Annotated in this window: 53 protein-coding genes and 1 tRNA gene (1 of these 54 cut by a window edge); 26 read left to right on the top strand and 28 right to left on the bottom strand. The window is 56.4% G+C overall.

Going from position 1 to position 56803, the window contains the following annotated elements:
• Together mobA and NTD86_RS16830 are read left to right on the top strand one after the other, a co-directional pair.
• Positions 1–277, top strand: the end of a protein-coding gene (gene mobA / locus NTD86_RS16835; protein ID WP_262203850.1) for a molybdenum cofactor guanylyltransferase MobA. Its footprint begins 293 nt before the window's first position; 277 of the gene's 570 nt are visible here — the last part of the coding sequence; its start codon lies beyond the left edge, outside the window; it ends in the stop codon at positions 275–277.
• Positions 278–378: 101 nt separating this feature from the next.
• On the top strand, positions 379–600 hold the full coding sequence (locus NTD86_RS16830) for a YgdI/YgdR family lipoprotein (RefSeq protein WP_048368724.1): 222 nt from the start codon (positions 379–381) through the stop codon (positions 598–600).
• 95 nt (positions 601–695) lie between these two features.
• On the opposite strand, the gene NTD86_RS16825 is transcribed toward NTD86_RS16830, so the two are convergent.
• The 3 genes from NTD86_RS16825 to NTD86_RS16815 form a co-directional block, all read right to left on the bottom strand.
• Complete coding sequence (locus NTD86_RS16825; RefSeq protein WP_262203849.1) at positions 696–1982, bottom strand: OmpP1/FadL family transporter; 1287 nt, start codon at positions 1980–1982, stop codon at positions 696–698.
• 237 nt (positions 1983–2219) lie between these two features.
• Positions 2220–3110, bottom strand: coding sequence for a pseudouridine synthase (locus NTD86_RS16820; RefSeq protein ID WP_262203848.1), 891 nt, complete (start codon positions 3108–3110; stop codon positions 2220–2222).
• 56 nt (positions 3111–3166) lie between these two features.
• The gene (locus NTD86_RS16815; protein ID WP_262203847.1) at positions 3167–3406 is read right to left on the bottom strand and encodes a glutaredoxin family protein; all 240 of its coding nucleotides are present in this window, start codon (positions 3404–3406) and stop codon (positions 3167–3169) included.
• 228 nt (positions 3407–3634) lie between these two features.
• On the opposite strand from NTD86_RS16815, the gene NTD86_RS16810 reads away from it, so the two are divergent.
• From NTD86_RS16810 to NTD86_RS16775, 8 genes are all read left to right on the top strand, one after another.
• A complete protein-coding gene (locus tag NTD86_RS16810; RefSeq protein ID WP_262203846.1) occupies positions 3635–5371 on the top strand; it encodes a cation:proton antiporter in 1737 nt (578 codons plus the stop codon).
• 144 nt (positions 5372–5515) lie between these two features.
• Positions 5516–5830: a YqjD family protein gene (locus tag NTD86_RS16805; protein WP_262203845.1), complete on the top strand. Its 315-nt coding sequence runs from the start codon at positions 5516–5518 to the stop codon at positions 5828–5830.
• A 1-nt stretch (position 5831) separates the two neighbouring features.
• Complete coding sequence (locus tag NTD86_RS16800; RefSeq protein ID WP_262203843.1) at positions 5832–6206, top strand: phage holin family protein; 375 nt, start codon at positions 5832–5834, stop codon at positions 6204–6206.
• The gene (locus tag NTD86_RS16795) at positions 6203–6544 is read left to right on the top strand and encodes a hypothetical protein (RefSeq protein WP_262203841.1); all 342 of its coding nucleotides are present in this window, start codon (positions 6203–6205) and stop codon (positions 6542–6544) included. The genes NTD86_RS16800 and NTD86_RS16795 overlap by 4 nt, the downstream gene beginning before the upstream one ends.
• Positions 6545–6717: 173 nt before the next feature.
• Entirely contained in the window at positions 6718–8049 is a 1332-nt protein-coding gene (locus NTD86_RS16790) for a deoxyguanosinetriphosphate triphosphohydrolase (RefSeq protein WP_262203840.1), read from the top strand.
• Between the two features lie 416 nt (positions 8050–8465).
• Positions 8466–9092 (top strand): response regulator transcription factor, encoded by a 627-nt coding sequence (locus NTD86_RS16785; protein ID WP_262203838.1) that lies wholly within the window; start codon positions 8466–8468, stop codon positions 9090–9092.
• A gap of 8 nt (positions 9093–9100) precedes the next feature.
• The gene (locus tag NTD86_RS16780; protein ID WP_262203836.1) at positions 9101–12724 is read left to right on the top strand and encodes a transporter substrate-binding domain-containing protein; all 3624 of its coding nucleotides are present in this window, start codon (positions 9101–9103) and stop codon (positions 12722–12724) included.
• 97 nt (positions 12725–12821) lie between these two features.
• Complete coding sequence (locus NTD86_RS16775; RefSeq protein ID WP_262203834.1) at positions 12822–15767, top strand: HD domain-containing phosphohydrolase; 2946 nt, start codon at positions 12822–12824, stop codon at positions 15765–15767.
• Positions 15768–15782: 15 nt separating this feature from the next.
• Here NTD86_RS16775 and NTD86_RS16770 read toward each other — a convergent pair whose 3' ends face one another.
• Together NTD86_RS16770 and NTD86_RS16765 are read right to left on the bottom strand one after the other, a co-directional pair.
• Entirely contained in the window at positions 15783–16265 is a 483-nt protein-coding gene (locus NTD86_RS16770; protein WP_262203833.1) for a GAF domain-containing protein, read from the bottom strand.
• Positions 16258–17151, bottom strand: a complete 894-nt coding sequence (locus NTD86_RS16765; protein ID WP_262203832.1) for an ATP-binding protein — start codon at positions 17149–17151, stop codon at positions 16258–16260. The genes NTD86_RS16770 and NTD86_RS16765 overlap by 8 nt, the downstream gene beginning before the upstream one ends.
• A gap of 176 nt (positions 17152–17327) precedes the next feature.
• On the opposite strand from NTD86_RS16765, the gene NTD86_RS16760 reads away from it, so the two are divergent.
• A complete protein-coding gene (locus NTD86_RS16760) occupies positions 17328–19646 on the top strand; it encodes an ATP-binding protein (protein ID WP_262203831.1) in 2319 nt (772 codons plus the stop codon).
• Between the two features lie 69 nt (positions 19647–19715).
• Here the strand turns inward: NTD86_RS16760 and NTD86_RS16755 are convergent, their stop codons facing one another.
• Together NTD86_RS16755 and msrB are read right to left on the bottom strand one after the other, a co-directional pair.
• A complete protein-coding gene (locus NTD86_RS16755; protein ID WP_262203829.1) occupies positions 19716–20198 on the bottom strand; it encodes a glutathione peroxidase in 483 nt (160 codons plus the stop codon).
• A gap of 33 nt (positions 20199–20231) precedes the next feature.
• Complete coding sequence (msrB, locus tag NTD86_RS16750; protein WP_262203827.1) at positions 20232–20627, bottom strand: peptide-methionine (R)-S-oxide reductase MsrB; 396 nt, start codon at positions 20625–20627, stop codon at positions 20232–20234.
• A gap of 212 nt (positions 20628–20839) precedes the next feature.
• Between msrB and NTD86_RS16745 the strand changes: the two genes are divergently transcribed.
• Positions 20840–22051, top strand: a complete 1212-nt coding sequence (locus NTD86_RS16745) for a pyridoxal phosphate-dependent aminotransferase (RefSeq protein WP_262203826.1) — start codon at positions 20840–20842, stop codon at positions 22049–22051.
• 313 nt (positions 22052–22364) lie between these two features.
• Positions 22365–23252 (top strand): protease HtpX, encoded by an 888-nt coding sequence (gene htpX, locus NTD86_RS16740; RefSeq protein ID WP_262203824.1) that lies wholly within the window; start codon positions 22365–22367, stop codon positions 23250–23252.
• Positions 23253–23309: 57 nt separating this feature from the next.
• Here the strand turns inward: htpX and NTD86_RS16735 are convergent, their stop codons facing one another.
• Positions 23310–23975 (bottom strand): thiopurine S-methyltransferase, encoded by a 666-nt coding sequence (locus NTD86_RS16735; RefSeq protein ID WP_262203822.1) that lies wholly within the window; start codon positions 23973–23975, stop codon positions 23310–23312.
• Between the two features lie 100 nt (positions 23976–24075).
• Between NTD86_RS16735 and NTD86_RS16730 the strand changes: the two genes are divergently transcribed.
• Positions 24076–24843: a DODA-type extradiol aromatic ring-opening family dioxygenase gene (locus NTD86_RS16730; RefSeq protein ID WP_262203820.1), complete on the top strand. Its 768-nt coding sequence runs from the start codon at positions 24076–24078 to the stop codon at positions 24841–24843.
• A 160-nt stretch (positions 24844–25003) separates the two neighbouring features.
• Here the strand turns inward: NTD86_RS16730 and NTD86_RS16725 are convergent, their stop codons facing one another.
• Positions 25004–26665, bottom strand: a complete 1662-nt coding sequence (locus tag NTD86_RS16725; RefSeq protein ID WP_262203819.1) for a DEAD/DEAH box helicase — start codon at positions 26663–26665, stop codon at positions 25004–25006.
• A gap of 370 nt (positions 26666–27035) precedes the next feature.
• Positions 27036–27791, bottom strand: a complete 756-nt coding sequence (locus tag NTD86_RS16720) for a spermidine synthase (RefSeq protein ID WP_262203817.1) — start codon at positions 27789–27791, stop codon at positions 27036–27038.
• A 157-nt stretch (positions 27792–27948) separates the two neighbouring features.
• Here NTD86_RS16720 and NTD86_RS16715 point away from each other — a divergent pair, with 157 nt between their 5' ends.
• Positions 27949–29295, top strand: coding sequence for a class II 3-deoxy-7-phosphoheptulonate synthase (locus tag NTD86_RS16715; protein ID WP_262203816.1), 1347 nt, complete (start codon positions 27949–27951; stop codon positions 29293–29295).
• Positions 29296–29402: 107 nt separating this feature from the next.
• Here the strand turns inward: NTD86_RS16715 and NTD86_RS16710 are convergent, their stop codons facing one another.
• Positions 29403–29582, bottom strand: coding sequence for a DUF1127 domain-containing protein (locus NTD86_RS16710; RefSeq protein ID WP_262203815.1), 180 nt, complete (start codon positions 29580–29582; stop codon positions 29403–29405).
• A gap of 96 nt (positions 29583–29678) precedes the next feature.
• Here NTD86_RS16710 and NTD86_RS16705 point away from each other — a divergent pair, with 96 nt between their 5' ends.
• Positions 29679–30536: a LysR family transcriptional regulator gene (locus NTD86_RS16705; protein WP_262203813.1), complete on the top strand. Its 858-nt coding sequence runs from the start codon at positions 29679–29681 to the stop codon at positions 30534–30536.
• On the opposite strand, the gene NTD86_RS16700 is transcribed toward NTD86_RS16705, so the two are convergent.
• The 3 genes from NTD86_RS16700 to earP all read right to left on the bottom strand — a co-directional run bounded on the left by NTD86_RS16700 (position 30526) and on the right by earP (position 33171).
• Complete coding sequence (locus NTD86_RS16700; protein ID WP_262203812.1) at positions 30526–31278, bottom strand: sulfite exporter TauE/SafE family protein; 753 nt, start codon at positions 31276–31278, stop codon at positions 30526–30528. The two genes, NTD86_RS16705 and NTD86_RS16700, sit on opposite strands and share 11 nt — an antisense overlap.
• 140 nt (positions 31279–31418) lie before the next feature.
• Positions 31419–31988 carry an elongation factor P gene (locus tag NTD86_RS16695; protein ID WP_048368748.1) on the bottom strand — a complete coding sequence of 190 codons (570 nt, stop codon included), beginning with the start codon at positions 31986–31988 and terminating at the stop codon, positions 31419–31421.
• A 49-nt stretch (positions 31989–32037) separates the two neighbouring features.
• Entirely contained in the window at positions 32038–33171 is a 1134-nt protein-coding gene (earP, locus tag NTD86_RS16690; protein WP_262203811.1) for an elongation factor P maturation arginine rhamnosyltransferase EarP, read from the bottom strand.
• A 110-nt stretch (positions 33172–33281) separates the two neighbouring features.
• On the opposite strand from earP, the gene NTD86_RS16685 reads away from it, so the two are divergent.
• Positions 33282–33764: a transcription elongation factor GreAB gene (locus tag NTD86_RS16685; protein WP_262203810.1), complete on the top strand. Its 483-nt coding sequence runs from the start codon at positions 33282–33284 to the stop codon at positions 33762–33764.
• A 57-nt stretch (positions 33765–33821) separates the two neighbouring features.
• Here the strand turns inward: NTD86_RS16685 and NTD86_RS16680 are convergent, their stop codons facing one another.
• The gene (locus tag NTD86_RS16680; protein ID WP_262203808.1) at positions 33822–34073 is read right to left on the bottom strand and encodes a hypothetical protein; all 252 of its coding nucleotides are present in this window, start codon (positions 34071–34073) and stop codon (positions 33822–33824) included.
• Positions 34074–34251: 178 nt separating this feature from the next.
• On the opposite strand from NTD86_RS16680, the gene NTD86_RS16675 reads away from it, so the two are divergent.
• From NTD86_RS16675 to NTD86_RS16665, 3 genes are all read left to right on the top strand, one after another.
• Positions 34252–34572, top strand: a complete 321-nt coding sequence (locus tag NTD86_RS16675) for a YqjD family protein (RefSeq protein WP_262203807.1) — start codon at positions 34252–34254, stop codon at positions 34570–34572.
• A 149-nt stretch (positions 34573–34721) separates the two neighbouring features.
• Complete coding sequence (locus NTD86_RS16670; RefSeq protein WP_262203806.1) at positions 34722–35924, top strand: MFS transporter; 1203 nt, start codon at positions 34722–34724, stop codon at positions 35922–35924.
• Positions 35925–36021: 97 nt separating this feature from the next.
• Positions 36022–36318, top strand: a complete 297-nt coding sequence (locus NTD86_RS16665; protein ID WP_262203805.1) for a DUF6388 family protein — start codon at positions 36022–36024, stop codon at positions 36316–36318.
• Between the two features lie 54 nt (positions 36319–36372).
• Here the strand turns inward: NTD86_RS16665 and NTD86_RS16660 are convergent, their stop codons facing one another.
• Positions 36373–36912, bottom strand: coding sequence for a DUF4142 domain-containing protein (locus tag NTD86_RS16660; RefSeq protein ID WP_262203804.1), 540 nt, complete (start codon positions 36910–36912; stop codon positions 36373–36375).
• 221 nt (positions 36913–37133) lie between these two features.
• Here NTD86_RS16660 and NTD86_RS16655 point away from each other — a divergent pair, with 221 nt between their 5' ends.
• Complete coding sequence (locus tag NTD86_RS16655; RefSeq protein WP_262203802.1) at positions 37134–38009, top strand: LysR substrate-binding domain-containing protein; 876 nt, start codon at positions 37134–37136, stop codon at positions 38007–38009.
• A 146-nt stretch (positions 38010–38155) separates the two neighbouring features.
• Here the strand turns inward: NTD86_RS16655 and NTD86_RS16650 are convergent, their stop codons facing one another.
• The 5 genes from NTD86_RS16650 to NTD86_RS16630 form a co-directional block, all read right to left on the bottom strand.
• Positions 38156–39520, bottom strand: coding sequence for an MFS transporter (locus tag NTD86_RS16650; protein ID WP_262203800.1), 1365 nt, complete (start codon positions 39518–39520; stop codon positions 38156–38158).
• A 100-nt stretch (positions 39521–39620) separates the two neighbouring features.
• Positions 39621–41054 (bottom strand): NAD-dependent succinate-semialdehyde dehydrogenase, encoded by a 1434-nt coding sequence (locus NTD86_RS16645; protein ID WP_262203799.1) that lies wholly within the window; start codon positions 41052–41054, stop codon positions 39621–39623.
• On the bottom strand, positions 41051–42085 hold the full coding sequence (locus tag NTD86_RS16640) for an aldo/keto reductase (protein WP_262203798.1): 1035 nt from the start codon (positions 42083–42085) through the stop codon (positions 41051–41053). Before NTD86_RS16640 ends, NTD86_RS16645 begins: the two co-directional genes overlap by 4 nt.
• A 10-nt stretch (positions 42086–42095) precedes the next feature.
• Entirely contained in the window at positions 42096–42608 is a 513-nt protein-coding gene (fae, locus tag NTD86_RS16635; RefSeq protein WP_262203796.1) for a formaldehyde-activating enzyme, read from the bottom strand.
• Positions 42609–42960: 352 nt separating this feature from the next.
• A complete protein-coding gene (locus tag NTD86_RS16630; protein ID WP_262203795.1) occupies positions 42961–45171 on the bottom strand; it encodes an OsmC domain/YcaO domain-containing protein in 2211 nt (736 codons plus the stop codon).
• A gap of 536 nt (positions 45172–45707) precedes the next feature.
• On the opposite strand from NTD86_RS16630, the gene NTD86_RS16625 reads away from it, so the two are divergent.
• Together NTD86_RS16625 and NTD86_RS16620 are read left to right on the top strand one after the other, a co-directional pair.
• Complete coding sequence (locus NTD86_RS16625) at positions 45708–46913, top strand: ribonucleotide-diphosphate reductase subunit beta (protein WP_315974754.1); 1206 nt, start codon at positions 45708–45710, stop codon at positions 46911–46913.
• Positions 46914–46940: 27 nt separating this feature from the next.
• Positions 46941–47438 carry a DUF1289 domain-containing protein gene (locus tag NTD86_RS16620; protein WP_262203794.1) on the top strand — a complete coding sequence of 166 codons (498 nt, stop codon included), beginning with the start codon at positions 46941–46943 and terminating at the stop codon, positions 47436–47438.
• 353 nt (positions 47439–47791) lie between these two features.
• Here the strand turns inward: NTD86_RS16620 and NTD86_RS16615 are convergent.
• Positions 47792–47881: transfer RNA gene (locus NTD86_RS16615), tRNA-Ser, on the bottom strand.
• A gap of 308 nt (positions 47882–48189) precedes the next feature.
• Here NTD86_RS16615 and NTD86_RS16610 point away from each other — a divergent pair.
• From NTD86_RS16610 to NTD86_RS16600, 3 genes are all read left to right on the top strand, one after another.
• Entirely contained in the window at positions 48190–48879 is a 690-nt protein-coding gene (locus NTD86_RS16610) for a crotonase/enoyl-CoA hydratase family protein (protein ID WP_262203793.1), read from the top strand.
• A 220-nt stretch (positions 48880–49099) separates the two neighbouring features.
• Complete coding sequence (locus NTD86_RS16605; protein ID WP_262203791.1) at positions 49100–49882, top strand: lysophospholipid acyltransferase family protein; 783 nt, start codon at positions 49100–49102, stop codon at positions 49880–49882.
• An 83-nt stretch (positions 49883–49965) separates the two neighbouring features.
• Positions 49966–50937, top strand: coding sequence for a magnesium and cobalt transport protein CorA (locus tag NTD86_RS16600; protein ID WP_262203790.1), 972 nt, complete (start codon positions 49966–49968; stop codon positions 50935–50937).
• A 631-nt stretch (positions 50938–51568) separates the two neighbouring features.
• Here NTD86_RS16600 and NTD86_RS16595 read toward each other — a convergent pair.
• From NTD86_RS16595 to NTD86_RS16570, 6 genes are all read right to left on the bottom strand, one after another.
• The gene (locus tag NTD86_RS16595) at positions 51569–52297 is read right to left on the bottom strand and encodes an amidotransferase (RefSeq protein WP_262203788.1); all 729 of its coding nucleotides are present in this window, start codon (positions 52295–52297) and stop codon (positions 51569–51571) included.
• 591 nt (positions 52298–52888) lie between these two features.
• Positions 52889–53230 (bottom strand): ribonuclease E inhibitor RraB, encoded by a 342-nt coding sequence (locus NTD86_RS16590; protein WP_262203787.1) that lies wholly within the window; start codon positions 53228–53230, stop codon positions 52889–52891.
• 276 nt (positions 53231–53506) lie between these two features.
• Complete coding sequence (locus NTD86_RS16585; RefSeq protein WP_262203786.1) at positions 53507–54112, bottom strand: START domain-containing protein; 606 nt, start codon at positions 54110–54112, stop codon at positions 53507–53509.
• A 47-nt stretch (positions 54113–54159) separates the two neighbouring features.
• Positions 54160–54414 (bottom strand): YkgJ family cysteine cluster protein, encoded by a 255-nt coding sequence (locus NTD86_RS16580; protein ID WP_262203785.1) that lies wholly within the window; start codon positions 54412–54414, stop codon positions 54160–54162.
• Between the two features lie 140 nt (positions 54415–54554).
• Positions 54555–55028, bottom strand: coding sequence for a translation initiation factor 2 (locus NTD86_RS16575; RefSeq protein WP_262203783.1), 474 nt, complete (start codon positions 55026–55028; stop codon positions 54555–54557).
• A 103-nt stretch (positions 55029–55131) separates the two neighbouring features.
• Complete coding sequence (locus NTD86_RS16570; protein ID WP_262203782.1) at positions 55132–56571, bottom strand: PLP-dependent aminotransferase family protein; 1440 nt, start codon at positions 56569–56571, stop codon at positions 55132–55134.
• Positions 56572–56803 lie beyond the last annotated feature (232 nt).

The following is a 56803-nucleotide window of genomic DNA, read 5'->3' as shown; positions in this document are numbered from 1 at the left end:
ATGCGATGTGCCCAGGGTCGATGGCGAGTTGCTCAAGGCCCTGCTTCGGGCTGCCGCGCTCACACCGGATCAACCGGTCATGTTACGTCAGGGCGAGCACTGGGAGCCCTTGTTCTGCGTGATTCCAACCGCCCTTGCTGCGATGTTCGAAGCGGCCTGGCACACAGGCGAACGTAGCCCGAAAAAAATCATGCTGCAGCTCAATGCACAGCCCGTACAATGCCCGCAGAATGATTCACGGTTAAGCAACTTCAACACCGCTGACCTGCTCATCTAATCTAACGTGCTGTTCTTGTGGCTCGCCAAGGAACTTGGGGGCGATGTATACGTCTCAAGGACAGTGATTAATAACAGCACCTCTATTTGTTGGAGATAAACATGACTCATCGGACTCTGGCCGCTCTTATGCTCACTGCTGGCCTGGCCGCCCTCGCTGGTTGCTCCTCGCCAAGCGTGATCACGCTCAACGACGGCCGTGAAATTCAGACTGTTGACGCCCCTAAGTACGACTCTTCGTCGGGTTTTTACCAGTTCAAACAACTGGACGGTAAAGAAACTCGCATCAACAAAGACCAGGTGCGCACCGTTAAAGAGCTGTAAGCCTTGGCTTTCGGACTTTAAAAAACAAAACCCGCCATGTGCGGGTTTTGTTGTTTAACGCGGATGTAAAAACACAGGTTAGGTGTACTGCACGATCAGAAGCGGTAGGTCACCGAGCCACCAAAACCGTTGGCACTGTTCTCATACTTCGCGTCATAGGTCAGCCCTAACGCTGGCAAGCTATCACGGACCTTGATCGGCTGCTCCTTGAGGTAGGAGTAAGCGACATCAAAGGTCAGGTTATCCACTGGCGTCCACCCCGCACCCACGCTGAAGACCGTACGGTCACCCGTAGGAATACGTACCGAGCGGTCAGTGTTGTTGGTTGGGGTCTGGTCCACCGTGAAACCGGTGCGCAGAACCAGTTGTTTATTGACCCGGTACGCAGCGCCGATGGCGTGCGACCACGTGTCGTGCCAGTTCTGAACTTCGGTGATGGAGTTCAGCCCGGCCAACTCGGCAGCAGCGTCGGATACACCCGAGTTATTGACGGTGATTTTCTTCAACTGGCTCCAGCGCGTGTAGGTACTGCCCGCATACAGGGTCCAGTCATCGTTGAGCTGGTGAGTGACGGAGAAGTCCACCGAGGACGGCGTGGTGATGTTCAGCTTCGCGCCATAACGCTGCGGTCCACCGTCCACCAGGTCCGTAAGAACACCCGAGGCGTTGGTGTTACCGGTCAGGTGGTAAACCACTTGCGAGTGGTAGGTCACACCAATGCGGGTACTGTCCAGCGCCTGCACCAACAGGCCGGCGTTGAAGCCTGTGGCGTTGTCGTCACCTTTGATCTTGACGTTTTCTGAGCCCAGACCAAACGCTGGCACCTGGGAGTCCAGCTCGCCCGTGAGGCGGTTGAAGGTCGGGCCAAAGCCCACCGACACTTTGTCGTTGAAGGCATAGCTGACTGTCGGCTGGATCGTGGTGACTTGAACCTTGCTTTTGTTGCCAAAGCCATTGCCCTGGAAACTGTGCTCATAATCGGTGATAAGGCCAAACGGGGCATAAATGCCCAGACCAAACGCCCAGTGCTCGTCGATCGGGGTCACCAGGTAACCGAACGGCACGCCGATACCGGGCACCATATCACCCTTGTTGGTACCCGGGTTTTCAGCGCCAAACTGCGTGGAACTGGCGTCCTTGATATCGCTTTTGGCATCAAGGTAGGTGGCACCGAAGCTGACTTCGTTGTGCTTGAGGCGGGCCATACCGGCGGGGTTGCCATATACGGTACTGGCGTCATCGGCAGAAGAGGAACGGCCGGCAAAACCGGTCCCCATGCTGCTGACACTTTGTTCGTTGAGGGAGAAACCACCGGCGAACAGTTGAGTTGAGGCAAAAGCAACGGAAAGCGCCAAAGCGCTTTTGAGCATTTTGTTATTCATTATTAGAACTCGAATGATTGGGCAGCGACGTGGAAACTATCAATCTTCGAGCGGGGTGTTTATGAAGAGTTTTTCATCTTTGTTTTTGTCAGACAATCTTGCTATTTCAACGACTTAAGCAGGCATTTCGTTCCTTGATCAGACCTTTTAGCCTGAATCTGACTGATCAGTTTCATACTGGCAACAGTCCTCTTGATCCGGTCTTTTAGACTCAATCGGCGTGCATCAACCAGACCCTTACCAGTCCAGGGAAATGCAGCTCTCAAAAACGCGCTCTTCGCCCGTCAGCGGGTCAGCAAAACGCAAACCCTGGGCCAAAAGCTTCAGCGGCCTGGCGTAGTCATCCACCGCGTCCTTGATCACCTCGGGATAGAACGGGTCGTTGCAAATCCCAGCTCCCAGCGCCGCCATGTGCACCCGCAACTGATGTTTTTTGCCGGTCACCGGGTAGAGCCCGTAACGCCACAAATCGCCATTTTTCTCACACACTTCAACGCGGGTTTCGGTGTTGCTGGCACCCGGCCCTTCTTGCATGCGGAAAAAAGGCTCGCCATCCACCAAACGGCTTTTGTGCACCAACGGCAACTCAAGCTCAGGCAAGGCGCGTGCAATCGCTTCGTAGCGTTTTTCAATTTTGCGCGTGGGAAACAACGACTGATACGCCGAACGACTGGCCGGGTTGGCCGAGAACAACACCAGTCCCGCCGTGTGCCGGTCGATCCGGTGCAAGGGCACCAGATTCGGGTTGTCCAGCGTGCGGATCAAACGACGCAGCAAGGTTTGCTCGACGTACTCGCCAGCCGGGGTCACCGGCAGAAAATGCGGTTTGTCTGCTACTACCAGATGCTCATCGGCGTAGAGAATGGTTTCTTGGACCGGGATAGGGGTTTCGTTGGGCACTTCGCGAAAATAGTGAATACGCAGGCCTTCCTTGTACGCCAGCAGCGGGCTGATCGGCGCTCCGTATGCGTCCAGCACGCGGCCGCGGGCGAATCGGTCCAGCCATTGCTCACGGCTGATGGCCCGAAAATGCTCGCATAAACACTCAAGCACTGTTGGCCAATCACCCGGCGGCAGAAACAAAGTGCTGGCTTGATGCTCGGCGGCGTTGAAAAGCTGAGTCGACATAAAAAACTCTGGGCAAGAAAAGCAGCCCGCGATTATCACGCACAGTGCGCCGCAAGCTATAGCAGAAAGTGAGTCACCTGCTCTGTATCAAACGGCCAGTCCAGTTCAGCGCCGGTATCGACGCGGCGCAACACGGGGATGCGCAAGCCGTAGGCTTCAACGGCGTCTTCACTGTCGGCGATATCAATCAGCTCAACCAGCAAGCCGTACTCCAGCACCAACGGCATTACGACGTCTTCGGCCAGTTCGCACAGATGGCAACCCAAGGTGCCGAGCAACTGACATTCGGGAAGCATGGTCATCAACCTGTGTAGGGTGAGCGCTTAGTTTAAGAGCCTTGCCCGGACACGTCGACACTGCCTCGGTAGCCAGACTCATCAGAGCAATCGCGTTACAGCAGTGCTTGCGACTACGCTATGTACTGGCGTGCTCTTGCAGCCCTTCCACGACCGCTGCGCAGTTCCGTGCCTCGACAGCGACTACAGAGTGCTCACCGCTTGAGAAATGAGTAAAGGAAACGCCTAGTGTTTGCCAATCTATTAATCATTCTTGCCTCGTCACTGGTGGTCATTGCTCTGTTTCGACGCTTGCAACTGCCACCGGTGCTGGGGTATCTGTGCGTCGGCCTGTTTATCGGCCCGACAGCGCTTAACTGGGTCAATAACAGCCCGGACCTGCCGGACCTCGGCGAGTTGGGGGTGGTGTTTTTGCTGTTCTCCCTGGGATTGGAGTTTTCACTGCCCAAGATGCTCAAGCTGCGCCGTGTGGTCTTTGGCCTCGGTAGCTTGCAAGTAATCTGCACCGCCGCCGTGCTGGGTGGGCTGCTGCTGGCCTTTGGCATGTCGGCGAACAGCGCCTTTCTACTGGGGGCCGGGTTGGCCCTGTCGTCCACCGCCATCGTCAGCAAAGAGCTGACCAGCCTGGGGGAGATTTTCAGCTCCCACGGCCAGAACGCGATTGGTGTGTTGCTGTTCCAGGACGTGGTTGCCGTGTTGCTGCTGACGCTGGTGCCGGTGTTTGCCGGCAGTAGCGAGCAGGCCTGGTATTGGGCGCTGCCCATCACCTTGGGCAAAACCGTGATTTTGTTCGTGGGTCTGCTGATCACCAGTCGCCTGGTGCTGCCGCGGCTGTTTCACGAAGTGGCAGCCTCGCGTTCAGCCGAACTGTTTGTACTACTGGCGCTGGTGATCGTCCTGGTCACAGCCTGGTTGACCCATTTACTGGGCTTGTCTCCGGCGCTCGGTGCCTTCCTGGCGGGCATGTTGCTGGGTGAAAGCCATTATCGGCACCAGATCGAAGCCGACATTCGCCCCTTCCGCGACATACTGCTGGGGCTGTTCTTCGTCAGCATCGGCATGCTCATCGACCTGCAATTGTTCCTGCACCACGGCTTTTTGATCCTGGGCCTAACCTTGGTTCTAATGCTGATCAAAGGGTGTGTCATGGCGGTCCTGGTCAAGCTGCGAGGCAGCGATGGCGAGACGGCATGGCGTAGCGGCCTGGCTTTGGCCCAAGGCGGCGAATTCTGTTTCGCGCTGATGGCACAAATGCAACTCAACGCGCTGATCCCTTCTGAGTACGCGCCTTACTTACTGGCGGCCACGTTCTGCTCCATGCTGCTGACGCCCCTGCTGCTTCGCGCCGCCCCCCGCATCGCGGCGAGCCTGCACCACACCTCGAACGAAGAGGCCGAGCTGGAAAAGATCTCAGAACAAAGTGCTGAACTGCATGGGCATGTGGTGATCTGTGGCTACGGTCGGGTCGGCCAGTCCATCGGGCGATTCCTGCACCGTGAAAAACAGGACTTTATTGCGCTGGACTACGATCCGGACCAAATCCAGAAGGCCAACAAAACCGAAAACACCGTGCATTATGGCGATGCCCGTCGTGGCGACCTGCTTCGGGCGGTGGGGCTGGATCGCGCACGGTTGCTGGTGATTGCCGTGGACAACACCGACATCGCGATGAGTGTGCTCAAAGAAGCCCGACTCATTACTCTGGACGTGCCTATTCTGGTCAGGACCCGCGACGACAGCCAGCTCACGGCACTCAAAGTGGCGGGCGCCACTGAAGTGGTGCCCGAACTGCTGGAGTCCAGCTTGATGCTGGCCTCCCATGCCCTGATATTACTCGGGCTGCCAGAAAAAACGGTACGCCATCGAGTCGATGAGGTGCGCCATAACCGCTATCACTTGCTGGAAGGTTGTCTGCAGCGTAGCGAACCTTTGGATACGCCGGTTTTCCCCCGCGAAGACGAATAATTTAAGGTAAGGTTTCTTTCAGTTAGGGTTAACCCTTCCAGGGGCATTGGCAGAACCGCACATTGATGCGATGCGAAGAAAAGTACTGAACCTTCAGCGAATGCCTACACTCGAACCATCAAGAAGCCACTCACGGAGATAATCATGGCCCGCATAACAGCAAAGAATGCTCAAGAAATCCTCAAGGCCGATTTCCAGGCCTTGGTCAACGACACCGAACGTCTGCTGGAGCACAGTGCGTTTCTGGCCGGCGACCAGGCCGATGAAGTGCGCGACCAGATCAAGCTGAGCCTGAAGAAAGCTCGCGCTTCGCTGGAAGACGCCAAGGAATCCTTGCAAGAACGGGGTGAGGCCGCAGTCTCTGCTGCCGAAGATTATGTTCAGACGAATCCGTGGCAATCGGTTGGCATTGCTGCCGGGGTGGGCTTTCTGATTGGCCTGTTGGCTACCCGGCGCTGATATGACAGAAGAATCCGGCTCCCCTCGTTCCTCACCGCGGCGCCTGGGTGCCGCGTTCCTGGGCTTGCTGCACAGCCACGTCGAGTTGCTGGGCATCGAACTGCAGGAGCAAAAAGCACGCACCGTCAGCCTGCTGCTGTTTGCCGGGCTGGCGCTGGTGTTTGCATTGCTGCTGCTGATTGGCCTGTCTGCACTGATATTGATCGTGCTTTGGGACAGTTACCGCCTGCCCGGTATCATCGGGCTTTGCGTGTTTTACACGCTGGCGGCTATTTTCTGCGGCTTGCGTCTCAAAGCGGCAGTGTTCGATGAGTCCTCTCCTTTCAACGCCACGCTTGAAGAGCTGGCCAAAGACCGCGAGCGTTTGATGCCATGAGCCTGCCTGAAATGCCGAATAACACTTCGCGCCGTGAAATGCGCAAAATGTTGATCCGCCTGCGCATGGAAATGCATCGCCAGGAAATCCGTCATGAATCGCAACAGTTGCTGGAGCCTTTGCACAAGATGCGTGGGGTCACCACTAACTGGAAGGAACACCTGGGCATCAGGCACGCACCGCTATGGGGTGTGGCAGTGGTCAGCGTGCTGGGTTTTCTGACCGGTAAAGGCACCAAGAGCAAAGGCGTGGGCGGTGTTTCCCGTCTGGTCGGCCTGGCGACCGGGCTGTTGCCGCTGATCAAAATGGTCATCCAGGGTTCAGCACGCAAGCCGTAGTCGCCACCCCAGGATCTGTTCCCGTTTTATTGCAGCGCCGACGCGGCTTGCACTAAAACGGGAACAGCCACTTCGCAGCTATCCTCTCGCTCCTCAACACCGACAACCACACCTTGCACCAACCCGCGTGAAGCGAGAAGCTGCGTCTTCAGTCATCAATGGAGCGCTGCGCCTTGGATTGGCAAACCCTGCTTAACCGCGAACGTCTGGGAAAACCTCACTACAGCCCCGAAGAGCTCGGGCGCAGTCCTTTTCACAAAGATCACGACCGGATCATTTTTTCAGGCGCCTTTCGCCGACTGGGGCGCAAAACCCAGGTGCATCCGGTCAGCAGTAACGATCACATTCACACCCGCCTCACTCACTCGCTGGAGGTCAGTTGTGTTGGCCGCTCGCTGGGCATGCGTGTCGGCGAAACCATTCGCAGCGCCTTGCCCGAGTGGTGTGACCCCGCCGATCTGGGCATGGTGGTGCAATCTGCCTGCCTGGCCCATGACATCGGCAATCCACCTTTCGGCCATTCCGGCGAAGATGCCATCCGCCACTGGTTCCAACAAGCCGCCGCCAAAGGCTGGCTGGATGACATGAGTGACGCCGAGCGAAATGATTTCTTGAACTTTGAAGGTAACGCCCAAGGTTTCCGCGTGCTGACACAGCTTGAGTACCATCAATTCGACGGCGGCACCCGGCTCACCCACGCCACACTCGGTACCTTCCTCAAATACCCGTGGACCGCCCGGCACGCTGACTCGTTGGGTTACAAGAAACACAAGTTCGGTTGCTATCAAAGCGAACTGCACTTGCTCGAAGCCATTGCCCACAAGTTGGGGCTGCCGCAAATCGAGGAGCAACGCTGGGCACGCCATCCTCTGGTGTACCTGATGGAGGCCGCTGACGACATCTGCTATGCCTTGATCGATCTGGAAGACGGCCTGGAGATGGACCTGCTGCAGTATGCCGAGGTCGAGTCTCTGCTGCTGAACCTGGTAGGTGATGATTTGCCCGAGACCTATCGCCAACTCGGCCCCCTGGATTCTCAACGGCGCAAACTGGCCATTTTGCGAGGCAAGGCCATTGAGCACCTGACCAATGCCGCCGCCCGCGCTTTTGTCGAGCAACAGGATGCCTTGCTGGCAGGCACACTGCCTGGTGATCTGGTTGAACACATGCACGGCACGGCCAAGCGTTGCGTGCTGGACGCGAAAAATATGGCGCGCAAAAAAATCTTCCAGGACAAACGCAAGACCCTGCATGAAATCGGCGCCTACACCACGCTGGAAATCCTGCTGAACGCCTTTTGCGGGGCCGCCCTGGAGCAGCATGGCCAAAAGACCTTGTCGTTCAAGAACCGACGCATTCTCGATTTGCTCGGCAACAACGCTCCGGAGCCAAACTGGACTTTGCATCGCTCGTTCATGCGCATCATCGACTTCATTGCGGGCATGACCGATAGCTATGCCACCGAAATGGCCAAGGAAATGACCGGTCGCTCAAGCCCCGTTTGAGCTGCAACCTCCCTCGTGTAAGCCGGGTCTCGAATTGTCGTTCGGACCCGGTCAACGATCCAGACGGCGCTCACCCTTGCAATCTGTTTAAACAATAAACCGGCCAAATCAAGCCCAAAAGGCTGTGCTCGCAAATGCATTACTACGCAAAAAGATCACCCAATAAAAACAGAACGATTTGTAGGGAAAATCCTAATTTGAATAGGAATACATAAACACGCTAACTATAAAACACCAATCAAACGATTCAGCTCGATATTAAACCGCCGCTACCACTCAAATATTTCGTGAGCCTGCGCCTTATTTAATGTAGGAATATTCCCATACTACGTTTGTAGGCTGATCACTTCGTGTCCCCGCCCATATATCTGAGCTAAGGTGCGCGCTTTCTATGCAGCTCTTTATGGGAATTTAATATGAACACAATTTTTATTGTCGACGATCATCCAGTAATCAGGCTGGCTATTCGTATGTTGTTAGAACATGAAGGTTATGAAATAGTCGGTGAAACTGACAATGGCGTAGATGCTATGCAAATGATTCGCGAATGTGTCCCTGACCTGGTCATTCTCGATATCAGCATTCCCAAACTCGATGGCCTGGAAGTACTGGCACGCTTTAATGCAATGAACTCAACCCTGAAAACCCTGGTTTTGACGGCCCAATCGCCCGCCCTCTTCGCCATGCGCTGCATGCAGTCAGGTGCGGCTGGCTACGTGTGTAAACAAGAGGAACTTAGCGAACTTGTCAGTGCAATTAAGGCTGTATTCTCTGGCTACAATTACTTCCCTAGCCAAGCATTGACTCCTGAAAATCTGGAGGGTCACAACTCTTCGGAGCTTGAGCTGTTCAAATTAGTCAACGACCGGGAACTCATGGTGTTGAAGCTCTTCGCACAGGGCAAAACAAACAAGGAGATCGCCACCGGCATGTTTCTCAGCAATAAAACCGTGAGCACTTATAAAAAACGGCTCATGCAAAAACTAAAAGCCAGCTCATTGGTCGACCTCATTGAACTGGCTAAACGCAACGCCTTAGTGTGAAAAACAGGATGCCCATGCGGTTAACTTATTACCTCTCTCTGCTCACAGGACTCTTCCTGTGTGTACCCGTTTTCGCCGAGCAGCCCAAAACAGAAAGCTTTCCCCTGCTCAGCCGTTCGGGCACCTATCACATGGACGTTGCGCTGGATAAACAACAGCGTTACTGGCTACAAGAAAAGCGTGTATTACAACTGGGAGCGTCTGCCCCCGACTATCCACCTTTTGACATGACCACCAGTGGTCAGGATTTCGAAGGCCTTACCGCTGACTACGCCGGCATCCTCGCTAAAGCACTGAATGTATCGATCCAGATCAAACGCTTCCCTTCACGCGACGCCGCCATCCAGGCTCTGGAGGACGGTAGCATCGACCTCCTTGGCACCTCGAACGGTTTTGAGGCGGCCAATCAGAAGCTGCTGCTATCTGCACCCTACGCCATCGACCAGCCGGTACTGGTAACCCGTGAGGGAGAGACCCGGCCTCTCTCTCACGGGCTGGCCGGCCTGCGTTTAAGCATGGTCTATCACTACCTGCCACTGGATGAGATCAAGGCGCTTTACCCCAAAGCCATCATCCAGTCTTACCCCTCGTACCAAAACGCAATTAATGCGGTGGCGTTCGATCAGGCCGATGTGTTTTTGGGGGACACCGTCTCGACCCATTACATGATCAACAAGGGTTATTTGAAGAACATCAAAATGGCTAATTTCGGCAAGCATGAGGCCTACGGCTTCAGCTTTGCCGTGCGCCGCGACAATCAGCCATTGCTCGACATCATCAACGCTACTCTGCTCGCCGTTCCCAACAGCGAGCGAGAAAGCATTGCCAAACGCTGGAGCGCCGGCAGCGATCTACTGCTGACCGATCAAAAGCTGCAACTCACAGAACGTGAAGAACGCTGGCTACACAACCATCCGGTGGTCAAAGTGGCGGTCAACGAAACCCTGGCGCCACTGACTTTTTTTGACGCTAACGGCAATTTCCGCGGCATTACCGCAGACCTGCTGGAAGTGATTCGCCTGCGCACCGGGTTACGCTTCGACATCCAGCGCGAGCGCAGCCTCAGCAGCATGATCCAACGCGTGCAGCAACACGAAACCGACATCATTTCCGTCATCAGCCCGTCCACTGCACGCGAAAGCGCATTGGCCTTCAGTCGCCCCTATCTCGAAAACTCCTTTGTCTTGCTAAGTCTCAAAGGAGCGGATCAACCCACCAGCCTCGATCAACTGGCGGGCAAGCGCCTGGCCTTGACCCAGGGCAATCCGTTGGTCGACTTCCTGCGCACCGAACACCCGCTTATCACCCTGGTAGAAACAGATGATATCTACCAGGCCACTGAGCTACTGGCCGATGGCAAGGTCGAAGGTGCAGTCAATACACTGGTCATCGCCAACTACCTGTTGGCCTCGCAACTGTTTCAAGACCGTTTGCAGATCAGCACCACCCTGGGCACTCAACCTGCCATGTTCTCCCTCGCCACAGCCCGAGACGCCCCCGAGCTCAGTTCGATTCTCAATAAAGCGCTGCTGAGCATCGGCCCGGACGAACTGGGGGTAATCAATAGTCGCTGGCGCGGGTATGTCCCGGCGTCCGACAGTTATTGGCGCAATTACCACCGCCTGATTTACCAGATCATTATTGGTACCAGCCTGCTGCTGTTGCTGTCACTGGCCTGGAACGGCTACATGCGGCGCCAGATCAACCAGCGGAAAAAGGCCGAACGCGCACTCAGCGATCAGTTCGAATTCATGAGCGCACTGGTCAATGGCACACCGCACCCCATTTATGTCCGTGACCGCGCCGGCATTCTGCAAACCTGTAACGACAGCTACCTGCAGGCTTTTTCAGCCAAACGCGAAGACGTGATCGGCAAAAACGTGATGCAGACCCAAAGCCTGCTCAACAATGAACATGAAGCCCATGACTACGAGGCCGATTACCAGCGCGTGATGCGCGAGGGCACCCCGCTGATCGTTGATCGCCCGCTGCATATCGGAGGGAAAACCCAGACCATTTACCATTGGATCCTGCCCTACCGGGACTCATTGGGCGAAGTCCAAGGCATTATCGGCGGTTGGATCGACATCAGTGATCGGCGTCAGTTGATGGATGAACTGCGCACCGCCAAGGAGCTCGCGGATGATGCCAACCGGGCCAAAAGTACTTTTCTGGCGACCATGAGCCATGAGATCCGCACCCCGATGAACGCCGTCATCGGCATGCTTGAACTGACACTCAGGCGCGCCGACCAGGGCCATCTGGAGCGCCCTTCCATTGAAGTCGCCTACAACTCGGCCAAAGACCTGCTGGAGCTGATCGGCGACATTCTCGACATTGCACGCATTGAATCCGGGCGGCTCAACCTCAGCTCGGAACGGGTGAACCTGCGCGAACTGGCCAACTCGGTGGTGCGCGTGTTTGATGGCCTGGCCCGGCAAAAAAATCTGAATTTGGTGCTGATATTCAGTCCGGCAGACAACCCGCCCGATGTGCTGATTGACCCATTGCGCTTCAAGCAGATCATGACCAACCTGATCAGTAATGCGATCAAGTTCACCGAGCGTGGCCACGTCACGCTGGAACTGAAGATGCTGGAAACCGACATTGCGGACGAGGTCGAGCTGCTGTTGAACGTGATCGACACCGGCATTGGCATCAGTGCCCTCAATCAGGCCCGTTTGTTCGAACCCTTTGCCCAGGCAGAAAACAATGGGCAACTGGCACTCAGCGGTGCAGGCCTGGGGCTGGTGATTTGCCGCAGCCTCTGCCAAATGATGGGCGGCACCCTCACCCTGAACAGCCAGCCCGACGTTGGAACGCAGATTCACATCAGGCTCATCGTCAAGACACTCGAACCTTGTGTACAAGCCCCGACACCAGAACCGGCTATTCCACCCGCTGCCCGCGCGTTGAACGTGCTGGTGGTCGATGACCATCCAGCCAATCGTTTGCTGATGTGCCAGCAATTGAGCTTTCTGGGGCACCACTTCATCACCGCGCACAACGGCGCGGTCGGCCTGGAACTGTGGGCAGACGGCGCCTTCGATCTGGTCATTGCAGACTGCAACATGCCCATCATGAATGGCTACGACCTGACACGCTCCATCCGCCGTTGTGAACAGACCTCAGACCGCGTGCCATGCACCATCCTCGGCTTTACGGCCAACGCTCAACCCGAAGAGCGCCTGCGCTGCCTGGAGGCCGGGATGAATGACTGCCTGTTCAAACCCATCAGCCTGACCTTACTGAGCCAGCGCCTGGCGGCGCTTGAGCCACAGCCGGCAACCCCAGACATCTTCAATATTGACAGTCTGCACTCCCTTGCCGGCCACGATGACAAGCGCGTCAAATTGCTACTCGAAGAGCTTGTGCGCAGTAACCGACTGGACCTCAAGGCGCTGAACGAATTGAATGTCGAGGAGGGTCTGGAACCCTTCGCCGCCATTGCGCACCGCATCAAGGGAGCTGCACGCATCGTCGGGGCAGACCAACTGATCAGCCAGTGCGAGCAGCTCGAACACGCCGGCCAGGCCACTCTTCAGGCGCGCAGTGAGGAGGTGCAGCACGCTATGCGTACACTCGAGCAAGCACTGTTGCGCGAACTGGCCCGGTGGGCCGCGCATACCTGAAATATTTTTTGCTTTAAAGGGCGACTCCGCAGGCAGCTTGGCTGGGGCTTTACTATGCTTACAGGCACCAGCACCCTGAGACTTGCGGAGTCATGCCATGCCTTTAACTATGCCCGCCAGTCAGCGTTTGTTCCCGCTGCATGTTCACATCAGTGTGGTGTTCACTTTTCTGCTGCTACTGATGGGCGTGGCACTGGGTGTTTTCAACTACCGGCAAAACACCCGCATCATCCTCGACAGCAGCCAGAAGCTGTTTAATCAGATCGAGCAGGATGTACAGCAGGACCTGCTGAAGACCTACCAGCCGCTGCGCAATACGCTGAACCTGCTGGCACGTAATCCGGCCGTACAGACCGATCAATTCGACGCTCGACTGCAGTTGCTGCCAACCTTTGTGCAAGCACTCAAAGACAATTCGGCCTTGTCTGCGCTGTATATAGGAGACAGCCAGGGTAACTTTTTCCAGGTCCGTCCGCTGCGTACCGACGCGATCAAAAAACGACAGAAAGCGCCAGACCAGGCCGCCTATGAGGTATGGACCGTACAACGCTCGGGCAGACCACAAGGGGCCGAATCGACCAAGCTTTTTTTTGATGAGACGCTGACATTACTGGCACAACACAGCACCCTTAATAACAACTACGATCCGCGTGATCGCAGCTGGTTTATCCCAAGCCACGGCAGTATCGATCACTCCACCACCAGCCCGTATCTGTTTTTCACGACAGAGGAAATCGGCACCACCCTGTCCAAACGCAGCTCGTCCAAGACGGTGATCGCCGCCGACCTGACCTTGTCTGAACTCTCCCGCACCCTCGCCAGGCACACAATCACACCCAGCACGCAAATCGTTCTGTTCGATGCCAGCGGGCAAGCCGTGGCGTATCCGGACACCAGTAAATTGCTCACCGGCGCCGATCAACTGCCCGCGGTGACGTCACTTCATCCGGCGCTTGAACGCCTGATCAACCAGGGCGCAGACGCTAACCACCACCTCAATGACGGCCAACGCCAATGGATCGTGTCACAGGCCAACGTGGACGATGGTGGTTCCAATGGTCTGCAATTGGCGCTCATGGTGCCCGAGGACGAACTGCTGGCCGATGCTTATCGGCTACGCTGGGAAGGCGCATTGGTGGCGCTGGCCTTATTGCTGTTGTGCCTGCCACTGGGCTGGCTGACCTCACGCATGCTCGTCAGACCCTTGAAGGGCCTGGTACGCGAAGCCAACGCGATTCGCAGCTTCGATTTCAATTACCCGGTGCAACAACGCTCTCCGGTGCTGGAGATCCAGCAACTGGCCGAATCCATGCGGCACATGAAAGAAACCCTCGCCAGTTTCTTCGAGATCACCGCCAGCCTCTCGGCGCATACCCGGTTTGAACCTTTGCTGCAGTCCGTACTGGTAGAAATGATCAAGATCGCTCAAGCCCAGGCGGGGTTGATCTACCTGACTGAAAACGATAGTGACAACCTGGAACTCAAAGGGTTGATCATCAATGACCAGACGCAAAACCTCAGCACTCTGGCGCCAGGCTTCATCCATCCCACGGACGACCAAGCCCCGGCATGGCTAAGCGCGCTCAAGGCAGGCCAGGACAGCGTGGTCTGCACACTCGACCTTGAACACGCGGGCGAACTGGGACCCATCATGGCCGAGCTCGACAGCCTGAGCATCCATGTGATCAGTATTCGATTGCACAACCGACATGGCGAAACCGTAGGGGTGCTGGCCCTGATCCTGAACAACAGCAACACCGGCAGACGCCAGAAGCCACTCAGCCTGGAGCGCATTGCGTTTATCAAGGCGGTGTCCGGGGCCGCGGCGGTGTCGATTGAAAGCCAGCGCCTGCAAGAACGCCAGAAGCAATTGCTCAATGCCTTTATTCAATTGCTGGCCGGAGCCATTGACGCGAAAAGTCCGTACACCGGCGGCCATTGCCAACGTGTCCCGGAACTGACCTTTATGCTGGCCAAGGCTGCCGAACAGAGCCAGGCCCCGCAATTCGCCCAGTACAACCCCACCGAGGAAGAGTGGGAAGGTTTGTACATTGCGGCTTGGCTACACGATTGCGGCAAAGTCACGACCCCTGAATACGTGGTCGACAAAGCCACCAAGCTCGAAACCCTGTACGACCGCATCCACGAAATCCGCACGCGCTTTGAGGTGCTCAAGCGCGATGCATGGATCGACTATTGGCAGGCCTTGGCCACGGGGGGCATCGCTCAACAACTGGCCGAACAGCGTGACGCCCGTCTGGCCGCGCTGGATGACGACTTTGCCTTTGTCGCGCGCTGCAACCTCGGTGGCGAGGCCATGGCCGAGGCCGATCTGGGGCGTTTGCGAGCGATCGCCGGGCACACCTGGAGCCGAACCCTGGATGATCGACTGGGTGTTTCCTGGGAAGAAAACAAACGCCAGGCCATTCGTGAAGCGCAGCCCTTGCCGGTGACCGAAACGCTGTTGGCAGACAAGCCTGAGCACGTGTTCACCCGCGCCGAGTCCGAACTGATCGCCAGTGACAATCCATGGGGGTTCAAGCTGGATGTGCCGCCCTGCAAATTCAATCGTGGCGAACTCTACAACCTGAGCATCACCCGCGGCACATTGACCAGCGAGGAGCGTTATATCATCAACCACCACATCGTCCAGACCATCCTGATGCTCAGCCGGCTGCCCTTCCCCAGTTACTTGGGCAACATTGCCGAAATGGCGGGCGGGCATCATGAGCGCATGGACGGCATGGGCTATCCCAAACGCCTGAATCGGGAAGAGATGAGCCTGCCTGCTCGGATGATGGCCATTGCGGATATTTTTGAAGCCCTGACAGCCTCGGATCGCCCTTACAAACGCGGCAAGACGTTGAATGAAGCGCTGACGATCATGGCAGGCATGTGCCACGACGGGCACATTGATCCACCACTGTTTGAACTGTTCATGCGCGAGCAGGTATTCATGCCGTACGCCAGGCAATACCTTGAACCGCAGCAAATCGACACGGTCGATGTCGATGCGCTGATGCTCAAGGCCGGCATCAATTGACCGATATGGCGGCGATCAACACTCGCTCAAACGCAAGAAAATCGCGGCCAGCTCTTCAATACCTTGCTGGTCCTGCTCGGTGAAGCGGCCGATGCTCGGGCTGTCCAGGTCCAACACACCTATCAGGCGGCCGTCCTTGACCAAGGGCACCACCAGCTCGCTGTTGGAGGCGCTGTCGCAGGCAATATGGCCGGCAAACGTGTGCACATCTTCAACCCGCTGGGTTTGCCGGCTGGCCGCTGCCGTGCCGCATACGCCACGGCCGAACGGAATGCGCACGCAGGCGATCTGCCCCTGGAAGGGACCGAGCACCAGTTCTTCATTGCGATTGAGGTAAAAACCCGCCCAGTTCAAGTCGTCCAACTGGTTAAACAAAAACGCGGAAAACTGTGAGGCGTTGGCAATAAAGTCCCGCTCATCCGCCAGCAACGACTCAAGTTGAGCCTTCAGTAGTGCGTAACCGTCCAGGCCAGCACCCGTGGCGTTTAAATCAATCATTCGTTTGCTCCAACAATTTCAAACCCACCCAGTAGCGCGCGAACTGATAAGCACAGCGGCCATTACGATTGCCGCGCCCGGTTGCCCAGCGCACGGCCAAAATATCCAGCGCCTGATCGCGTTGCCACTGCAGCCCGGCCTTGCTGGCCAGCACGTCAATCCAGTGTTCAACCACGTTCAGGTAATGTTCTTGGGTAAACGGATAAAACGATAACCAGAGCCCGAAACGGTCGGACAAGGCAATCTTGTCTTCCACGGCTTCGCTGGGGTGCAGCTCGCCATCGACGTTTTTCCAGTTCTCGTTATCACTTTCCTTCTCGGGCACCAGGTGCCGACGGTTCGACGTGGCGTAAAGCAGGACGTTATCCGGCGCCTGTTCCAGCGAGCCATCCAGCACGCTTTTCAGCACGCGGTAATCGCTCTCGCCCGACTCAAACGACAAGTCATCGCAAAACAGCACAAAACGGTGTGGCAAACCCTGGAGTTGCTCGACCACCCGCGGCAGGTCCGCAAGTTGATCACGCTCGATTTCAATGAGTCGCAAACCTGCCCCCGCGTATTCGGCGAGCAAAGCGCGAATCAACGAAGACTTGCCGGTGCCGCGCGAGCCCCACAACAGGGCGTGGTTGGCCGGCAGCCCATCCAGAAACTGCTGGGTATTGCGGCCCAGTTGATCGCGTTGGTTATCGACACCGATCAGGTCAGACAGCCGCATCTCCAGGCTCACGTCCAGCGGCAACAAATACCCCGAACGTCCATCACGCTGCCACCGGGCGGCCAGGCAGTTGTCCCACTCAATCGTCTGTCGCGTTGCCGGCAACAAAGGCTCAAGACGAGCAAGAACAGCCTCGGCCCGCTCCAGAAAAGCACTCAATTTAGAATCCATCTCATCTCCACAAACGGATACACAGCGATAGCGCATTCACGCGGCGAGCGTTGAACGTTCCTTCGTGTTGCAAGACATGTCTGCAATTTGAAAAAACCGCACGTCTACCAACAAGTTACCCCACACATCGACTATTCTTGCGGGCGGTAAGGGAATGGAAACAGGTGCAGCTCCCAATGGACATAAAATTCACCCATCGCCTGTCTTTCAAGCAAGCAAGACTGACAGTGCTGGTCGGTTTTGCTCTGGGGACAATGCTTAGCCTGGTGCAAATCGGCATCGATTATGCCAGTGAAAACGCTGCCATCAACCGGGAAATCCAATCCCTGCTGGACATCAGCCACAACCCAGCATCACGTATCGCCTACAACCTCGACACCGAGCTCGCCCAAGAACTGGCCATGGGGCTGCTGCGTTCGCCCGCCATCACTGGTGCGAAAATCAGCGACAACGACAAAAACATCCTCGCACTTGTCAGCGACGCCCCTGAAGGCGGACGTTATCGCGCCCTGAGCGATTTTTTGTTTGGTGACACCCGCAGCTTCGATGACCGCTTGTATTTCAATCACTTGCCTGAGCAAAGCGTGGGCGAGCTACACCTTGAGGTGGACACCTACCCATTTGGCGCGCGCTTTTTGCAACGCGCCGAGGTGACGTTGCTCAGTGGTTTTGTCCGCAGTTTTTTACTCACCTTTATTCTGCTGGGGCTTTTCTACGTCATGCTGACGCGCCCGCTTGTGCGCGTCATCGGTGAGCTGAGCAACACCAAGCCCGGCGATCCGAACCCTTCACGCGTCCAATGCCCACCGGGCCATAAAGACGACGAGATTGGTGTTTTGGTCGACGCCACCAATCAACAGTTCGATGCCGTCACCCGAGAAATAGAGCACCGCCGTGCGGCCGAAAACCGCCTGACCGAGTACTTGGCACAACTGGAAAACATTGTTTCGGCCCGCACTCAGGAGCTTGAAGCCATCAATACCCGGTTGAGCCAGTCCAATGAAGAGCTCGAAGCCGCCCGCAGCACCGCCCTGGAAATGGCCCAGGCCAGGGCCGCATTTCTGGCCAACATGAGCCACGAGATACGCACACCCTTGAATGGTCTGCTGGGCATGCTCGCCCTGAGCCTGGACGGCCCGCTGAACGCCGAGCAGCATCAGCAACTGTCCATTGCCCACGACTCGGGCAAAGTGCTGGTCGAATTGCTCAATGACATTCTCGACCTGTCCAAATTCGACGCGGGTCAATTGGAACTGGAACACATTGCATTCGACCTCGGCACACTCATTGAAGACACCGCCAAACTGCTCTCGCAGAACGCTGCCCCCAGCGTCGAACTGACCTGCCTGATCGATCCGGCTTTCCCGGTGCTGGTGCTGGGCGATCCGACGCGGGTGCGACAAATCGTCAGCAACCTGTTATCCAACGCGCTCAAATTCACCCGTTTTGGGCGTGTCGATGTGCGCTTGAGTCTGCAAGGCGACAACGTACGCATCGAAGTGTGTGACACCGGCATTGGTATCGCCCAAGAAGCGCAAGCCCGTATATTCCGCCCCTTCACCCAGGCGGGCGCAGGTATCACCCGCCAGTTTGGCGGCACGGGCCTGGGCCTGGCGCTGACCCGCAGCCTGTGTGAGGCCATGCAAGGGCGGCTGACCATCAGTTCCGAGATAGGCTTTGGCAGCCAGTTCTGCGCCGAGTTGCCATTGCCCTGCCACACCCCTGCCATCGCCTTCAAACCACTGACGGGACGCGTCATTGCCGTGAGCGCCTCGAGCAGCGGGCTCAGCGAATTGCTCAGCAACTATTTACCCTTATGGGGCCTGGAATACGTGCGCTACTCGCTCGGTCAATCCCTGGAAGGTGTCGACACCCAGTTGCTGATTACTGATTGCTCGGAGTGTTTGGGCGAGCTGCGGCCGGCCATCTGCGCGCCTATTCTGCTGGTCACCGCCTACGGCAACTTTATGCCTGGCGAGCAAGTCAACGCCCTCGCCCCGCTGCATCAAAAGGCCCGCCCCCTGTCGCGCCTGGCGCTGTATCAGTCGGTGCAACATCTGTTGCAAAAAGAGGACGACGAAAGCCCCCGCATCCCAGTCATTGCCCCACCGGTATCCCATCGCGCGCGGATTCTTCTGGTCGAAGACAACCCGGTCAACCAGTTAGTAGCCAAAGGCATGCTGAGCAAGCTGGGCTGTGACGTCGTGATTGCCGCCCATGGCGGTGAGGCCTTGGGCCAACTGGAGCACAGCGACTTTGATCTGGTGCTGATGGACTGCAACATGCCGGTGATGGATGGCTATGAGACTAGCCGCCGGATTCGTGACAGCGGCCGCTGGCCAGACTTGCCGATCGTCGCCTTAACGGCTAACGCCATGCCGGAAGAACGGGAACGTTGCCGTGCGGCGGGGATGAATGACTACCTGGCCAAGCCGTTCCGCCGAGAAGAGCTGGCGGCGCTGCTGGAAAGCTGGGTACCCATAAAAGATCAATAAGCGCAGATAGTTGCAGGAGCGAGCTACCCTCGCGATCTTTTACAGATCAAAAGCTCGCTCCTGCAGCCATTATTTGAGCAGTTTCTCGATGTCTGCCTTTAACGCTTGTGGCTTGGTCGCGGGGGCGTAGCGCTGGACCTTGCCATCCGGACCGATCAGGAACTTGGTGAAATTCCACTTGATGCCCTGTGAACCCAACACTCCCGGGGCGCGCTTTTTCAACTCAACGAATAGCGGGTGTGCCTGACTGCCGTTGACCTCGACCTTTTTGAACAGCGGGAAGGTCACGCCAAAATTCAACTCGCAAAACTCGGAAATCGCAGCCTCATCGCCCGGCTCCTGCTTGCCGAACTGATTACACGGGAAGCCAAGAATCACCAGCCCCTGGTCCTTGTAGCGCTGCCACAGCGCCTCAAGGCCTTGGTACTGTGGTGTAAAGCCGCATTTGCTGGCGGTATTGACCACCAGCACCGCCTTACCCGAGTAATCCGCCAGGGTCTTTTGCTCGCCGCTGAGGGTGGTGCAGGGAATTGTGAGCAGGCTGTCAGTCATGACGAAATCTCGGGAAAAGGGCCAAGGGAGAACTCAGGCGCGTGGAACCAAGTCCAGGCACACCGAGTTGATGCAGTAGCGCAGCCCGGTTGGTGGCGGACCATCAGGGAAGACATGGCCCAAGTGAGCATCACATTTGGCACACACCACTTCGGTGCGGATCATCCCGTGGCTGGTGTCGCGAATCTCGACCATCGCGCTCTCGCCAATCGGCGCGTAGAAGCTCGGCCAGCCGCAGCCCGAATCGAACTTGGTGCGTGAGTCAAACAACGGTTCGCTGCAGCAGACACAGTGATAGATGCCATCGGTTTTGGTGGCGTTGTATTTACCCGAAAACGGTCGCTCGGTGCCTTTGAGACGGCACACGTTGTACTGCTCTGGATCGAGCATGGCTTTCCATTCGTCCAGGGTTTTGTTCAACTTTTCCATGGTTCTACCTCTGCAACTGAAAAACCCCGACCGGTGGCTTTTCCAGGGGGCGGGTGGCACGTATGATTGCGCCTCGTTATGCGCCAGTCTGGCACCCGCTCTATCTGCATTCAAACGGATTCTTGAGGCAAAGCGGTGTTCGCCAACGCAGAATTCCCCAGTGACGAGGTGTTCACCTTGCCTGGATCGTTCATTTTCGGGATCCCATCGCCATGCAGGTCAGCAAATCAAACAAGCTCGCCAACGTCTGTTATGACATTCGCGGCCCAGTGCTCAAGCACGCCAAACGTCTGGAAGAGGAAGGTCAGCGCATCCTCAAGCTGAATATCGGCAACCCGGCACCTTTTGGTTTTGAAGCGCCGGACGAGATCCTGCAAGACGTGATCCGCAACCTGCCAACCGCCCAAGGGTACAGCGACTCCAAAGGGCTGTTCAGCGCGCGCAAGGCGGTGATGCAGTACTACCAGCAAAAGCAGGTCGAAGGTGTCGGTATTGAAGACATCTACCTGGGCAACGGCGTGTCCGAGCTGATCGTGATGTCGCTGCAAGCACTGCTCAATAACGGCGACGAAGTACTGGTGCCCGCCCCGGACTACCCACTGTGGACTGCAGCCGTGACCCTGGCTGGCGGCCATCCTGTGCATTATCTGTGCGACGAGCAAGCCAACTGGTGGCCAGACCTTGAAGACATCAAGGCCAAGATCACCCCAAATACCAAAGCCATGGTGATCATCAACCCGAACAACCCGACGGGCGCGGTGTATTCCAAGGAAGTGTTGCTGGGCATGCTCGAACTGGCGCGCCAGCACAACCTGGTGGTGTTCTCTGACGAAATCTACGACAAGATCCTCTACGACGATGCCGTGCACATCTGCACCGCATCGCTGGCACCGGACGTGCTATGCCTGACCTTCAACGGCTTGTCCAAGTCGTACCGGGTGGCAGGTTTCCGCTCCGGCTGGATCGCGATTTCCGGCCCCAAGCAAAACGCCAAGAGCTACATCGAAGGCATCGACATGCTGGCCAACATGCGCTTGTGCGCCAACGTGCCCAGCCAGCATGCCATTCAGACCGCCCTTGGTGGCTACCAGAGCATCAATGACCTGGTACTGCCCAACGGACGCCTGCTGGAGCAGCGCAACCGTACCTGGGAATTGCTCAATGACATCCCGGGCGTCAGCTGCGTGAAACCAATGGGCGCGTTGTACGCATTCCCGCGTATCGACCCAAAAGTGTGCCCGATCCTCAATGACGAAAAATTCGTCCTGGATCTGCTGCTTTCGGAAAAACTGCTGGTGGTCCAGGGCACTGCGTTCAACTGGCCATGGCCCGACCATTTCCGTGTCGTGACCCTGCCACGGGTTGACGAATTGGACATGGCCATCGGACGGATCGGTAACTTCCTGAAGACCTATCGTCAGTAATTTCTGAACACGCTGTGCGACATATGAAAAGTCGCACAGCGTGTGTCCACTGAAAGATTCTTCATTTGTCACCTTTCCCTACCTTTTCTTCACTCCCCAAAACATCGAATAAGGGCAAAGCCTTTTATTTATTGGCTTTGGGCCAATCTTTTGCCCGAATAAAGCGGCAATTCATATCAGGAAAAATCAGGCGAGGCTTTCGATTCGACCTGTAGGACACAGTTTGAAATAGTCACTTGGTTGAATAGCCCGAGGCAGCACCTTATATACCCGCATGCAGCAACACCCTTAAGACGAGGAGATTCTTACAACCATGATGCGCATTCTGCTGTTTTTGGCCACTAACCTGGCGGTCGTGCTGATTGCCAGCATCACCCTGAGCCTGTTCGGCTTTAACGGGTTCATGGCGGCCAACGGGGTTGATCTGAACCTCAATCAGCTGTTGGTGTTCTGTGCGGTCTTTGGTTTTGCCGGGTCTTTGTTCTCGCTGTTCATCTCCAAATGGATGGCGAAAATGAGCACCAGCACCCAGGTGATCACTCAACCTCGTACACGCCACGAACAATGGCTGATGCAAACCGTTGAACAATTGTCCCGCGAAGCCGGGATCAAAATGCCTGAAGTGGGGATTTTCCCGGCTTACGAGGCCAACGCCTTTGCCACCGGCTGGAACAAAAATGATGCTCTGGTTGCGGTTAGCCAGGGCTTGCTTGAGCGTTTTTCGCCCGATGAAGTGAAAGCCGTACTGGCTCACGAAATCGGCCACGTCGCCAATGGCGACATGGTGACCCTGGCCTTGGTGCAAGGCGTGGTGAACACCTTTGTGATGTTCTTTGCCCGTATCATCGGCAATTTCGTCGATAAAGTGATCTTCAAGAACGATGAAGGCCGTGGCATTGCCTACTATGTAGCGACCATTTTCGCGGAGTTGGTACTGGGTTTCCTGGCCAGCGCCATCGTGATGTGGTTCTCGCGCCGCCGCGAGTTCCGGGCTGACGAAGCCGGTGCTCACCTGGCCGGGACCAGCGCCATGATCAGCGCACTGCAGCGCCTGCGCTCTGAGCAAGGCCTGCCGGTGCACATGCCGGACACCTTGTCCGCCTTTGGTATCAACGGCGGTCTGAAGCAAGGCCTGGCGCGGATGTTCATGAGCCATCCGCCTCTGGAAGAACGTATCGATGCACTGCGTCGTCGTGGCTGATAGCCAGGGCAGGCACTGAAAAGGGCGACTTCGGTCGCCCTTTTTTGTGGCTGCGATTTAAACCCGCGACGTTTTGTCGAGGCGATAAACCCGCTCATCAAGGCGTGTGACGCCATGTTGTACAAACTTCCACTCCTGCCCCAGCACATCAACCTGCTTGAGTTCGCGCAGCGACCAAGCAGATGCGAAAAGGCGCTGAACTTCAGCATCCGGCACTGAAAAAGGCGGTCCATTGCGTTGTGCCTGGTCGTAGTCAAGGGTGATCAACAGGCCTTTGCAGGCCTGGGGCAACAACGTATTGAGCTGCTTCGCATAGGCTTCGCGCATGTCGGGCGGCAAGGCAATGAGTGCTGCGCGGTCATACACCGCCGTGCAGGCCTCCAGATGCTGTGCTTCCAATGCAAAGAAATCACCGCACAGGAGTGTAACAGGCCCCGCCTCGTACACCCTGAAGGCACCTTGCTGACTCACCTGAGGCTCGACCTGCTGCTCGCGAAAAAACTGCTCTACGGCGATCTGCGACAGCTCTACGCCCAATACTTCGTAACCCTGGGCTGCCAACCAGCTAACATCCAGGCTCTTGCCACACAACGGCACCAGGACCCGGCTGCCCTCCTCCAACGCCAATGCTGGCCAGAACTGCTCCAGGTCAGCGTTGACCGTGTCTACGTGAAAGCCGATCTGATTGCGCTCCCAGCGAGCGTGCCAAAAATCAGGTTGCATGAATCACCTGTAAATTCGATGAATAAGTATTAAAACTTATATTGGATTTAGATCAATGATCAGGTTGAAGATGTCTCATCTTAACCTTGAGGACCCACCCATGCTGCCCAGCCTATACATCTCGCACGGTTCACCGATGCTAGCACTGGAGCCTGGTGAAAGCGGCCCGGCGTTGAAGCGCCTGGCAGCCGAACTCCCTAAACCCAAGGCCATCGTGCTGGTGTCAGCGCACTGGGAGAGTGCCGACCTGCAGGTTGCCAGCCATAGCGCACCACCCACCTGGCATGACTTTGGTGGCTTCCCGCGCGCGCTGTACAACGTGCAATACCCCGCACCGGGCGACCCGGCACTGGCCGCACGTATCGTAAAACGTCTAGGCGAACACGGCCTGCCCGCACAACTGGATGACCAGCGCCCTTTCGACCATGGTGCCTGGGTGCCGTTGTCATTGATGTACCCAGCGGCCGACATCCCGGTGGTACAGGTGTCATTGCCCAGCCGGCTAGGCCCTGCGGGCTTGAACAAAGTGGGCCAGGCTCTGGCCGGTTTGCGCAGCGAAGGCATCTTGATCATTGGTTCTGGCAGCATCACTCACAACCTGCGTGAACTGGACTGGCATGCCGGCCCGGAAAGCGTCGAGCCGTGGGCCAGGGCGTTTCGCGACTGGATGATTGAAAAGCTCGTCGCCGAAGATGAGAGCGCCTTGCACCAGTACCGGCAGCAGGCGCCATTTGCGGCTAAAAACCATCCCAGTGATGAGCACTTGTTGCCGCTGTACTTTGCTCGGGGTGCCGGCGGCCCGTTCAGCATTGCCCATCAGGGCTGGACCCTGGGCGCGCTGGGGATGGACATTTATCGGTTTGGATAAAAACGTCGCACATCGGCCTTGCGATCTTTCAATGCTCAAAAGATCGCGAGGCAAACTCTGCCCTACGGGATGCATGCCGGGGGTTTCAATGGAATCGCAGGCAAAAAAAATCCCCGAACCAGTCGGGGATTTTTTTAGCGATCAATCACTGCAACAGTGATTAATCTTCGCGGTAGCGACGCAGTTTCAACTGCTTGCCAGCGACACGAGTGTCCTTGAGCTTGGCCAGCAGTTTTTCCAGGCCTTCTTCCGGCAGTTCTACCAGGCTGAAGCTATCACGCACTTGAATGCGACCGATGGCTTCACGCGCCAGGCCACCCTCGTTGAGGATAGCGCCCAGCAGGTTCTTGGCAGCGATACCATCACGCGCACCCAGCGCGGTACGGCAACGGGCACGGCCTTCAGCCAGTGGAGCTGGAGCACGACGCTCACGATCACCACGCTCTGGACGATCACCACTGCGCTCACGCGGAGTGCTGTTCGGTACCAGTGGGCGCTCACGTTCAATGGCTGCCAGGGTCAGAGCCTGACCGTTGGTGGCTTTGCGCAACAGAGCAGCGGCCAGTGCACGCGGGCTGCAACCGATATCGGCTGTCAGGCGATCCAGCAGATCGCCGTGGGTCGATTCAGCATCAGCAACCAGTGGCGCCAAGCTGTTGGTCAGTTTCTTGATGCGAGCATCGAGAACGGCTTGAGCGTCCGGCAGGCGGACCTCAGCAACCTTTTGACCGGTTACACGCTCGATCACTTGCAGCATGCGGCGCTCACGTGGAGTCACCAGCAGCAATGCACGACCTTCGCGACCGGCACGGCCAGTACGGCCGATACGGTGAACGTAGGACTCTGGATCGTACGGCATGTCCACGTTGAACACGTGGGTGATACGCGGTACGTCAAGACCACGTGCCGCTACGTCGGTCGCCACAACGATGTCCAGACGGCCATCTTTGAGGGAGTCGATTACGCGCTCACGTTGGTTCTGGGCAATGTCACCGTTCAGCGCAGCGGCTTTGTAGCCTTTGGCTTCCAGGGCGCTGGCCAGGTCCAGGGTCGCTTGCTTGGTACGCACGAACATGATCAGCGCGTCGAAGTCTTCAACTTCCAGCAGGCTCAATACAGCCGAGGTCTTCTGGTCAGCGTGAACCAACAGGTGAGCCTGTTCGATCGCGGTAACGGTCTGAGTCTTGGTCTGGATCTTGACGTGCTGCGGGTCACGCAGGTGACGCTCGGCGATGGCGCGGATCGACTGCGGCAGGGTTGCCGAGAACAATACCGTCTGACGGGTAGCAGGCAAAGCCTTGAAGATCACTTCAAGGTCATCCATGAAGCCCAGCTTGAGCATTTCGTCAGCTTCGTCGAGAACCAGGTGGTTCACGGTCGCCAGTACTTTTTCGTCGCGACGCAGGTGGTCGCACAGACGGCCCGGAGTGGCGACAACGATTTGCGCGCCATTACGGATTGCTTTCAGTTGTGGGCCCATGGGCGCACCGCCGTAAACGGCCACAACGTTAACGCTCGGCATTTGCTTGGCGTAGGTTTCGAAAGCGGTTGCTACTTGCAGCGCCAACTCACGGGTTGGCGCCAGGATCAGGGCTTGCGGTTCGCGCTTTGCAGGATCGATGCGATTGAGGATAGGCAGGGCAAAAGCGGCGGTTTTACCCGTACCGGTTTGCGCCTGACCAATCATGTCGTGACCGGCCAAAATGATCGGGATCGATTGCTGCTGAATAGCCGAAGGCTCTTCGTAGCCAGTCGCGATGACGGCTGCAAGAATGTTCGGATTAAGATCAAAAGCGGCGAAGCCGCTGGTTTCCTGGGTCATGGGTCTGCCTCTAAGTGCATCCGCAAAGACCCATGCTTCAAAGCTGCGCATGCCGTGTAAGACTCTAGAGTCGCCCTGGCTGCTTTGTCGTCGGGGATTTGCGAAAACGTTAAATGAATGGAGCGTTCAGGGTTGTCCGCGAAACGGACGAGCAGCCGAAGGGTACTTCGGGAAATGCGACACCTAAACGTGGCCCGGCTAAAGGCCGGCGCGCACTATACCGGATTTATCACAAAAAAGAAGCGCTTTTTTAACACTCGATCGTCTGTATGCCTCTGTAGACCGGGCTTTTGCGATAATTTGGGCTTCGCAAAAATGGCCTCCGCCCGGCTATTGCGGGGCTGTCGCTAAAACGATTAATCACCAAGCATCAGGTCGCAGGGCGAATGGCCTTGATCAGCGACTCCAGCGAATAGCCCAAACGTGATGCCAAGGTTTGCGCCCGCGCAGTCAACGCGTCCAGGTCCAGGGTCTGGTCCAGATCGCTGGGCACCAGCAAGATCACATTGCCTTCTTTGACCGGCAGCTCCCAGTAGTGACGATGGAACAGGCCGCGCAACAGAGCAGCACCCAGCGGTTTGCCGTCATCGGTGGCCCACTGGTTGATCACCAGCCAGCCGTTGGGCAAGAGCTTTTTCTGGCAGTTTTCAAGGAACGTCCAGGCCAGATGGCCAGGCGCGGGGCCCAGATCGTTATACAGGTCGACAAAGATCAGGTCCGCCGGCTCTGCGCTGGGGAGCATCTGCACGGCATCGCCAATGCGAATGTACAGCCGCGGGTCATCGTCCAACCCCATGTATTCAATGGCCAGGCGTGGCACATCCGGGCGCAATTCAATGGCTTCGACGTCTTCGAGGGGCAAGAACTTGAGACAGGCCTGGGTCAGAGTGCCGGCCCCCAACCCGAGAAACAAGGCGCTTTCCGGCGCTGCATGGCACAAGGCGCCGATCAGCATGGCACGGGTGTAGTCGTACTCCAGCCAGCTGGGATCGGTGGTGAACACACAGCTCTGCTCGATCGCATCACCGAACTCGAGGAAGCGGTAGTCTTCCACTTCAAATACTCGAATCATGCCGAAGTCATCATGGACCTCAGCAAGCAGGCGCTCTACGCGCTCCTCAGACATTGCCTCTCCTCGCCGCGCTCCGGCACACACCACCAACGCGCTAAAACCACCACTCGATGCCGAGCGCAAAGGCACAATTGTCAGCCATTGCAGCGCAACAGGTCACGCACTAATTGCTGCTAACATGCGCCATCCCCTTTCGACACTAGAGTCTGCGATGAGCCAACCCTGGAGCCCCGACAGCTGGCGCGCCCTGCCGATCCAGCAACAACCCCACTACCCTGACGCCGCTCACTTGCTACGAGTCGAGCAAAGCCTGGCGAGTTTCCCTCCGCTGGTGTTCGCCGGTGAAGCCCGCGAGCTGCGCCGTCAATTTGCCGAGGTCACTCAAGGTCGGGCGTTTCTGTTGCAAGGTGGTGATTGCGCTGAAAGTTTTGCTGAGTTTTCGGCTGCCAAGATCCGCGACACTTTCAAAGTGTTGCTGCAAATGGCCATTGTCATGACCTTTGCTGCGGGCTGCCCGGTGGTCAAGGTCGGGCGCATGGCCGGCCAGTTCGCCAAGCCGCGCTCGGCCAACGATGAAACGATCAACGGCGTCACGCTGCCAGCGTATCGCGGCGATATCGTCAACGGCATCGGTTTCGATGAACAAAGCCGTGTGCCCGATCCAGAGCGTCTGTTGCAGTCCTACCACCAGTCCACCGCCACTTTGAACTTGCTGCGGGCTTTCGCCCAGGGCGGTTTTGCCGATCTGCACCAAGTGCATAAGTGGAACCTGGACTTTATCGCCAACTCGGCGCTGGCTGAAAAATACAGCCAACTGGCCGACCGTATCGACGAAACCCTGGCTTTCATGCGCGCATGCGGCATGGACAGCTCGCCGCAGTTGCGCGAAACCAGTTTTTTTACCGCCCACGAAGCGCTGCTGCTGAACTACGAAGAAGCCTTCGTGCGTCGCGACAGCCTGACCAACGATTACTACGACTGCTCGGCGCACATGCTGTGGATCGGCGACCGCACCCGTCAGCTCGACGGCGCCCACGTCGAATTTTTGCGCGGGGTGAACAACCCGATCGGGGTCAAGGTCGGCCCGACCATGAACACCGATGAACTGATCCGCCTGATCGACATCCTCAACCCGACCAACGACCCAGGCCGCTTGAACCTGATCGTGCGCATGGGTGCCAACAAGGTGGGCGACCACCTGCCGCAATTGATCCGCGCAGTAGAAGGCGAAGGTAAAAAAGTGCTCTGGAGTTGCGACCCGATGCACGCCAACACCATCAAGGCCAGCAGCGGCTACAAGACCCGCGACTTTGCGCAGATCCTCGGCGAAGTGAAACAGTTCTTCCAGGTCCACGAGGCCGAAGGCAGCTACGCGGGCGGGATCCATATCGAAATGACCGGGCAAAACGTGACCGAATGCATCGGCGGTGCCAACCCGATCACTGAAGACGCTTTGTCTGACCGCTACCACACCCACTGCGACCCACGCATGAACGCCGATCAGTCACTGGAACTGGCGTTCCTGATTGCCGAAACCTTGAAGCAAGTAAAACGCTAAAAGCCATGGGCGCGGGTTTGCTCGCGATGCAGGCGACTCTATTTTTCAGCTAAATCGAGTTGACGACATCGCAAGCAAGCCCGCTTCCACATGGCCCCATGCAAACATCACTTGCTCAGCGGATCGTCCCAAAACGGCCGATGACTCTCAACTTCGATGTCTGCCCGGCTCAGGCCCAAATCCTTGAGCCCCGCATCGCTGATGCGCCGCAGCGCCGCGCGCTCGCGGGCCAGTTCATGCCAGCGCGTAATACGAGCCAACCATTTGACGCCTGTTTGACCTTTCATCACTTGAGTCCTCCATGGGAATGGCTCAAGTCTCGACCTAGGGATAAGATCAATCCAACGAATGTTTCTTATGTGACCCATCTGCGAGATTGATGAATGGCCGGTTTTCCGAGTATCGACACTGATTTGCTGCGCACTTTCGCCGCCATTGCCGATCACGGTGGCTTTACCCGCGCCGCAGAAGCGGTCAATCGCACGCAATCGGCGGTCAGCATGCAAATGAAGCGACTGGAAGAAGACGTGTTGCAATGCACGCTGTTTCAGCGCGATGGGCGTACGGTCAGTCTCACGCCTGAAGGTCAGGTTTTACTGGGGTACGCGCGGCGCATCCTCAAACTGCACAGTGAAGTGTTCAATACCCTTAGCCAGCCGAAAATGGTCGGCACTGTGAAAATTGGCTCGCCGGACGATTACGTCATGCGTTTTTTACCCGGCATTTTGTCGCGCTTCGCCCAGGATTACCCGCTGATCAACGTGGAGGTGCATTGCGAGCCATCAGCTCTGCTGTTACAGCGCAATGATCTGGACCTGACCATTGTGACGTGCGAGCCCGGCACTGAGACCGGGCAGATTCTGCGTCAGGAGCGCTTTGTGTGGATGGTCGCCGAAGGCTTCGCCCCCCACGAACGCACGCCCTTGCCTCTGGCCATGTTCAATACCGACTGCTTTTGCAGCACCTGGGCCTGCAATGCCTTGGACCTGGTGCAGCGCGAGTACCGGGTTGCCTACACCAGCGCCAGCCTGTCGGCGATCAATGCGATGGTGAGCACCGGGCTGGCGGTGACAGCACAGCTGCAAAGCCTGCTGCCGGCGGACTTGCGCATCATTGGCGAAGCAGAAAACCTGCCCCAATTACCCTCCGCCAGCATTGTGCTGTTGCGCAAACAGACCGGCACCACCTCGCCGATCATTGAATGCTTCGCCGACTACATCGTCGAAGGCTTCAAGCTTTGATCGCCAACAGCGCGGCGCACAACAGCAAAAAGGCACAATACAGACCGCGCAGCAGGCGCTCCGGCAGAGCGTGGGCCACCTTGACGCCCCAACTGATGCTCAGCAAGCCGCCGATTGCCATGGGAACGCCCATCAACCAGTGAACTTCGCCATGTACGGCATAGGTCAGCAAGGTGACGGCGGTGCTGGGCGCCGCCAACGCCAGTGACAAGCCTTGGGCCATGACCTGAGTAGTGCCGAAAAGACTGGTCAGCACGGGCGCCGCGACTACTGCCCCGCCCACACCAAACAAACCGCCCGTGGTGCCGGCAACGGCGCCGAGCACGCCGTACCAGGGCCAGCCATAGCGCGAACCGGCCACAGGCTGGGCCGCTGAGCTGTAAAGCTTGATCAGGTTATAGAGGGTGATGCACAGCAAGAAGACGATGAAGCCCCAGCGGATCAGCCGAGCATCGACCCCGACTGCGAGCATTGCCCCCAGCCAGGCAAAACAAAAACTCATCGTGACCAGCGGCAAGGCTTGGCGCAGATCGATTTTGTTGCGTTGGTGATAGCGGTACAGCGCCAGGAACACGTTAGGGACTGACATCACCAGAGCGGTACCTTGCGCGATCTGCTGGTCCAGACCGAACCATAACCCCAGAACAGGGATCGCGATCAAGCCGCCACCAATCCCGAACAACCCGCCCAGCGCACCCAGGGCAAGGCCCAGAACGGCGTACATCGTTAAATCTATAAACATTGCTGCCCCTCGATCAGAGCGGCCATGCTAACCAGTCACTCTCACGGGGCAAAGCGTTAAACCGCGCCCGGCGGATAATTTCACGAATAAAAAAACCCGACAGTAACGTCGGGTTTTTCATCGTGCGGTTTACGCCAGAATTACTTGGCGCGGCCCTTGTAGGAACCACCTTCACGGGTATCGATCTCGATCATGTCGCCGATTTCGATAAAGTCAGCAACGCTCAGCTCGGTGCCGTTTTTCAGTTTGGCAGGCTTCATCACCTTGCCAGAAGTGTCGCCACGTGCCGAACCTTCGGTGTAGTCAACCTGACGCACGATAGTGGTCGGCAGTTCTACGGAAACCAGACGCTCTTCGAAGAAGACGGCTTCGCACACGTCAGTCATGCCTTCTTCAACGAATGGCAGAACGGCTTCGATGTCTTCAGCGTTCAGCTCGTACATGGTGTAGTCAGTGGTGTCCATGAACGTGTAGGTGTCGCCGCTGATGAAGGACAGGGTCGCTTCTTTGCGATCCAGGATCACGTCATCCAGCTTGTCGTCAGCGCTGTATACGGTTTCAGTCTTGTAACCGGTCAGCAGGTTCTTCAGCTTGGTCTTCATGATTGCGCTGTTACGACCAGACTTGGTGAACTCAGCTTTCTGAACCAGCCAAGGATCGTTGTCGATACGAATCACTGTACCGGGTTTAAGCTCTTTACCAGTTTTCATTACGAGTATCCGAATTTGGATTGAGATTTACAAAAATCTAGGCCGCGTATCATATCCAATTTCTATAAAACAGTACTAGCGCTTGCGCAAGATCAGCCTGCAATGCCTGCTCCAGACACCATTGTTCGGCGTGCTCGGTGATTTCAGGCCAGTGCTCGAGCACGCCATTCCAGCCTTGCGCCATGTCCGAGCCGGCATTCCAGGCATGCCACAACCCGGTAAATGCCTGAGCCGCAGCGGGCGACAGGCCCTTGATGTACAGCGCCAGAAACGCATTGAGCTTGACCCAGTGCGCGTCTTCTTCCTGCTCGTAGATGTGCCACAAAAAGGGCCGTCCCGCCCATTGCGCGCGGACAAACGAGTCTTCGCCGCGCACGGCGTTGAAATCACAGCTCCATAACAGGCGGTCGTAATCTTGTTGTCGGACGAACGGCAACGCCTGCACAGTCAGTAACCCGCGTTGCTCGACACGCCCCAACGCCAGTTCGTCGATTTCAAGCCAATTCAGCAGGTCGCCCATGATTCGCCCTTGCGGCACCAGCAAGTGAATGGCCGTAGTCCCCGTCGCCATTGCGTCCAACCAACTGGCCAACCCGGTGTTTTCGTAGGCAAACAGGGATATCAGGCGGGCGTTGTCCGCCGCCACGACGCCCAGGCTTTGCAAAAACTCCTGCCTGACGTTCGGGTCTTGCTCAAAAGAGCGGCGCCGGGCCAGCAAGTCTGCTTCGCGCAACAACCCTCCCGTCCCGGCTTCAAAGCCCGGGAAGAAGAACGTGCGCTTCAAGCCGTCAGGTCGCAGAGACGCCAGACCGTGGCAGCCGCTGACCCAGTCCTCTGCGCTCAGGTACTCGAGATTGATCCACAGCGCCGGGTGTTCCCGCGCCTTGATGGCCTCCAGATAAGCTTCGGGCAAGGTGCAGGCGAAGGCTTCGATCACCACGTCAGCGGCCTCGACCGGTTGCCACTCCTTGGGCCATAGGCGCACGTCCACGCCCTGCTGCCATTGCTGGGCCGCATTGGCATCGGCTTCAGGGCATAACGGCACAAACGCCTGCAAATCATCGACCCATAGCCGCACAGGTACCTGATGCTCTGCCGCCAGTTGCCGGGCCAGACGCCAGGTCACGCCAATGTCGCCGTAGTTATCGACCACACTGCAAAAAATATCCCAGTTAGCTTTCATTCCGGGCTCCGACACTCAAAGGCGCGATTGTCCGCATAAATCCGTAAGAACAGAAGGCTAAACCATGGACTCATGCGACAATCGCCACCTGTTTTTCTCAAGCCGCCCCCATGAACAAGACCGCTCTGTACCAGCAGATGCTGGAAAAACTCGCCTTCGATCTCGACGTGCTCCAGCGTGCGGCGCAAACCGCTTACGAAGCCGCGACCCACGAAGAAAACATCGCCGAGAACAAATACGACACGCTTGGCCTCGAAGCCTCTTATCTGGCAACCGGCCAGGCACGTCGAGTCGAAGAAATCCGTCAGGCTCTGAAACACTGCCAGGCCATGCGCCTTGGGCCTTTTAGTGCAGCACACGGGGTTCAACTGGGTGCGCTGGTGAGACTGGAAGCCGAGAACGGCACCGAGCAGTGGCTATTTCTGGCCCCGGACGCTGCCGGGCTCAAGCTCGACCATGAGGGGCATGCCGTGACGGTGATCACCCCGCGCGCACCGTTGGGCGCAGCCTTGCTCGGCAAGCAGGTGGACGATGAACTGCAGATCAACGTCGGCGGCGCGGTGCAAGGGTTTGTGGTGTGCGAGGTGGATTGAGCCCCGGGATCATAAGGCCGCGAGACAAGCTCGCTCCTGCACAACGCGGGCAGGCTGCTACTTCGCGGCCATCAAGCGGTTTACTTCACTGCGCACCATGTTGGCGTATTCCGGCGGCGACATGCCGTCCAGCTCCGAACGTACCCACTCAGCCCATTTACCCTTGCGCTTGGCGCGCTCACCGAACAGGCGTGCAGCGTCAGCCTTGGCCTGGCCCAGATTGCTCTGCCAGAGCTCATACAAACGGGACTTTTCATCTTCAAGCGCCGCTCGTTCAGCGAGAGACTTATTGGCGAGGTTGAAGCTCATGAGATTTTCCTGCGGCGTAAATTAGGCGACATCTTACACCCTCAAAAGAAGTGTCTCAGTCAGGATTTTTACTACGCTGACTCTTCAGCTGCACAAACCATTGAAAAATCGATGCAACTTTTTAGTATTGAGTTGACTCCATAAGTCATCACCCCATTCACCTGCAAGGAGTACCGCAATGGCTCGAAAAAATGCCGTACAAGCCGCTGAAGATCAGATCAAGGATCAAGCATTCAGTGAGCTTCAAGAATTGATCGCCGAGTCTGACAAGCTGCTCAAAGACAGCGCGTCACTGGTTGGCGAAGAAGGCGAAAGCCTGCGCGCACAGGTAGGTCTCAAGCTCAAGCAAGCCCTGGACTCCGTCGGCAACGTGCGTGAGCGCAGCAAACCGGTGGTCGATGCCACCGAAAACTACATCGGTGGCCACCCATGGCAAACCGTCGCAATCTCGGCCGGGGTCGGTCTGGTCGTAGGCCTGCTGCTGGGCCGCCGCAACTGATCCAGCGCTAACATCGCTCACAAAGCCCCTGGTTGTCATGACGAGGGGCTTTGTCGTTTAAAAATCAAAACCTCGACATATTCAGTGACATTTCGACCAGGCATTCCGGATAATTCACGGCATTCCCCCTCTTGCCAAAGAGACAGTCAATGTCCGAATCGCCTGTTCCCACAAAACCTTTAAGCACTGCCTTGATCCTGCTGATGGCGGTCGCCACCGGCCTTGCTGTCGCCAGCAACTACTACGCACAACCTCTGCTGCACACCATCGCCCAAGAGCTGGGCCTGAGCATGGAAAGTGCCGGCACGGTGGTGATCACCGCGCAACTGAGTTATGGCGCGGGCTTGTTTCTGCTGGTGCCGCTGGGCGATCTGTTCGAACAACGCCGCTTGATCGTCACCATGACCGTACTCAGCGCACTGGGCCTGTTGCTCAGTGCCTTTGCGCCGTCACTGACCTGGTTGCTGATCGGTACCGCCGTCACCGGGATGTTTTCCGTATCGGCTCAGGTACTGGTGCCGATGGCTGCCAGCCTCACCGACCCGCAAAGCCGTGGCCGAGTCGTGGGCACGCTGATGAGCGGCTTGCTGCTGGGCATTCTGCTGGCCCGGACCGTGGCGGGTGCACTGTCGTCGGCCGGTGACTGGCGGAGCATCTACTTGCTGGCGGCTTCACTGATGTTTATCAGCGCCCTATCATTGTTTTTTGCCTTGCCCAACCATCATCACAGCGCAGGCCTGAGCTACCCGAAACTGCTGGGCTCGGTGTTCAAACTGTTTGTCGAAGAGCCGGTGCTGCGCCTGCGCTCGATACTGGGGCTGCTGACCTTCTCACTGTTCGCCTTGTTCTGGACACCGTTGGCATTTCTGCTGGCCGTGCCGCCTTACAACTACTCAGACGGCGTGATCGGCCTGTTTGGCTTGGCAGGCGCAGTGGGCGCCGTGGCCGCCAACTGGGCCGGGCGCATGGCTGATCGTGGACGCGGGCAAATGGCCACGACCGTTGGTCTGTTGGTGTTGCTGGCCTGCTGGCTGCCCATGGCGTTTGCCGGTCACTCGTTGATCGCCCTGCTGATCGGCGTATTGGCGCTGGATTTTGCCGTGCAACTGGTTCACGTAAGCAACCAGAACGCGGTATTCCAGGTTCGGCCTGCAGCCCGTAACCGCCTGAATGCTGGGTACATCACTTGCTACTTCATCGGGGGCGCAATGGGTTCGCTGATCGGCGCACAGACCTACCCGCTGTATGGCTGGAATGGCATCGTGATGGTCGGCGCGGTGATCGCGACCCTGACGCTGGCCATCTGGGGCTTTATGTTGCAACGCGAAAGCAGACTGCCGGCGGCTGGCTAATGGCGCTTTTCATCATGGGGTTAAATCGCTAGCATGCGGAAAACGCCCTGACGACGGTCTGCTTCCCGCAGACCGCCTTAATGATCCGAGACGCCATATGATCCCAAAAGAATCCCGTAACGAACTGGCCCTGGATACCTTTATCAAGGCGCATCCTGAACTGCTTGAAGAAATGAAAGAGTTGAGCGCCGAGGACCGCCAACAGCAAATTTTGTGGGCCTTCGAAGACGAAGCCGAAAGCCGCGGCCTGGAGGCCTGGGAACTGGCACTCGAACTGATCGCCCGCAGCCCTGAAGAACTCAAGGCCATGCGCCTGGAAGTGCATCAGGAAGTGGCTGAAGCCCTGGACATGAGCTGGGAAGAATACTGCGGCTTCAATGACATCGCCGTCTGAGCGCTCGTGAGGCGACCCAGCGGCGTCCAACCCGCCGCTAGGTCACTGTGAGTTTTACTCCGGCAACACAGCCTCTTCACCTTTGTGGTGCGCGGAAACCAGCCGCTTGGCCATTTCCACGTGCATTTCCAGCTTGGGCAGATACTTCTCGGCGAACGCTTGCAACTCAGGTGACGCTGGGTCATCAATCTGCTGTTTGTACAGCTCAACCGCCTCCTCGCTTGCCTTCAGTTGATTGGCCGCATAGGCCACATCAAATGAATCCCCCTCCTGCACTTGAAGCATCAGCTTCTTGGCTTTGCTGAGGAGCTCTTCGTGGGTCTCAACCTTCAAGCCCTCCTTTTGCGCAATGTCCTTTAAATCACGATTGGCATTGGTGTAATCCTTGATCACCTCAACGGCGTAACTACCGATGTCAACGGCGCTGGACTTGCTGATCGCCATCCGGCTGGTTTCAATCGAGGCAACGCCTGCCGCAGAAGCCTCGTCGACAAAATCGGACGGGCTCGCCGCGACTGCACTGCCGACCAAAAACATGGCATAGGCCAAGGCACATCCAGCGATCAAACGTTTCGGGGCCATCAGGGTGTTCATTGCGTCCTCCAGAAAAAGGCAGGTTTATGCCCTGCACTGAATCTGAAGATCCATGGCGCTAAAGGTTTAAATTAAAATGCTTTTTTCTGACGAGTGGGGCAGCTTATCGCCACACGCGTCAACCGCTACAATCCGATCGCCAACGTAAGAAAAGTCCTGCATTACAACAATAAACCCGCCCTACTCTTCGTGTGTAGAAGGCCGGTGCGGAGTGCTGCGTCATGCGTCAATTGCCTTCACTCAACACGCTACGCGTCTTTGAAGAAGTCGCGCGGCATCGCAGTTTCAGCCAGGCGGCGTTAAGTCTTAACGTCACCCAAGGCGCTGTGAGCCGACAAATCAAACAACTGGAAGACTACCTGGGTGTTGCACTGTTCGTCCGTACGCCCCAAGGGCTGTCGCTGACTGAATCGGGGGCGGCCTTGTCGCCACAGCTTGCCCAGACCTTTGATCATATGGAGCGCGCCTTGCAGGCCGTGCGTGTGCCTAACTTGCGCCAGCGCCTGCGCATTGTCGTGCCGCCCACGTGGGGTACACGCTGGTTGTCGGCGCACTTGCGCGCCTTTTGCGAGCGCTACCCGGACATCAGCCTGAGCGTGACCAACACCAGCGCCCACGACAACCTCAGCGAAGTGGACTGCATCATCCATTGGGGCCTTGCAGCGGACACGCATTGCAGCAGTCAGTTGCTAGTGATGGAGCGGCACATTGCCGTCGCCAGCCCGGAGCTGTTCATCAACGGCCAGCCGCCGGATTTGCGCACGTTACCGTTGCTGCACATCCTGCACGATGGCAAGCGTTTGAAGGTCTGGGAAAACTGGTTGGCGGCCATGGGCCGTGACGACATCGATGCCGCACGCGGGTTGGAATTCAGCACCCTGGATCAAGTGATACACACTGCCGTCGCAGGTGGCGGGCTGGCGGTGATTGATCGGCAGATGATCGAAAAAGAATTGGCCAACGCCAGTTTGCTGCCCATTACTCCGGTGGAAGTTATCGGCCCTTATGGCTATTGGTTGAACGTCGCGCATGACAAACAAGGCTTGTCGAAAGTGCGTTTGTTTACCGAATGGCTGGGGTTGGTGAGCAACCCTTGAACGCCCTCACCCTAGCCCTCTCCCGGAGGGAGAGGGAACTGAATGGGGGATGCGGAATATGTTCAGCGGCCTGAAAGTACTGCACTGAACCCGATAACGTCTCGGTAAAGCGCCCTCTCCCTCCGGGAGAGGGTTGGGGTGAGGGCTTATACCGGCGCCACCACCTTGACAGCCACCGGCGCGCTTTCTTGCACCGGGCTATGCGCCTTGCACGCCTGACTCAAGGTCAGGGATTTGGTCTCCGGCGCCCACGCCCATGAGATCAGCGCACCGAACGCCAGAATCGCCGCCAGGAGGCCAATGGTCGGGCTCATGCCAATCCCTACCACACTGACCGGCAACAGGAAGGTACTCACCGCCGAACCCAGGCGACTGACTGCGGTAGCCAGCCCAATGCCGCTGGCACGGACTTCGGTCGGGAAGCTTTCGGCCGGGAACACGCCCACCAGGTTACTCACGGCAGACAACACCAGGGTGAAAACCCCAAACGCCAGCACCATCAAGAACGCCGCGCTGCTGGGCAGGATTGCAAGGATCAACAACGCCACCGCCAAGATGATGAACGAATTGATCAAGAACCCCCGGCGCGAGAATTTCACCGTGCACCAGATGCCGATCAACGCGCCGACAATCAACAACACGTTGAGCATCAATTCAGTGCCAAAGCCTTCGGCCAGGCCCATGGTTTTCAGAATGGAAGGCAGGAAGGTGTAGATCGCGAAGTACGGCATCACGATGCACACAAAGAACAGGCAGTTAAACGCCGTGCGCTTGCGGTATTCGCGGCTGAACAAAACTGCGTAGCCCGAGCGGGTCTCACTAGACGGGGCTTCATCCAGCTCGACATTGTCGCCCAAGTGCTTTTTGACGATGGCCCGCGCCTCGGCAACTCGCCCTTGATTGACCAGCCAGCGCGGTGACTCCGGTGTGCCGATTCGGGCGATCAGAATCAAGCCCGCCGGGATCGCCGAAGACGCCAGCATCCAGCGCCACGCGTCATCACCCAAACCGAGCATGGCGGTGCCCACGAAGGTGGCCGCTACATAACCAAAGGTCCAGATCACGCTAAACGAACCTAACATCACCCCGCGATGTTTCTTGGGCGCAAACTCCGCCAGCATGGCGTGGCCCACACTGAAGTCACCGCCTAGGCCGATACCGATCAAGACCCGACACAAAAACAGCCCCATCGCTGTTTCTGCGTAAAACTGCATGACCGATGCGACAGTAATCAGCACAAAGCTGACCAGAAAAATTTTCTGCCGGCCGACCTTGTCGGAGATCCAGCCAAAAAAAAGGCTACCGATGAACAAGCCGATCAGCGCCGACGCACCGATCAGACCTTGCCAGAATGCATCGAGCTGCATCTGCGGGCTGATCAGGGTAAACGCAATACCGATCAATCCCAGAATGTAACCATCAGTAAAGTGCGCGCCGAACGTCAGGCCGGCGATTTTGATGTGGAAGCGCCCGATGGGCAAATCGTCAATTTTTACAGGTTGAGCGGACATGTTCGTCTCCAGTTTTTTGTTATTGACGGAGAAATCGATTGCTCTTGCTTTGCTTGAAAGGGGAGCAAGCAAGCCCGCTCCCACAGGTCGGTGATGGCCGTTACAGGCCGCCCATCAACAGGTATTTGATTTCCAGATAATCATCCAGACCGTACTTGGAACCTTCACGGCCCAGGCCCGATTCTTTGATACCGCCAAACGGCGCGACTTCAGTGGAGATAATCCCTTCGTTAATCCCGACCATGCCCGCTTCCAGACCTTCGGCCATGCGCCACACCCGGCCAATGTCGCGGCTGTAGAAGTAGGCCGACAACCCGAATGGCGTATCGTTGGCAAGCGCCAGCACCTGGGCTTCATCGGTGAAGCGAAAACACGCAGCGACCGGGCCAAAGGTTTCTTCCTGAGCGATCAACATGTCGTTGTGGGCTTCGGTCAATACGGTCGGCTCAAAGAAGGTCCCGCCGAGTGCGTGACGACGACCGCCGCACAACAGTGTGGCGCCCTTCTCTACGGCATCGCCGACATGAGCTTCAACCTTGGCCAGCGCCGCGGCGTTGATCAGCGGGCCTTGCTCGGTGTCACCTTGCAGGGCATCACCGACGCGCATGGCCGCGACGGCTTCGGCCAACTTGCTGGTGAAGGCCTCGTACACGCTGTCTTGAATAAAGAAGCGGTTGACGCACACACAGGTTTGCCCGGTGTTGCGGAACTTGGAGGCCATTGCGCCTTTGACGGCTGCGTCCAGGTCGGCATCGTCAAACACGATAAACGGCGCGTTGCCGCCCAGTTCCAGCGAGACCTTTTTCAATGTGTCCGCCGCTTGGCGCATCAACAATTTGCCGGTGCGGGTGGAGCCAGTGAACGACAATTTGCGCACCACGCTGCTGGCCTGCAGCGCACCGCCAATGGCCACCGCATCACCCGAAACGATGTTGAACACGCCCGCCGGAATCCCGGCCTGCTCGGCCAAAACCGCCAGGGCGAAGGCCGACAAGGGTGTTTCTTCCGAGGGTTTGAGGATCATCGTGCAACCCGCCGCCAGCGCCGGACCCACCTTGCGGGTGACCATCGCCAGCGGGAAGTTCCACGGGGTGATGGCCGCCACTACACCAATGGCTTCCTTGACCACGACGATCCGCGCATCAGCCTTGTGGCTCGGGATCACGTCGCCATACGCACGCTTGGCCTCTTCGGCAAACCACTCCAGAAAGCTAGCGGCATACACCACTTCGCCCATGGCTTCGGCCAACGGCTTGCCTTGTTCGCGACTGAGTAGAGTGGCCAGGTCCTTCTGGTTGCTCAACATCAGTTCGCCCCAGCGCTTGAGCCGCTGGCTGCGCTCTTTGGCAGTCAACGTGCGCCAGGCCGGCAAGGCGCGATTGGCCGCCTCGATGGCCAATTCAGTTTCTTCAGCGCCAGCCTTTTGCACGTTGGCGACCACGTCGCCCGTGGCCGGGTTGAGCACCGAGTAAGTCGGGCCACCGCTGGACCATTGGCCATCAATGAAATTGCCGTGACGGATCAACGCGCTCATGCCACAGCCTCCGTCAGGGTGAAGCGTTCTTGGGCCGGGCGAGCCGAGCGCAGGATGCGTTTACCGGCGGTGTAATCGTTGATCACGTCACACGGGGTGTAATTGCGTTCCAACTCGTACAGCTCATCGGCATCGAGCCTGGTTTCCAGTGCAGCCAGTGCGCTGTCAAACTGCGCCGTGGTGTCGGCACCGACCAGCATGCAATCGACGCCCGGATGGTTGGCGACCCAGGCCTGGGCGATTTGGGCGTTGGACACACCCCGAGCACGCGCTACGCGCTGGACCGAATGGGCAATTTGGTAGGACGCTTCGTCGCTGTACATCTGCTGGGTGAAGAAGTCGGTCTGGTTGCGCGTCGATTGCGCATCGCCAGTTAACAAGCCACGGGCCAACGGGCTGAACACCGAGACGCCAAGGCCCTGATCGCGGCAGAACGGAATCATCTCGCGCTCTTCTTCGCGGTAGGCGCAATTCAATTGCAACTGCATGTTGATCGGCTTGACCCAGCCATTGCGCTCACAGGCCATGAGAATCTTCGCCAACTGCCCGGTGAGCATGGTTGAGACGCCGATATAGCGAGCTTTACCGGAGCGCACGATGTCGTTCATGGCGCTCATGGTTTCTTCAACCGGGGTGTTCACGTCGAAGTAATGCAGCATGAATACGTCGACGTAATCCATGTTCAGGCGCTTAAGGGACGCGTCGATGCTATCCATGATGTGTTTGCGCGAATGGCCGCTGGCATTGATCCCGGTGCGGGTGCCGTAACCCACTTTGGTGGTGATGACCAAATCTTCGCGACGGGCCAGACGCTTGACGATCCGCCCTACTACTTCTTCACCGACGCCAGCCGAATAGAAGTCCGCCAGGTCGATGAAATTCACCCCGTTATCCAAGGCGTGCGCCACGATGGGCTCGCTTTGCTTTTCATCAAAAATCCACGGCTTCCAGTCCGGGGTGCCCATGTTCATGGTGCCCAGGCACAGACGAGAGACTTCAAGGCCAGAGTTGCCCAAACGAATGTATTGCATGGCGCAGACCTCAGGCTTTTGGGGTGTAGAAAGGGTTTGAGATGTGATTGACCACATCCGCCAGTTGCGAGGTGTGCGGCAGCCCGGTCAGAGCAGCGCGAATCGCAGTGCGACAAGCGTTGTAGTTGTTCAGGTACACCGCATCCAGGTCATCACACGCCGGGTTGACCCAGTTGGCGGTGACGATGGCCCACTCGTCTTCGGCTTCAGGCGGCAAGGTGCCATCGAGCAATGCTTCGAGAACTGCCTTGGCGATACCGGCCTGGGAGGCGCCCCACGTCGCATTGCCGTGCAGGTCGCTGCTGATCTCGGCCTTGTTGACGTACAGGGTCATCGGCTTGACCGGGATATTGGGCTGCGCAATTACCATGAATGGGCAATGCCCTTGGCTCGGGGACGCCAGGCTGTTGGCGAATGCCTGACCGGCAGGACCATTGCGCGGCCCGATCAAAATGTTGATGTGCGCGGCGTTCACGCCGGGGCCTTCGAAACCTTCACCGATGTACAGGTCGAGTGCTTTCATGGGTCATTACTCTTTGGACGATGCGTTATTGTTGGGATCAGTCGTGCAGGCCGGTCGCGCGACAGGCATGGCGAACAGGGACAGTCAAAGAGCGCAGCGCAGGGCTGGCGAGAAGGGAATCAGTCATGGTTGCAGCGCTCTTTTTTGTTGTGGTTGAGCTGTTGCTGCAATTTTTAGCACTGCCCGGTGCGAGGGTTGTAACCATTAAATGTCATGAAGGTATGCGTTTAGGTCATAGCCTGTTGACCGAGGGCATAAGGAGGCGGGAAACATCCAGGAGCAAGTTTGCCCCGCGATCTTTTGATCATTTAAAAGATCGCGAGACAAACTGTCTCCAAAAGTAGCCGGGGTGTTAGAGCGAAATGCCCGCTGCCTTGGCCCGGGCGGCGTGCAGCTTTTTGTAGCTGTCGATCAGGCGCAGGTGCCGGTCCAGACCTTCGAGCTTCATGCTGGTCGGGGTCAAACCGTAGAAACGCACGCTGGCGTTTACCGACCCGATCGCGGCGTCCATGCGCTCGTTGCCGAACATGCGACGGAAGTTGACTTCGTAGTCTTCCAGTTCCAGATCTTCGTCCAGGTACATTTCCAGCACCGCATTCACGGCCTGATAGAACAGCCCGCGCTCAACGGTGTTGTCGTTGTACTGCAGGAACATTTCAACCGCTTCTTTAGCGTCTTCGTATTGCTGCAACGCGAGGTAAATCAGCAGCTTCAACTCAAGGATGGTCAACTGGCCCCAGGCCGTGTTGTCGTCGAACTCGATGCCGATCAAAGTGGTGATGTCGGTGTAATCGTCCAGCTCACTTTCCACCAGACGCTCAACCAAATCTTTAAGCGCCGCCTCATCCAGGCTGTGCAGGTTGAGGATGTCTTCGCGGAAGAACAGCGCCTTGTTGGTGTTGTCCCAGATCAGGTCATCCACCGGGTAGATTTCTGAGTAATCAGGCACAAGAATGCGACACGCCTTGGCGCCGAGGTGTTCGTAGACCGCCATGTACACTTCTTTGCCCATCCCTTCGAGAATCCCGAACAGGGTCGCGGCTTCTTCGGCATTGGAATCTTCGCCCTGGCTGGTGAAGTCCCATTCGACAAATTCGTATTCCGCCTTGGCACTGAAGAAGCGCCACGACACCACACCGCTGGAATCAATGAAGTGCTCGACGAAGTTGTTCGGCTCAGTCACTGCGTGGCCGGCGAAGGTCGGCTGTGGCAGGTCGTTGAGGCCTTCAAAACTGCGGCCTTGCAGCAGTTCGGTGAGGCTGCGCTCCAGCGCCACTTCAAAGCTTGGGTGCGCGCCGAACGAAGCAAATACACCGCCGGTACGCGGGTTCATCAGCGTCACGCACATGACCGGGAATTCACCGCCCAACGATGCGTCCTTCACCAACACCGGGAAGCCTTGTTCTTCCAGCGCCTGAATGCCCGCCAGAATGCCTGGATATTTGGCCAGCACCTCAGCCGGTACGTCCGGCAGCGCAAATTCACCTTCAATAATTTCGCGTTTGACCGCGCGTTCGAAAATCTCCGACAGGCACTGCACCTGTGCTTCAGCCAAGGTATTACCCGCACTCATACCGTTGCTGAGGTACAGGTTTTCGATCAGGTTTGACGGGAAATACACAACCTCGCCGTCGGACTGACGCACGAATGGCAACGAGCAAATACCGCGCTCTTCATTACCGGAGTTGGTGTCGATCAGGTGCGAACCCCGCAACTCGCCATCGCGGTTGTAAATTTTGCGGCAGTAGGCATCGAGGATTTGCGTCGGCAACTCATCCTTGCGCCCCGGCTTGAACCAACGTTCTTCCGGATAATGCACGAATGGGGCGTTGGCGATTTCTTCGCCCCAGAACTGATCGTTGTAGAAGAAGTTGCAGTTCAGACGTTCGATGAACTCGCCCAGCGCCGAGGCCAATGCGCCCTCTTTGGTAGCGCCCTTGCCATTGGTGAAACACATTGGCGATTGCGCATCGCGGATATGCAGCGACCAGACATTGGGCACGATGTTGCGCCAGGAAGCGATTTCGATCTTCATGCCCAAGTCGGCCAAGATGCCCGACATATTGGCGATGGTCTCTTCCAGCGGCAGATCTTTGCCTGCGATGAAGGTGCCTGCAGATGAACCGGAAGCGGACGACGGCATCAACAGCGCCTGAGCGTCCGCGTCGAGGTTTTCAACCTCTTCAATCACAAACTCAGGCCCGGCCTGTACCACCTTTTTCACCGTACACCGGTCGATGGAACGCAGGATGCCTTGGCGATCCTTGTCGCAAATGTCGGCGGGCAGTTCGACCTGAATTTTGAAAATCTGGTTATAGCGGTTTTCGGGATCAACAATATTGTTCTGCGACAGACGAATATTCTCGGTCGGAATATTGCGCGTCTGGCAGTACAGCTTCACAAAGTAAGCCGCGCACAACGCCGACGAAGCCAGAAAATAATCAAATGGCCCCGGCGCCGAACCATCGCCCTTGTAGCGAATAGGTTGATCAGCCACCACCGTGAAATCATCGAATTTGGCTTCAAGTCGAAGGTTGTCGAGAAAGTTGACCTTAATTTCCATGGGGGGATTACCAGAGTAACGAGCTAAAAATATGGGCGCCATTATCCGATTTTTCAGCCGGATGTCCCGCCCTTTTCCCAAAAGCCAACATCTGAGAGACGAAGGGCCATCGCTCTATTGATGCCTGCCGACCGCGCTGTAGCGCAGATGCCATGCGCTCTTATAAACAATCAAGGCCGTATTCAGCGGTTATAAAGCCAACGATGGGCAGAAAAAATAATTCAACTAACCCATCTTCCTTTAACCCCCCGGCAGGCCTGCGCTTTGCGATAAATGCCAATGCGATTACCCGACCACAGGTCCTTGCGTAGTGTTGACCCTCCAAAATAACCACAATATAGTGTGTCCACGAATTACAAAACACACCACATGATGTGTTCTCAAGCATCCAGGAGCTAGCGCCGCTCTCTCGATACGCTCATTTTTTTGGAACAGTGAAAGTACCCGATACCCAGGTCTTCAGATCGAGCCGGTCGATTTGAAACAGGCCCCTTTTTGCCTTTAAAAACAGTTACTCACTCAATAAGGAATGTCCCATGTTGAATAAGGATGAATCACTCGAACATACCCTAAACACCCTCAATGCTCTTGATGAGGCCGGTAATGCCGCAGCCGAAAAAGCACGTGCCGTGACTGAATTGGATTCAGCCGCCATTGCTCGTGCCAAAGCAGCCCTCAATACATTGGATATCAACGAAGGTCTTGCCGAACTTGAAGGGGCGAGCGCGCGTTTAGCCGTTGATGAAAAACGCATGATTAACTGCCGTGCCGATCTTAATCAGTTAGTGCCCTTTAAATACGATTGGGCCTGGCAGAAATACCTGGATGGCTGCGCCAACCATTGGATGCCGCAAGAGGTCAACATGACGGCCGATATTGCCCTTTGGAAAAGTACCGACGGCCTGACTGAAGATGAGCGCCGAATCGTCTTGCGCAACCTCGGCTTCTTTTCAACGGCCGACTCATTGGTGGCCAACAATCTGGTATTGGCCGTTTACCGCCTGATCACTAACCCGGAATGCCGCCAGTACATCCTGCGCCAGGCTTTTGAAGAAGCGATCCATACCCACGCCTATCAGTACTGCATCGAATCATTGGGCATGGATGAAGGCGAAATCTTCAACATGTATCACGAGATCCCGTCGGTCGCGAAAAAGGCTGCGTGGGGGCTTAAATACACCCGTTCAATCTCTGATCCGTTGTTCCAGACCGGAACTGTTGAAACGGATAAAGAACTACTGCGCAACCTGATCGCATACTACTGCGTGCTGGAAGGGATCTTCTTTTATTGTGGTTTCACTCAAATCCTCTCCATGGGCCGACGCAACAAACTGACCGGTGTAGCCGAACAGTTTCAATACATCCTGCGCGACGAGTCGATGCACCTGAACTTTGGTATCGACGTCATCAACCAGATCAAGATCGAAAACCCGCACCTGTGGGATGCGGAAATGAAAGAAGAAGCGATCCAGATGATCCTGCAGGGGACCCAACTGGAAATCGAATACGCCCGTGACACCATGCCGCGCGGGGTATTAGGCATGAATGCCGCGATGATGGAGGACTATCTCAGGTTTATCGCTAACCGCCGACTGACGCAGATTGGCCTAAAAGAAGAATACCCGCACACCACTAATCCGTTTCCGTGGATGAGCGAAATCATGGACTTGAAGAAAGAAAAGAACTTCTTCGAAACGCGGGTCACTGAATACCAGACAGGCGGCGCGTTGAGCTGGGATTGAAATTAAACTCTGACAGCTGAATCCACCATGTCTAAGCACACGATAAAGACACCGTGCATAGGTCTTTGCTCAACGGTGTTCGGCGACTTGATATGTCGCGGCTGCAAGCGATTCAATCATGAAATCATTCAATGGAATGGGTATTCAGACAATGAAAAAAACAGCATATGGCTGCGACTGGAAACGCTACTGACTCATGTCATGCAAAGCAAGATAGACATCTTTGATCCAGCACTTCTATGCCAACAACTTGAAAATAGGAAAATACGCTACTTCCCCAATCAGTCAGCGTATTGCTGGGCCTATCAGCTTTTGTTAAAGGGCGCGGAGAACATCATGAAGATCAATGCTTACGGGATCGAGCTTCGACCCGATGTAATGAATATCAAACTGCCTGAACTCAGAAAGCACATTGACAGGGAGTTTTTCGAACTGTCCCAGGCGCATTATCAATATTATTTGGCTCAACCCTTTTTAAACGCTACAGGTGAGGTAAAAGCTGAACCTATCAGGCTTGTGCCCTAACACCTGCTTATTATGGCGCGGATGCCCGCTCAAACTATTAGCTGCGCAACACGTCTGAGGTTGGGCCAAACTGCTTCCACAGGGTTGATGTTCTCAATCGCATACGAGTTCAGAACCACTTGCCGTGAAGACTTAGGGTTATGCAGGTAAACACTGAGGACGCGCTTGCAGGAGATCGCCGGGGGCTCGGTTATTACACGCCCCCGACTTTCTTCTGAGAAAGTCAGGGATTCGTGTTTACTGCATCTGACGGTGAACAGTGCATGGGAATGCACGCGAACCTTTTCCAGACGCCAGAAACCACAAACCCCCGACTTTCTCTTCGAAAATCAGGGGTTTGTGTTTACTTAATGTGGCGGTGAAGGAGAGATTCGAACTCTCGATACAATTTCTTGTATACACACTTTCCAGGCGTGCTCCTTAAGCCACTCGGACACTTCACCGTATCTCTTCAAACATGTTCTGTCTGTCGAGGCGCGCTAATGTAGTCGAAAGCTTTCGAGATGACAAATGTTTTTTTGAGAATTTTCATGCGCTTACGGATTTCACTGGTTTTCTGTCATGGCCACAGCCGCTGTTTCTGCCATTTTCAAGCCTCATCGCTGTGCTGCCAGTTCGACGCAGCTCAGGCACGCTGGCGTCTATATAGAGGATGCGGGGCTTTCGCCTGACTCATCAGTCAGTCACAGCGCTTTACCTGCGCCGTGGGGCTGGGTAACGTCTGACTCACTTAAATACAAGGAATTGCGCCATGAGTGACTTGATTGCTTATCACCTGGAAGACGGTATCGCGACGCTGACGCTGAACAATGGCAAGGTCAATGCGATTTCCCCGGATGTGATCGCGGCCTTTAATGCAGCGCTGGATCAGGCGGAGCAGGATCGGGCCGTAGTGATTATTACCGGCCAGCCTGGGATTCTGTCGGGAGGCTATGACTTGAAGGTGATGACCGCAGGTCCCGAGCAGGCAATCGAGTTGGTCAAGCAAGGCTCTACTCTGGCTCGTCGTCTGTTGGCGCATCCGTTTCCCGTGGTGATCGCCTGCCCTGGCCATGCAGTGGCCAAGGGTGCATTTTTGTTGCTGTCGGTGGACTACCGAATCGGCGTCGAAGGGCCGTTCAGCATCGGCCTTAACGAAGTGCAAATCGGCATGACCATGCACCACGCAGGTATTGAGCTGGCACGTGACCGGTTGCGCAAATCGGCCTTCCACCGCTCGGTAATCAATGGCGAGATGTTTAACCCGAACACAGCGGTCGATGCAGGCTTCCTTGATGTCGTGGTCAAGCCTGAAGAACTGAATGCCACTGCGCTTGAAGCGGCCCGACAGTTGAAGAAGATCAATATGAAGGCACACAAGAACACCAAGCTCAAAGTGCGCAAGGAACTGCTGGAAACCCTGGATAAGGCGATCGAGCTTGACCAACACCACGCGCTCTGACCGTATCGCTTGATCCGCTGCCCCGATGGCACCTCGCCGTCGGGATAGCCCCCTTCCCGCCCCGCTCGTCCATAAGTCTTCAACACCTCTGGCTGGCCGCTCTTGGCCTATGTTGAAACATATGCTTAAACATCAGCAATCTCCTGCCTGTGTCGGGGTAATTGCCGTTTACAGTGCACGTCCGTACACTGCGCCACCTTTTGTTGTGACGAGCCTGTAAATGCTACTTTCGTTCCGTATGTTGTTGATGAGTCTGCATTTTGTGGCTGCTGGCATCCTCGGGGTGCTGCTGGGCCTATGCCGACCCTTCAATCCGGACAACAGCCGCCTGTGCGCCCGGCTCTATGCCTGGCCTTCAAAATGGATCCTGGGCTATAAGCTTAAAGCTGAGGTCGGGCCATTGATGGACAAGCCTCAGAGCTGCGTGGTCATCGCCAATCACCAGTCCAATTACGATCTGTTCGTGTTCGGTAATGTGGTTCCGCCTCGCACCGTGTGCATTGGTAAAAAAAGCCTGAAATGGGTGCCACTGTTTGGTCAGTTGTTCTGGCTGTCGGGCAATGTATTGATTGATCGGGGCAACGCCCGTAAAGCACGGCAGTCGATGTTGACCACCACGCGCACACTGCAGGAAAAAGACACGTCGATCTGGGTGTTCCCCGAAGGCACGCGCAACCTGGGCAAATCCTTGCTGGCGTTCAAAAAAGGCGCATTCCAGATGGCGATTACTGCCGGTGTACCGATAGTGCCGGTGTGTGTCAGCACCTATAGCCAGCATCTCAAGCTCAATCGCTGGCACAGCGCCGATATTCTGATCCGCTCCTTGCCAGCCATTCCTACTACAGGCTTGACCCAGGATGATCTGCCACAGTTGATGGAACTGTGCCGCCAGCAGATGCATGAGTGCATCGAAGCGATGGACCGCGAGCTGCTCGCGCAGCAAAACTTGCGACTGCCTGCACGAGCTGCCCGCAAAGCGACCGCCTCTAACCCGAACGTCTGAACGTTTGTCACGTCAAAGTGTTTGATTGCGCGCTAAGCTGCATCTTTGCGCCCTAACCCTTTGATGAAGAAGCGATTAAAACTATGGGGAGAGTCATTGCTGCTGCGGTTTATAGCGAAGGCAAAAAAGTCACCGATATCACCCTGGATGAAGGTAGCGCCTGGGCTGAAAAGCCCGGCCACTTCGTCTGGATCGGTTTGGAACAACCCAATGCGCAAGAGCTGAGCAATTTGCAGCGCCAGTTCAATCTGCACGAATTGGCCATCGAAGACGCCCTGGAGCAACACAGCCGGCCCAAGCTCGAAACCTTTGGCGATGCGTTGTTTATCGTCACTTATTCGCCGATTCTCCATGAAGGCAAATTGGAGTTCGTCGAAACACACATCTTTGCCGGCAATGGCTACATCATCACCAGCCGCAATGGCCACTCGGCCTCCTATCGCTCGGTGCGCCAACGTTGCGAGGCGCGCCCGCTGCTGCTTGAGCACGGCGAAGACTTTGTCCTGTATGCCTTGCTGGACTTTGTCACAGAGAGCTATCAACCCGTCAGCGAAGCCATTCACGCCGAGATCGAGCTGTTGGAACGCACGATCATGGGTAATACGCTGAATGAAGCCGACATTCTGAAACTTCACGATTTACGCCGTGATGTGCTGCGACTGCGTCGCTATGTGGCGCCGATGGTGGAGATCAGCGAAGAACTGCAGCGCCTGACGTTTCCTTTTATCGACAAGAACATGCGACCGTATTTTCGTGACGTGCAAATTCACGTCACTCGACACATGGAAGACCTCACCAGCCTGCGTGACATCGCCAGCCAGACGATAGAGATCGTGGTGTTGCTGGAGTCGTCACGCCAAAGCATTGTGCAGCGCAAGTTCGCCGCCTGGGCGGCTATTCTGGCGTTTCCTACGGCAGTCGCAGGTATTTACGGGATGAACTTTCAGAACATGCCGGAGCTGACGTGGCACTACGGCTACTTCGGTGTACTGGGGTTTATCGGCGTGGGCGTGACCGGGTTATGGGCAAGTTTCAAGCGGTCTGGCTGGCTGTAGCGGACAAAAAATCAAAAGCCCCCTCACCCTAGCCCTCTCCCGAAGGAGAGGGAACCGATTGGGGAATGCTCACGATTATCGGCAGCCTGTTAGCTGCGCCACACGGTGATTTTAGGACCTGTAGGAGCGAGCTTGCCTCGCGATCTTTTGATCTTGATCTAAGAGCCCCCGTTAATCCCCGCTAAATGACACGGCATACAGCCGGAACCACTACACCCCTCTCCCGAAGGAGAGGGAACCGATTGGGGGAATGCTCACGATTATCGGCAGCCTGTTAGCTGCGCCACACGGTGATTTTAGGACCTGTAGGAGCGAGCTTGCCTCGCGATCTTTTGATTTTGATCTAAGAGCCCCCGTTAATCCCCGCTGAATGGCACGACGTACAGCCAGAACCCTAAGTCCCCCCTCTCCCGAAGGAGAGGGAACCGATTGGGGGAATGCTCACGATTATCGGCGGCCTGTTAGCTGCGCCACACGGTGATTTTAGGACCTGTAGGAGCGAGCTTGCCTCGCGATCTTTTGATCTTGATCTAAAAAGGTGTCCGGAGTTAGTAGACCACTACACTGATCGCGGTCTGTTAGCTGCGACAGCGCAGCTAACAGACCGGGAGGCCCCTGCTACAGTTCGGTGTCAGGCCGACTCAGCCGTTGGCTTGTGCGCCACAAATCGCATCATCCACTCGGCAACAGTCTCGCCATGGTGGTCACTTTTCAGGCTGGCGATGCCCTTGCTGTAGACCTGTTGGCCCAAATGTTCCTGGCGCAGATCAAGCAAAGCGCGCGAGTAATCATGGATGAACTCGGGGTGGCCCTGGAAGCACAGCACTTGATCATTGATGTGGTAAGCCGCAAACGGGCAGAAGTCGCTGGATGCAACCACTGTGGCGTTTTCCGGCAAGGCAGTGACCTGATCCTGGTGGCTGATCAACAACGTCAGATCTTCAACCACCGGACTCATCCAAGGCGCCTTGGCAGCCAGTTTGTACTCGTGGATACCCACACCCCAGCCCTGAGTGGCCCGCTCGCTCTTGCCACCCAGCAGCAGTGCCAGCAATTGGTGGCCGAAGCATACGCCCAGCAGCTTGTCGCCGCGCTCATAGCGCGTCAGCAGGTAGGCCTTGAGGGTTTGAATCCACGGATCGGTGCCAAAGGAGTCAGCCTTGCTACCGGTGACCAGGTAAGCGTCAAACGCCTCGTCATCCGACGGGTAGTGGCCGTTTACTACGTTATAGATCACAAACTCTGCAGCAATCGGCTGCTTGGAGAACAGGTCTTTGAACATCTGCCCGTAGCCCTGGTATTGATCAATGAACTCTGGACGCAGAATGTCCGTTTCCAAGATGCAGATGCGTAGCGACATAAAAATACCTGGCACGATTAAGGCGAAAATAATGACGACAACTCACTAAAGCCTGCCCTGAAACAGTAATTCATGGCAAGTGCTCAACCCCAAACCTTCAAGCACGAAAGACAATCAGCGCCTGCAACTAACTCCCGGACGAACGGTAGGTGACTAATGATTTTAGACGCCCAAGGGTCCATGGCGTCTAGCAACGGCCTTGCAGAGCAGTCATAAAACGCCTAATAGCGTTTTAAAAACCTATCGCGCTTGGATGATTTGAAAAGGTTCTAAGCCCCGTGTTATGCGGCCTCTAAGGTTAAGCCTGTCAACGGGCAAGACGCTTTTCAAGGATACGCGCCCTTACCGTGGAGCAATGGAGTTCAGGAATAACAACAAAAGGCAGGTCGCCATGTTCAAACATACGAAAATACGTCAAGCCGGGCTTATCCTCTTTGCAACAACCTTGCTGTTGATTGTGCCGAACCTGACCAAGGTCATCGGCTAAGGTGTCGCTTGTGTGCGCGGTTCCTCGGCACTTAAACGACCGTCTTCCACCGAAACCAAAACGGCTAGCCCTGAGGCTAGCCGTTTTCACATCATCATTTGACGTCAATTCAGCAGGCCACGCACCTCCTGCTTGACGCCCCAACCTTCAACAATCCCGCCCAGTGGGGCAACCACTGCCTCGAAGTTCTGTTCAAAGTCACCGATACCGTCATGGGTCGCGTGCATTACCTTGCTGAGCTCAAGATGCCAGGCGCCGTCATCACCCACATTGATCTGGGCATTGAGCGACTCACCACAAAATTTACCTGCGGCTCTGCGCGCCCGCTCCTCGTCCGGGAAGATTGCGTAAAACTCGATGGGATGAATACGTGCAAAATCAAAACCGCTTTCTTTCATGCGGCGCAGCACAAAGCTGCTGAGGTCTTCTTGATGGGCTTTGCTCATGAAACGTCCTCCTCGCAATGGATAGACATTCAGCGCTCTCGTCACACCAGCCGATGTGCCGGAGCAGAGAGAATAAGCATGTAGCGAACAAGATCAGAGCCAGTCGAATACTTCGCTGGTCTGGGTGCAGAGTAGACCCGCCGGATAATCTCTGCCAAGGGGAGATATAAAATTTCGTGCATTTAAACGAATGCACATCACACTCAAAAGCACAGAGCCGGGCACCTGGACAGATGCGCTGTCCAGGACCAGCCCAAAAACCTTACAGGCCCGGGGTTACTTCTCTGCGCGTTCTTTAAGTCCTTTCAGGGTGTTGAATGGCGCCTCGACGACAAACTTGTTAGCCACCCAGGAAGGCACACTGCCGCCCGGCTCGGTGTGGACTTGGTACGTGACTTCAGTCAGGTTGTCACCCTTGGGCACCAGCTTCCACAAGCCCTCCACCTGAGCCACCCGCACGAAGCCTTTTTCTTCAGGTTGATACGTAGGCACGCCTTTGAGGGTGCGTGTCAGCGTGCCATCAGGGGCAACAGACGTTGTCACTTCCAGAATCGAGTCACGAGGTGTCACGGGCCAAGGCGTATTGAACTGGGTGTAGGTCCAGGTCTTGTCACCTTCATGTTTGAGCAACTTCTGTGTTTTACATTCATGAATCCAGGCGCAGGACCCCGAGACGTCCTCTTGCAGGCTTTGAATTTTGGCCAGAGGCGCCTTGATCAGGGCAACCCCTTGATAAGCCTTGTACTTGGAACCCGGCACTTCGCTCAACGAAACCTTGATGCCGTCTTCGTTCTTCGCCACTTGCCAGTCTTCTGCATGGGCCACGCCCATCAGCAGAACACTCAAGCCACACGCTATTGTCACTCGATGTAACGAACCCATTGTCTTATTCCTTATTGTTGAAGGTTTGTTCACAGAACACGAATGCACTAAGCCGCCGTCACCTGCTCCCACCAACCGATCAGGTTGATGGCCTCTTCCCGACTGCTGCCGCACACCTCGGGGTCAGCCTGAAACGAACCGCACACGGCAGGACGCTCAGGCTGGCCGAACAAACCACACAAGTAGTCGACAGATAGATGCAGGCAGCGTTCCCCGGCAGGTTTGCCATTGGGCATGCCAGGGATCGGTGTAGTGATGGAAGGTGCTATACAGCAAGCGCCACAGCCTTCACGGCAATTCATGACGTTAGCTCCTCGTTGGGGCAAAGTGCATTGATGACAAGGGATAGTACTCGCTGGAACGGGCGTTTGAAATTGACCGTTCAGCAGAATCTAAGTGACTGAACAGTCAGTTTAGAAGTCGGTTTCCAGCGACGGGGCACTTATTGTTTGAATTCAAAATCGAGCGCCGCGCCATCGATTTCATTCTGTCGCGCTTCGTTACGCAGTTGCAGGCCCATCTCGTTGCTGAGCAAGCGCCCGTTCAACTGAAAAGGGCTCTCTTCGGCCTGCTTTTCAGCAAACATATTGGGCAACAGCGGTTTGTGCGCTGGCATGGGCACGGCACCCAAAGGCCGAAGTTGCCGGACCATTTCGGGCGGCAAGCTCAAGTCCACCTTGTTTGCCGGCAAGCGCTTCTTGGCGGTATGCGGGGTTTTCTTGGTTTTTGTGGCTGCGGGCGAAGTTTTTTTAACAGGCGCCTTGTGCGCTGTTGCTGCGGGCTTGGCCGGTTTATGAGCAGCTTTGGGTTGGGCAGAGACTGTCTCGGGAGTCGACTGATTCGCTGACGCACCAACTGCGCCAAACGCAGCCAACACGCCTGCCAATATGAGTCCTACACAAAATGTCGCTCTCATAACTCCCACAGATCTAAGGATTCAGGTACGCATGCTCGCGCGTTAAGCCTGTTGAGACAAGCCGAATGTAACCAAATGGCCATACCGTACAGCGATTGCCTGCTTAATAAAGGCTGGCGGTCTCTTGGCACAACTGGTTGGCGAGCAATCCCAAGGTCATCAGCGCCCGCTCGGCCTCTTTGTTCCAAGGCGTGCCACAGTTGAGCCGAATACAGTGATTGAACTGCTCGGTGTTACTGAAAATGAGCCCCGGCGCGATACTGATTCCTTGCTGCAAGGCCCTTACATGTAACTCTTGGGTGTTGACCCGCCCTGGCAGACTGACCCACAAAATGAATCCGCCACTGGGACGCGACATTTGTGTGCCTTCCGGGAAGTATTGCTGAACCGCCAGTTGAAAGGCGCTCAGGTTTTTTCGGTATTCCTGCCGTATATACCGTAGATGACGGTCGTAGCCGCCATTTTCAAGGTAGGCCGCCACGCCCATTTGGGTCACGCTGCACGCCGAATGCGTGGTGAAAGTTTGCAGACGCTGTATTTCCTGCTGATATTTCCCCGCAATCATCCAGCCGATTCTCACACCCGGTGACAAGGTTTTAGAGAAACTCGAGCAATAGATCACGCGATCCAGCCGGTCGTAGGCTTTCAAGGCTTTGGTACGCCCCACTTCAAACATCAACTCGCCATAGATATCGTCTTCGACAATTTGAATATCGAAGTCCGAAGCCAGGCGCAGCAGGTGTTTTTGCCGCTCCTCCGGCATGGTGCCGCCCAATGGGTTACTCAAGCGCGTGGTCAGCACCAGCGCCTTGATCTGCCACTGGTTCGCCGCCAGTTGCAGAGCCTCAAGGCTCATGCCGGTAGCCGGGTCACTGGGAATCTCGATCACTTTGAGGCCCAGTAAATCAGCCAGTTGCAACAAGCCGTAATAGGTGGGCGACTCAGCTGCAATCAGGTCGCCCGGACGCGTCAGTGCCCGCAAGGACATTTGCAGCGCATCGACACAGCCGTGGGTGATGATGACCTCTGATGGGTCGACCACCACACCCGCGTCACGCATCCGGATCGCGACCTGACGGCGCAACGGCTCAAAACCCGGGCTGAACATGTAGCTGAAAGCGCGAGGGCTATGAAAACGGGTGACCTTGGCCAATTGCTGGTGCAACGCTCGCACAGGTAAGTAATCGACACTGGGCACCGCGGCCCCCAACGGAAACACGCCTTCACGACGCGACTCGACCAACACCTGCTGAATGATGCTGCTGCGGGTCACCAGCCCCGGGCGCTCAACACGCGCGATGTCGGGCGTGGGCGCGGTCAAGGCCGGGGTCTGATGCACGTAATAACCTGATTGCGGCCGCGCCCGAATCAAGCCTTGATCTTCAAGGTTGGCGTAGGCCTGCAATACCGTCGCATGGCTCACATTGAGTTGTGAACTCATCTTGCGCACCGAGGGCACACGCTCCCCCGGCTGATAGACACCGCGCCGGATATCCTCAGCCAGTTGCTGAGCAATACGTTGGTAAAGCAAAAGGTTGGTCATGGCGCGGCACTCGATGTTCAGGCATTTTTTTTATAAAAGCATTTTTGCAACGAACAATACCGGAACAGTTTAGAAGTGTACGGGGACAGTTGCCACTATTCTGAACCGTACAATGCAAACCGCGGGCTAACTGTATGGGTAAGCGGCTAATAACCTGCGGGAGCGGGGGGGGGGCCCCCCCCGTTTTTTTTTTTTAAAAAAAAACAACGCACACCCCGCCCACCCCCCCCAA

Source organism: Pseudomonas sp. 7P_10.2_Bac1 (genome assembly GCF_025465935.1).
GTDB lineage: Bacteria > Pseudomonadota > Gammaproteobacteria > Pseudomonadales > Pseudomonadaceae > Aquipseudomonas.
This window is presented reverse-complemented; position numbering and strand designations above follow the sequence as displayed.

Bases quoted from the DNA above. Each gene is read 5' to 3' on its own strand.
- NTD86_RS16715 (WP_262203816.1), top strand. From the start codon at position 27,949: ATGAGCCAACCCTGGAGCCCCGACAGCTGGCGCGCCCTGCCGATCCAG.
- earP (WP_262203811.1), bottom strand. From the start codon at position 33,171: ATGAAAGCTAACTGGGATATTTTTTGCAGTGTGGTCGATAACTACGGC.
- NTD86_RS16685 (WP_262203810.1), top strand. From the start codon at position 33,282: ATGAACAAGACCGCTCTGTACCAGCAGATGCTGGAAAAACTCGCCTTC.
- NTD86_RS16680 (WP_262203808.1), bottom strand. From the start codon at position 34,073: ATGAGCTTCAACCTCGCCAATAAGTCTCTCGCTGAACGAGCGGCGCTT.
- NTD86_RS16725 (WP_262203819.1), bottom strand. From the start codon at position 26,665: ATGACCCAGGAAACCAGCGGCTTCGCCGCTTTTGATCTTAATCCGAAC.
- NTD86_RS16795 (WP_262203841.1), top strand. From the start codon at position 6,203: ATGAGCCTGCCTGAAATGCCGAATAACACTTCGCGCCGTGAAATGCGC.
- NTD86_RS16600 (WP_262203790.1), top strand. From the start codon at position 49,966: ATGGGGAGAGTCATTGCTGCTGCGGTTTATAGCGAAGGCAAAAAAGTC.
- NTD86_RS16775 (WP_262203834.1), top strand. From the start codon at position 12,822: ATGCCTTTAACTATGCCCGCCAGTCAGCGTTTGTTCCCGCTGCATGTT.
- NTD86_RS16815 (WP_262203847.1), bottom strand. From the start codon at position 3,406: ATGCTTCCCGAATGTCAGTTGCTCGGCACCTTGGGTTGCCATCTGTGC.
- NTD86_RS16645 (WP_262203799.1), bottom strand. From the start codon at position 41,054: ATGAGCGCGTTGATCCGTCACGGCAATTTCATTGATGGCCAATGGTCC.
- NTD86_RS16745 (WP_262203826.1), top strand. From the start codon at position 20,840: ATGCAGGTCAGCAAATCAAACAAGCTCGCCAACGTCTGTTATGACATT.
- NTD86_RS16825 (WP_262203849.1), bottom strand. From the start codon at position 1,982: ATGAATAACAAAATGCTCAAAAGCGCTTTGGCGCTTTCCGTTGCTTTT.
- NTD86_RS16710 (WP_262203815.1), bottom strand. From the start codon at position 29,582: ATGAAAGGTCAAACAGGCGTCAAATGGTTGGCTCGTATTACGCGCTGG.
- NTD86_RS16705 (WP_262203813.1), top strand. From the start codon at position 29,679: ATGGCCGGTTTTCCGAGTATCGACACTGATTTGCTGCGCACTTTCGCC.
- NTD86_RS16665 (WP_262203805.1), top strand. From the start codon at position 36,022: ATGATCCCAAAAGAATCCCGTAACGAACTGGCCCTGGATACCTTTATC.
- NTD86_RS16670 (WP_262203806.1), top strand. From the start codon at position 34,722: ATGTCCGAATCGCCTGTTCCCACAAAACCTTTAAGCACTGCCTTGATC.
- NTD86_RS16820 (WP_262203848.1), bottom strand. From the start codon at position 3,110: ATGTCGACTCAGCTTTTCAACGCCGCCGAGCATCAAGCCAGCACTTTG.
- NTD86_RS16765 (WP_262203832.1), bottom strand. From the start codon at position 17,151: ATGGATTCTAAATTGAGTGCTTTTCTGGAGCGGGCCGAGGCTGTTCTT.
- NTD86_RS16660 (WP_262203804.1), bottom strand. From the start codon at position 36,912: ATGAACACCCTGATGGCCCCGAAACGTTTGATCGCTGGATGTGCCTTG.
- NTD86_RS16625 (WP_315974754.1), top strand. From the start codon at position 45,708: ATGTTGAATAAGGATGAATCACTCGAACATACCCTAAACACCCTCAAT.
- NTD86_RS16570 (WP_262203782.1), bottom strand. From the start codon at position 56,571: ATGACCAACCTTTTGCTTTACCAACGTATTGCTCAGCAACTGGCTGAG.
- NTD86_RS16770 (WP_262203833.1), bottom strand. From the start codon at position 16,265: ATGATTGATTTAAACGCCACGGGTGCTGGCCTGGACGGTTACGCACTA.
- NTD86_RS16655 (WP_262203802.1), top strand. From the start codon at position 37,134: ATGCGTCAATTGCCTTCACTCAACACGCTACGCGTCTTTGAAGAAGTC.
- NTD86_RS16620 (WP_262203794.1), top strand. From the start codon at position 46,941: ATGTCTAAGCACACGATAAAGACACCGTGCATAGGTCTTTGCTCAACG.
- NTD86_RS16785 (WP_262203838.1), top strand. From the start codon at position 8,466: ATGAACACAATTTTTATTGTCGACGATCATCCAGTAATCAGGCTGGCT.
- NTD86_RS16605 (WP_262203791.1), top strand. From the start codon at position 49,100: ATGCTACTTTCGTTCCGTATGTTGTTGATGAGTCTGCATTTTGTGGCT.
- NTD86_RS16650 (WP_262203800.1), bottom strand. From the start codon at position 39,520: ATGTCCGCTCAACCTGTAAAAATTGACGATTTGCCCATCGGGCGCTTC.
- NTD86_RS16780 (WP_262203836.1), top strand. From the start codon at position 9,101: ATGCCCATGCGGTTAACTTATTACCTCTCTCTGCTCACAGGACTCTTC.
- NTD86_RS16575 (WP_262203783.1), bottom strand. From the start codon at position 55,028: ATGAGAGCGACATTTTGTGTAGGACTCATATTGGCAGGCGTGTTGGCT.
- NTD86_RS16720 (WP_262203817.1), bottom strand. From the start codon at position 27,791: ATGTCTGAGGAGCGCGTAGAGCGCCTGCTTGCTGAGGTCCATGATGAC.
- NTD86_RS16730 (WP_262203820.1), top strand. From the start codon at position 24,076: ATGCTGCCCAGCCTATACATCTCGCACGGTTCACCGATGCTAGCACTG.
- NTD86_RS16805 (WP_262203845.1), top strand. From the start codon at position 5,516: ATGGCCCGCATAACAGCAAAGAATGCTCAAGAAATCCTCAAGGCCGAT.
- NTD86_RS16585 (WP_262203786.1), bottom strand. From the start codon at position 54,112: ATGGGTTCGTTACATCGAGTGACAATAGCGTGTGGCTTGAGTGTTCTG.
- NTD86_RS16640 (WP_262203798.1), bottom strand. From the start codon at position 42,085: ATGCAATACATTCGTTTGGGCAACTCTGGCCTTGAAGTCTCTCGTCTG.
- NTD86_RS16610 (WP_262203793.1), top strand. From the start codon at position 48,190: ATGAGTGACTTGATTGCTTATCACCTGGAAGACGGTATCGCGACGCTG.
- NTD86_RS16755 (WP_262203829.1), bottom strand. From the start codon at position 20,198: ATGACTGACAGCCTGCTCACAATTCCCTGCACCACCCTCAGCGGCGAG.
- NTD86_RS16700 (WP_262203812.1), bottom strand. From the start codon at position 31,278: ATGTTTATAGATTTAACGATGTACGCCGTTCTGGGCCTTGCCCTGGGT.
- NTD86_RS16800 (WP_262203843.1), top strand. From the start codon at position 5,832: ATGACAGAAGAATCCGGCTCCCCTCGTTCCTCACCGCGGCGCCTGGGT.
- NTD86_RS16590 (WP_262203787.1), bottom strand. From the start codon at position 53,230: ATGAGCAAAGCCCATCAAGAAGACCTCAGCAGCTTTGTGCTGCGCCGC.
- NTD86_RS16595 (WP_262203788.1), bottom strand. From the start codon at position 52,297: ATGTCGCTACGCATCTGCATCTTGGAAACGGACATTCTGCGTCCAGAG.
- NTD86_RS16830 (WP_048368724.1), top strand. From the start codon at position 379: ATGACTCATCGGACTCTGGCCGCTCTTATGCTCACTGCTGGCCTGGCC.
- NTD86_RS16580 (WP_262203785.1), bottom strand. From the start codon at position 54,414: ATGAATTGCCGTGAAGGCTGTGGCGCTTGCTGTATAGCACCTTCCATC.
- NTD86_RS16675 (WP_262203807.1), top strand. From the start codon at position 34,252: ATGGCTCGAAAAAATGCCGTACAAGCCGCTGAAGATCAGATCAAGGAT.
- NTD86_RS16760 (WP_262203831.1), top strand. From the start codon at position 17,328: ATGGACATAAAATTCACCCATCGCCTGTCTTTCAAGCAAGCAAGACTG.
- NTD86_RS16695 (WP_048368748.1), bottom strand. From the start codon at position 31,988: ATGAAAACTGGTAAAGAGCTTAAACCCGGTACAGTGATTCGTATCGAC.
- fae (WP_262203796.1), bottom strand. From the start codon at position 42,608: ATGAAAGCACTCGACCTGTACATCGGTGAAGGTTTCGAAGGCCCCGGC.
- NTD86_RS16630 (WP_262203795.1), bottom strand. From the start codon at position 45,171: ATGGAAATTAAGGTCAACTTTCTCGACAACCTTCGACTTGAAGCCAAA.
- htpX (WP_262203824.1), top strand. From the start codon at position 22,365: ATGATGCGCATTCTGCTGTTTTTGGCCACTAACCTGGCGGTCGTGCTG.
- msrB (WP_262203827.1), bottom strand. From the start codon at position 20,627: ATGGAAAAGTTGAACAAAACCCTGGACGAATGGAAAGCCATGCTCGAT.
- NTD86_RS16735 (WP_262203822.1), bottom strand. From the start codon at position 23,975: ATGCAACCTGATTTTTGGCACGCTCGCTGGGAGCGCAATCAGATCGGC.